The 56,302-nt window shown below is 64.0% G+C and carries 52 protein-coding genes and 1 tRNA gene (1 of these 53 cut by a window edge); 32 read left to right on the top strand and 21 right to left on the bottom strand.

Going from position 1 to position 56,302, the window contains the following annotated elements; genetic code table 11:
- The coding region (locus IVA74_RS18150) for a transposase (protein WP_247340803.1) at window positions 1-481 on the top strand (481 nt) is incomplete at its 5' end.
- A 1,481-nt stretch (window positions 482-1,962) separates the two neighbouring features.
- On the opposite strand, the gene IVA74_RS18155 is transcribed toward IVA74_RS18150, so the two are convergent.
- Window positions 1,963-2,715 carry a hypothetical protein gene (locus IVA74_RS18155; RefSeq protein ID WP_247346803.1) on the bottom strand — a complete coding sequence of 251 codons (753 nt, stop codon included), beginning with the start codon at window positions 2,713-2,715 and terminating at the stop codon, window positions 1,963-1,965.
- A 505-nt stretch (window positions 2,716-3,220) separates the two neighbouring features.
- Between IVA74_RS18155 and IVA74_RS18160 the strand changes: the two genes are divergently transcribed.
- The 5 genes from IVA74_RS18160 (at window position 3,221) to IVA74_RS18180 (ending at window position 6,244) form a co-directional block, all read left to right on the top strand.
- On the top strand, window positions 3,221-4,066 hold the full coding sequence (locus tag IVA74_RS18160) for a hypothetical protein (protein ID WP_247346804.1): 846 nt from the start codon (window positions 3,221-3,223) through the stop codon (window positions 4,064-4,066).
- A gap of 635 nt (window positions 4,067-4,701) precedes the next feature.
- Entirely contained in the window at window positions 4,702-5,004 is a 303-nt protein-coding gene (locus IVA74_RS18165) for a hypothetical protein (RefSeq protein WP_247346805.1), read from the top strand.
- Entirely contained in the window at window positions 5,001-5,339 is a 339-nt protein-coding gene (locus IVA74_RS18170; RefSeq protein ID WP_247346806.1) for a hypothetical protein, read from the top strand. Before IVA74_RS18165 ends, IVA74_RS18170 begins: the two co-directional genes overlap by 4 nt.
- A gap of 3 nt (window positions 5,340-5,342) precedes the next feature.
- Window positions 5,343-5,771, top strand: coding sequence for a hypothetical protein (locus tag IVA74_RS18175; protein ID WP_247346807.1), 429 nt, complete (start codon window positions 5,343-5,345; stop codon window positions 5,769-5,771).
- Between the two features lie 146 nt (window positions 5,772-5,917).
- The gene (locus IVA74_RS18180; RefSeq protein WP_247346808.1) at window positions 5,918-6,244 is read left to right on the top strand and encodes a hypothetical protein; all 327 of its coding nucleotides are present in this window, start codon (window positions 5,918-5,920) and stop codon (window positions 6,242-6,244) included.
- A 552-nt stretch (window positions 6,245-6,796) separates the two neighbouring features.
- Here IVA74_RS18180 and IVA74_RS18185 read toward each other — a convergent pair.
- The 3 genes from IVA74_RS18185 to IVA74_RS18195 form a co-directional block, all read right to left on the bottom strand.
- Window positions 6,797-6,872: transfer RNA gene (locus IVA74_RS18185), tRNA-Lys, on the bottom strand.
- A gap of 326 nt (window positions 6,873-7,198) precedes the next feature.
- The gene (locus IVA74_RS18190) at window positions 7,199-9,862 is read right to left on the bottom strand and encodes a glycosyltransferase (protein WP_247346810.1); all 2,664 of its coding nucleotides are present in this window, start codon (window positions 9,860-9,862) and stop codon (window positions 7,199-7,201) included.
- 215 nt (window positions 9,863-10,077) lie between these two features.
- Complete coding sequence (locus IVA74_RS18195) at window positions 10,078-10,671, bottom strand: beta-1-3, beta-1-6-glucan biosynthesis protein (protein WP_247346812.1); 594 nt, start codon at window positions 10,669-10,671, stop codon at window positions 10,078-10,080.
- A gap of 329 nt (window positions 10,672-11,000) precedes the next feature.
- Between IVA74_RS18195 and IVA74_RS18200 the strand changes: the two genes are divergently transcribed.
- On the top strand, window positions 11,001-12,560 hold the full coding sequence (locus tag IVA74_RS18200; RefSeq protein WP_247346815.1) for a beta-(1-6) glucans synthase: 1,560 nt from the start codon (window positions 11,001-11,003) through the stop codon (window positions 12,558-12,560).
- Here IVA74_RS18200 and IVA74_RS18205 read toward each other — a convergent pair.
- Both IVA74_RS18205 and IVA74_RS18210 read right to left on the bottom strand, forming a co-directional pair.
- On the bottom strand, window positions 12,520-12,900 hold the full coding sequence (locus IVA74_RS18205; protein ID WP_247346817.1) for a hypothetical protein: 381 nt from the start codon (window positions 12,898-12,900) through the stop codon (window positions 12,520-12,522). The genes IVA74_RS18200 and IVA74_RS18205 overlap by 41 nt on opposite strands.
- Window positions 12,901-13,080: 180 nt before the next feature.
- Window positions 13,081-14,454: a hypothetical protein gene (locus IVA74_RS18210; RefSeq protein WP_247346819.1), complete on the bottom strand. Its 1,374-nt coding sequence runs from the start codon at window positions 14,452-14,454 to the stop codon at window positions 13,081-13,083.
- A 173-nt stretch (window positions 14,455-14,627) separates the two neighbouring features.
- Between IVA74_RS18210 and glmU the strand changes: the two genes are divergently transcribed.
- Window positions 14,628-15,983 (top strand): bifunctional UDP-N-acetylglucosamine diphosphorylase/glucosamine-1-phosphate N-acetyltransferase GlmU, encoded by a 1,356-nt coding sequence (gene glmU / locus IVA74_RS18215; RefSeq protein ID WP_247346821.1) that lies wholly within the window; start codon window positions 14,628-14,630, stop codon window positions 15,981-15,983.
- 51 nt (window positions 15,984-16,034) lie between these two features.
- Here glmU and IVA74_RS18220 read toward each other — a convergent pair whose 3' ends face one another.
- Window positions 16,035-16,265, bottom strand: a complete 231-nt coding sequence (locus IVA74_RS18220; protein ID WP_247346823.1) for a hypothetical protein — start codon at window positions 16,263-16,265, stop codon at window positions 16,035-16,037.
- A gap of 219 nt (window positions 16,266-16,484) precedes the next feature.
- Between IVA74_RS18220 and glmS the strand changes: the two genes are divergently transcribed.
- The 3 genes from glmS to IVA74_RS18235 all read left to right on the top strand — a co-directional run bounded on the left by glmS (window position 16,485) and on the right by IVA74_RS18235 (window position 20,176).
- Window positions 16,485-18,311 carry a glutamine--fructose-6-phosphate transaminase (isomerizing) gene (gene glmS, locus IVA74_RS18225; protein WP_247346837.1) on the top strand — a complete coding sequence of 609 codons (1,827 nt, stop codon included), beginning with the start codon at window positions 16,485-16,487 and terminating at the stop codon, window positions 18,309-18,311.
- Between the two features lie 120 nt (window positions 18,312-18,431).
- The gene (locus IVA74_RS18230; protein ID WP_247346839.1) at window positions 18,432-19,202 is read left to right on the top strand and encodes a DUF502 domain-containing protein; all 771 of its coding nucleotides are present in this window, start codon (window positions 18,432-18,434) and stop codon (window positions 19,200-19,202) included.
- Window positions 19,203-19,306: 104 nt separating this feature from the next.
- Window positions 19,307-20,176: an NAD(P)-dependent oxidoreductase gene (locus tag IVA74_RS18235; protein ID WP_247346842.1), complete on the top strand. Its 870-nt coding sequence runs from the start codon at window positions 19,307-19,309 to the stop codon at window positions 20,174-20,176.
- A 28-nt stretch (window positions 20,177-20,204) separates the two neighbouring features.
- Here the strand turns inward: IVA74_RS18235 and IVA74_RS18240 are convergent, their stop codons facing one another.
- Entirely contained in the window at window positions 20,205-20,720 is a 516-nt protein-coding gene (locus tag IVA74_RS18240; protein WP_247346844.1) for an AAA family ATPase, read from the bottom strand.
- Between the two features lie 178 nt (window positions 20,721-20,898).
- Here IVA74_RS18240 and IVA74_RS18245 point away from each other — a divergent pair, with 178 nt between their 5' ends.
- The 3 genes from IVA74_RS18245 (at window position 20,899) to panE (ending at window position 23,267) form a co-directional block, all read left to right on the top strand.
- A complete protein-coding gene (locus IVA74_RS18245; protein ID WP_247346845.1) occupies window positions 20,899-21,288 on the top strand; it encodes a nuclear transport factor 2 family protein in 390 nt (129 codons plus the stop codon).
- 106 nt (window positions 21,289-21,394) lie between these two features.
- Complete coding sequence (locus IVA74_RS18250) at window positions 21,395-22,258, top strand: helix-turn-helix transcriptional regulator (protein ID WP_247346846.1); 864 nt, start codon at window positions 21,395-21,397, stop codon at window positions 22,256-22,258.
- A 79-nt stretch (window positions 22,259-22,337) separates the two neighbouring features.
- Entirely contained in the window at window positions 22,338-23,267 is a 930-nt protein-coding gene (gene panE / locus IVA74_RS18255) for a 2-dehydropantoate 2-reductase (protein WP_247346847.1), read from the top strand.
- On the opposite strand, the gene recG is transcribed toward panE, so the two are convergent.
- A complete protein-coding gene (gene recG / locus IVA74_RS18260; RefSeq protein ID WP_247346848.1) occupies window positions 23,264-25,372 on the bottom strand; it encodes an ATP-dependent DNA helicase RecG in 2,109 nt (702 codons plus the stop codon). The genes panE and recG overlap by 4 nt on opposite strands.
- 184 nt (window positions 25,373-25,556) lie before the next feature.
- Between recG and IVA74_RS18265 the strand changes: the two genes are divergently transcribed.
- From IVA74_RS18265 to IVA74_RS18280, 5 genes are all read left to right on the top strand, one after another.
- Window positions 25,557-25,847: a succinate dehydrogenase assembly factor 2 gene (locus tag IVA74_RS18265; protein ID WP_247346849.1), complete on the top strand. Its 291-nt coding sequence runs from the start codon at window positions 25,557-25,559 to the stop codon at window positions 25,845-25,847.
- On the top strand, window positions 25,844-29,362 hold the full coding sequence (gene mfd / locus IVA74_RS18270) for a transcription-repair coupling factor (RefSeq protein WP_247346850.1): 3,519 nt from the start codon (window positions 25,844-25,846) through the stop codon (window positions 29,360-29,362). Before IVA74_RS18265 ends, mfd begins: the two co-directional genes overlap by 4 nt.
- Before the next feature lie 249 nt (window positions 29,363-29,611).
- Entirely contained in the window at window positions 29,612-29,821 is a 210-nt protein-coding gene (locus IVA74_RS18275) for a cold-shock protein (RefSeq protein ID WP_247346851.1), read from the top strand.
- Between the two features lie 216 nt (window positions 29,822-30,037).
- Window positions 30,038-30,166, top strand: a complete 129-nt coding sequence (locus tag IVA74_RS40980) for a hypothetical protein (protein ID WP_256467602.1) — start codon at window positions 30,038-30,040, stop codon at window positions 30,164-30,166.
- Between the two features lie 76 nt (window positions 30,167-30,242).
- Window positions 30,243-30,479, top strand: coding sequence for a hypothetical protein (locus IVA74_RS18280; RefSeq protein ID WP_247346852.1), 237 nt, complete (start codon window positions 30,243-30,245; stop codon window positions 30,477-30,479).
- Window positions 30,480-30,543: 64 nt separating this feature from the next.
- Here IVA74_RS18280 and IVA74_RS18285 read toward each other — a convergent pair whose 3' ends face one another.
- The 3 genes from IVA74_RS18285 to IVA74_RS18295 form a co-directional block, all read right to left on the bottom strand.
- Complete coding sequence (locus IVA74_RS18285; RefSeq protein WP_247346853.1) at window positions 30,544-31,767, bottom strand: GGDEF domain-containing protein; 1,224 nt, start codon at window positions 31,765-31,767, stop codon at window positions 30,544-30,546.
- An 85-nt stretch (window positions 31,768-31,852) separates the two neighbouring features.
- Window positions 31,853-33,355: an AMP-binding protein gene (locus IVA74_RS18290; RefSeq protein ID WP_247346854.1), complete on the bottom strand. Its 1,503-nt coding sequence runs from the start codon at window positions 33,353-33,355 to the stop codon at window positions 31,853-31,855.
- A gap of 4 nt (window positions 33,356-33,359) precedes the next feature.
- Window positions 33,360-35,228, bottom strand: a complete 1,869-nt coding sequence (locus IVA74_RS18295; protein WP_247346930.1) for an extracellular solute-binding protein — start codon at window positions 35,226-35,228, stop codon at window positions 33,360-33,362.
- A gap of 262 nt (window positions 35,229-35,490) precedes the next feature.
- Between IVA74_RS18295 and IVA74_RS18300 the strand changes: the two genes are divergently transcribed.
- A complete protein-coding gene (locus tag IVA74_RS18300) occupies window positions 35,491-36,303 on the top strand; it encodes an invasion associated locus B family protein (RefSeq protein WP_247346856.1) in 813 nt (270 codons plus the stop codon).
- A 93-nt stretch (window positions 36,304-36,396) separates the two neighbouring features.
- Here the strand turns inward: IVA74_RS18300 and hspQ are convergent, their stop codons facing one another.
- Window positions 36,397-36,729, bottom strand: coding sequence for a heat shock protein HspQ (gene hspQ / locus IVA74_RS18305; RefSeq protein WP_247346858.1), 333 nt, complete (start codon window positions 36,727-36,729; stop codon window positions 36,397-36,399).
- A gap of 106 nt (window positions 36,730-36,835) precedes the next feature.
- On the opposite strand from hspQ, the gene IVA74_RS18310 reads away from it, so the two are divergent.
- A complete protein-coding gene (locus tag IVA74_RS18310) occupies window positions 36,836-37,789 on the top strand; it encodes an AEC family transporter (RefSeq protein WP_247346931.1) in 954 nt (317 codons plus the stop codon).
- Between the two features lie 3 nt (window positions 37,790-37,792).
- On the opposite strand, the gene IVA74_RS18315 is transcribed toward IVA74_RS18310, so the two are convergent.
- The gene (locus tag IVA74_RS18315; RefSeq protein WP_247346859.1) at window positions 37,793-38,977 is read right to left on the bottom strand and encodes a UbiH/UbiF family hydroxylase; all 1,185 of its coding nucleotides are present in this window, start codon (window positions 38,975-38,977) and stop codon (window positions 37,793-37,795) included.
- Window positions 38,978-39,106: 129 nt separating this feature from the next.
- Between IVA74_RS18315 and pcsA the strand changes: the two genes are divergently transcribed.
- The 3 genes from pcsA to IVA74_RS18330 all read left to right on the top strand — a co-directional run bounded on the left by pcsA (window position 39,107) and on the right by IVA74_RS18330 (window position 41,640).
- Complete coding sequence (pcsA, locus tag IVA74_RS18320) at window positions 39,107-39,832, top strand: phosphatidylcholine synthase (RefSeq protein WP_247346860.1); 726 nt, start codon at window positions 39,107-39,109, stop codon at window positions 39,830-39,832.
- Window positions 39,829-40,590: a TerC family protein gene (locus IVA74_RS18325; RefSeq protein WP_247346861.1), complete on the top strand. Its 762-nt coding sequence runs from the start codon at window positions 39,829-39,831 to the stop codon at window positions 40,588-40,590. The genes pcsA and IVA74_RS18325 overlap by 4 nt, the downstream gene beginning before the upstream one ends.
- A 75-nt stretch (window positions 40,591-40,665) precedes the next feature.
- Window positions 40,666-41,640, top strand: coding sequence for a quinone oxidoreductase (locus tag IVA74_RS18330; RefSeq protein ID WP_247346867.1), 975 nt, complete (start codon window positions 40,666-40,668; stop codon window positions 41,638-41,640).
- Between the two features lie 170 nt (window positions 41,641-41,810).
- Here IVA74_RS18330 and IVA74_RS18335 read toward each other — a convergent pair whose 3' ends face one another.
- Complete coding sequence (locus IVA74_RS18335; RefSeq protein ID WP_247346869.1) at window positions 41,811-43,001, bottom strand: acetylornithine transaminase; 1,191 nt, start codon at window positions 42,999-43,001, stop codon at window positions 41,811-41,813.
- Between the two features lie 522 nt (window positions 43,002-43,523).
- Here IVA74_RS18335 and IVA74_RS18340 point away from each other — a divergent pair.
- Entirely contained in the window at window positions 43,524-44,465 is a 942-nt protein-coding gene (locus IVA74_RS18340) for a hypothetical protein (protein ID WP_247346871.1), read from the top strand.
- 10 nt (window positions 44,466-44,475) lie between these two features.
- Here the strand turns inward: IVA74_RS18340 and rimO are convergent, their stop codons facing one another.
- Window positions 44,476-45,801 (bottom strand): 30S ribosomal protein S12 methylthiotransferase RimO, encoded by a 1,326-nt coding sequence (gene rimO / locus IVA74_RS18345; protein WP_247346873.1) that lies wholly within the window; start codon window positions 45,799-45,801, stop codon window positions 44,476-44,478.
- A gap of 111 nt (window positions 45,802-45,912) precedes the next feature.
- Between rimO and IVA74_RS18350 the strand changes: the two genes are divergently transcribed.
- The 5 genes from IVA74_RS18350 (at window position 45,913) to IVA74_RS18370 (ending at window position 51,737) form a co-directional block, all read left to right on the top strand.
- Entirely contained in the window at window positions 45,913-46,503 is a 591-nt protein-coding gene (locus IVA74_RS18350; RefSeq protein ID WP_247346876.1) for an ANTAR domain-containing protein, read from the top strand.
- Complete coding sequence (locus IVA74_RS18355) at window positions 46,500-47,663, top strand: CmpA/NrtA family ABC transporter substrate-binding protein (RefSeq protein ID WP_247346878.1); 1,164 nt, start codon at window positions 46,500-46,502, stop codon at window positions 47,661-47,663. Before IVA74_RS18350 ends, IVA74_RS18355 begins: the two co-directional genes overlap by 4 nt.
- A 327-nt stretch (window positions 47,664-47,990) precedes the next feature.
- The gene (locus IVA74_RS18360; protein ID WP_247346880.1) at window positions 47,991-49,769 is read left to right on the top strand and encodes a NirA family protein; all 1,779 of its coding nucleotides are present in this window, start codon (window positions 47,991-47,993) and stop codon (window positions 49,767-49,769) included.
- Window positions 49,766-51,379, top strand: coding sequence for a sulfite reductase subunit alpha (locus IVA74_RS18365; RefSeq protein WP_247346882.1), 1,614 nt, complete (start codon window positions 49,766-49,768; stop codon window positions 51,377-51,379). The genes IVA74_RS18360 and IVA74_RS18365 overlap by 4 nt, the downstream gene beginning before the upstream one ends.
- Before the next feature lie 205 nt (window positions 51,380-51,584).
- On the top strand, window positions 51,585-51,737 hold the full coding sequence (locus IVA74_RS18370; protein WP_247346884.1) for a hypothetical protein: 153 nt from the start codon (window positions 51,585-51,587) through the stop codon (window positions 51,735-51,737).
- On the opposite strand, the gene IVA74_RS18375 is transcribed toward IVA74_RS18370, so the two are convergent.
- The 3 genes from IVA74_RS18375 to pxpB are packed head-to-tail and all read right to left on the bottom strand — an operon-like array spanning window position 51,738 to window position 54,306.
- Complete coding sequence (locus tag IVA74_RS18375; protein ID WP_247346886.1) at window positions 51,738-52,508, bottom strand: 5-oxoprolinase subunit PxpA; 771 nt, start codon at window positions 52,506-52,508, stop codon at window positions 51,738-51,740.
- Between the two features lie 32 nt (window positions 52,509-52,540).
- Entirely contained in the window at window positions 52,541-53,578 is a 1,038-nt protein-coding gene (locus tag IVA74_RS18380; protein WP_247346888.1) for a biotin-dependent carboxyltransferase family protein, read from the bottom strand.
- Window positions 53,575-54,306 (bottom strand): 5-oxoprolinase subunit PxpB, encoded by a 732-nt coding sequence (gene pxpB, locus IVA74_RS18385; RefSeq protein WP_247346890.1) that lies wholly within the window; start codon window positions 54,304-54,306, stop codon window positions 53,575-53,577. Before pxpB ends, IVA74_RS18380 begins: the two co-directional genes overlap by 4 nt.
- A gap of 247 nt (window positions 54,307-54,553) precedes the next feature.
- Between pxpB and IVA74_RS18390 the strand changes: the two genes are divergently transcribed.
- Both IVA74_RS18390 and IVA74_RS18395 read left to right on the top strand, forming a co-directional pair.
- Entirely contained in the window at window positions 54,554-55,252 is a 699-nt protein-coding gene (locus tag IVA74_RS18390) for a ribonuclease activity regulator RraA (RefSeq protein WP_247346892.1), read from the top strand.
- A gap of 23 nt (window positions 55,253-55,275) precedes the next feature.
- Complete coding sequence (locus IVA74_RS18395; protein WP_247346894.1) at window positions 55,276-55,680, top strand: cupin domain-containing protein; 405 nt, start codon at window positions 55,276-55,278, stop codon at window positions 55,678-55,680.
- A gap of 68 nt (window positions 55,681-55,748) precedes the next feature.
- Here IVA74_RS18395 and IVA74_RS18400 read toward each other — a convergent pair whose 3' ends face one another.
- Window positions 55,749-56,099, bottom strand: a complete 351-nt coding sequence (locus IVA74_RS18400; RefSeq protein ID WP_247346895.1) for a hypothetical protein — start codon at window positions 56,097-56,099, stop codon at window positions 55,749-55,751.
- A gap of 181 nt (window positions 56,100-56,280) precedes the next feature.
- Window positions 56,281-56,302, bottom strand: the end of a protein-coding gene (locus IVA74_RS18405; protein WP_247346896.1) for a DUF2147 domain-containing protein. Its footprint extends 866 nt past the window's final position; the window shows 22 of its 888 coding nt (coding positions 867-888); its start codon lies off the right edge, out of view — the gene reads right to left on this strand; the stop codon is at window positions 56,281-56,283.

The following is a 56,302-nucleotide window of genomic DNA, read 5'->3' on the forward strand; positions in this document are numbered from 1 at the left end:
GGCCAAGCTTTGCTATATGGGCCACGCCACCATGGAGAACCGGCATGGGCTGGCGGTGGCCGGCAGGGTCACGCATGCCAATGGCACCGCCGAACGCCGGGCTGCGGAGGTCATGCTGAAGGCGAGACGCAAAGCCGCAGGTCGCCGCATCACGGCTGGTGAGGACAAGGCATACGATACGGCCGATCATGTCGCCAACCTTCGCGCCATCGGCGTGACGCCGCATGTGACACAGAACCAGGCCATCACCAAAACCGGCAAGAACCGTAACAGCGCGATCGACGAACGAACCACGCGGCATCCGGGATACGGCATGTCGCAATCGCGCCGGGCGATGGTCGAGTGCATTTTCGGATGGGGCAAGCAGCATGGCACCATGCGCAAGACCAAACATCGGGGCATCGCTCGCGTCGCCGCCGACTTCCTGCTTAATCTGATCGCCTATAACCTGATCCGAATTCCCAAACTGCTCGCCGCATAGCCACCCCGCGCCGGGGCACACTCAATAACAAGCTAGAAATTACATCCAACTCTACCGCGCCGCTCCAAAAACGACCGGCGGAAAAATGAAAATTCTCCATTTCAAGGTTTTTCAGCAGACTGCTAGGTGGTGGCGATCGTGAAAGGTGATGGGCATTGACGCAGCACCGGGCGAAAAACCGCTGAACCACGCCAACCTATTGATTGGGCGTGCGGTTACAGGTCTGCAACAGTCAAATTTGCCTGTCGCGCCTCACGTCATCAAAACTGCGCACCGATTTTTCTGCAATGTCAGCGGCTTGAGGCCATAGGGAGCGAGTACCGCAATCATCAGCGGTTTTTTCCCAAGAGCGTGCATGACCACCAACCTCATCTAAATGTCTGATTTCACACCCGTTTTCGATTGGCCCCCGGTCGCTCTTGTCGCTGGCCGTCAAGATAGAGCCAATGCCTGCACATCCGACGCCGCAGTCGGTTTCCTAAGGGAGTGGTGCAATCTTGCCGCGGTGAGGCACAACACCGGATGGCGGGGCGCCTGGACCTGAGAAGCGTAGCTCGTGAACCACGCCGGCGGGATGCGTAGCGCCGGGCAGCTGACACTCAGGATCTTCCGTACGCTGCACGTTCGCGACATGGGCGGGTTTAATCGGCGGCTGGTGTATCCAGAGGTCGGGGTGGTGTGACCGCTTTTAGAGATGCTGGGAGGGCTTCATGAAGATGAATGACGTCGGCTTCGTCCAAAGCTGGTAGCAGCCGGCTATCAATGTCAAAATTGCTAGCGGGCCAGATTTGACGAATGTCGACACCGTCGTAGCCCAGCGGGACCTTCATCACGCTACTGCTGACCGCGTGAAAGCACAATTTTCCGATCACCATGGTAGTGACTTGCGTATTGCATTTATGCGGTCGAGGCGCCTCGTTTGGAGATGAAACCATTTGCAGACCGAAGTGCCTACTCCAGTGATCCTCTGGGTTCGTTCCGATGTATTGGGCGATCCAGATGCGCCATGTATCAAACGGAGGAGGGTTGAACGATCCTCTCGTGGCACATTTCAAGGTCAGTAAATTCGAGGGGGATCGTGATCAGGCAGAAAAGGGACGCGAGGAGCCACTGATCAAACGGAGTTAAGAGACAAGGCTTTCCCGTCACTAGACGGGACAAAGTGTAGATGTTGGCTTGTTCGAGCCGACTCATCCACCCCGTATTGCACATCAAGCAAGTATTGCGCGGCTTTCTGGATCCTGAGTGTCCCTGCCGGATCTTCTCCCTCCGCGCCGGTCTAGCTCCTTCGTATTTGAAAGTTAGTATTTCTCCGACGGTTTCGACGTGGTGACTAGCTTTCGGCGGCAAGTACGTATCCAACCATTCTGGCCAAATATGTCCTTTGGTAGCAGGCGTGCCGTCGCAAAAGACACAGCGCTTCTGAGGCTTCGACATGGTCTACCAGGACGATTGCAGAGCCGGATCAGATCTTAGCCGATTCATAAGTCGCCCTCTTTGCGCAGGCGCGCCAGTTTCGGAAGAAGCCGGGCGATCTCCGAATTGATTTTGGTCGTATATGCTTGTCGTCTTTGGTGCACATCGTTTGCGCTACTGGAAAATGTGACGCCGTCAATGAGTTTTTGAGGGTCTTTGGTTCCTCCTGGACGCCGCAGCGCTATATCGAGTGTCGCAATGTGTCGCGTGAGGAGTCCGGTCAATTCGATGATCGATTGTTCAAAAGCCATCCTCTCCTCATGCGCTGATTGGAATTGCCAGCGCTTCGTGTCCGCAATTTCCCACTCCGCTGTCGTTGCCACAAGGTCTTTCCTTGCGTTCTCCAACATAGGCGCGATGGTTGTGGCGGCTAACGGACTAATTGGTTGCGCCTGCCGCAACTCGTCAATGATCGTCGTTGATCGCGCAATCTGGTTTAATTTAAGCGATAGCCGAATTTCGTTTTCCAAAACAGAAGCGAGATCATGCAAAACGCCGTAGCTCTGGATCGCACTTTGCCGATCGGAAATAGCGCGTTGCTCAGCAAGCTGTGACTGTACGGCAACCCAGGCGGCGAACGCAGCACCAAGCGTTATCATTCCGCTGATCAGGTTGCCGGCAAAGCCGAGCCAATCCGTCAGCTTGGGAGGTTCGGCTGCGAAGGTAAGTGGCAGACCGATGCTGATCAGGCCAATGAGAGTTGTTGAGAGTGCCAATAGCGCAATCGGTGTCAAACCAGGAAGGTTAGTTGAGTTCATCGGACAACCTTAATCCCGACGCTTAAGACGATTCTTCTCGTGCTGGGGTTCTACCACAGCGCACCATTTCCTGAGAAACAGTAAGGGGTCGAAACAACCGGGATCGACTCGGCCAGATCCTTTGACCCGCCGCGACTCAGCTTCGGCAGCGCCAGCATCAGTTGGTCGGCCTAGCTCGCCAGCCGTTTTCCTGATGAGGAATAGTGGCAGTGATGTCGACGTCTCTGCCCGCGGACTGGCGCCATGCCGCGACACCGAAGCATAGGGTCAGCGTCAACGCAGTCCCCAGCAGCAGCACGGACAAAAACTGGCTCACGCGCATCCCCACAACCAGAACATGGTGAGGCAGCGAGCACGCATAGGCGATTCGAAAAATGCAGGCCGACTGACCTAGAGACAGTTTTCCCCAGGTTGTAAAATAGTGGATTGGCACCTTCGACCTCGGACCGGCCGCGACTCAGGAGCGGCCTGCGCTGGCGCAATCTTGCGCTTTGTGGAGGCGAGCATGGGAGCGACGCTGTACAGGATCACTGACGAGACTGCGACCCGGATGATGGAGGGCTTGCGCGTCGGGAAGACGCCGAGAATGTTCGCGATAACTCCAGCGCGATTGGAAGCCTATCTTCAAACCCATCCAGACTATGCCGCGGAAGCGCGGCCTTTAATCGCAGCCAACGCGAAGGCCGCTGAACTTCGCAAATCGGCCGGAAAGCGTGACAAGACGCATTGCAGCCGGGGTCATCCATTCACACCTGAGAACACTCGCCTCCGAAAAGCTGCAAACGATCCGCGCCGCGAATGCAAAATTTGCGAGCGAGAACGCGCGGTGCATGGCAACTCGATGCTGCCACAAAGCGCAGATCGAGTGCGCGAATTGCTCAAGAAAAACGCTCGGATAGGCAGCTTCACTTCAGCCGGCCTTACCGGGTACATCATGTCACACCGAACGTTTTTACGGCTCCGACGAGAGGACCATGAAATCGATATGCTCGCTGTCAAGATCATCGAAGATTCTCGATCGCGCGCACTTCGCACGCGATGGCTGCGAGTCCGCAATGAAGCGAAGCGTGAGCAGAGCAACGATTACTATTCTATCCGCGCCATGCTGCCAGCGACCTTCCCCGATAAGGACGATGTTGTCAGCGCGATCTTCGAGGATCTGCTGACCGGAGCCTTGAGGCGTGAAGACGTTAGAGCCCGCGTCAAATCCTACGTGGCCTCGCACAACAAGATGTTCCCGACCAAGTACGCCAAGTTCGGCGATAGCCCGCTGGTGTCTTTGGATGAGTCCCTGTTCGACAACGGAAGCGGGACACGAGGCGACATTGTCACCCGGGGCCTTTGGGACTAACGCGGCCAGCAACCGCGCGGGAGACTGTCTTAACGCGACAACGGACTTTCCGGCGCCCTAATGCAGGACCCGCGCGGCCTCGGCGACCTGGACCCTTTGTTTCAGGTCTTCAAGCTCGTCCATCGCGTCCAGCAATCTGACCAGCTCGCGCGCGATATGCTTCAAACTGGGCCTTGGGCGTCTGAGAATACGAGCTCGTTGTGCCATCGGTGCACGCCTCCATGCTTGGGAGGTCTCTATGGCAAGAAGCGCGCCAAGGCGCCCCGAAAGGGGATAGACAAAATTCACCAAATCATGATGGGGTGTCCGTGGGCCTTAGAACCTGGACCTTGAGAAGGCGATGCCGCTTGGCAGCGGGATCGACCTGCGCGACGAGCCTTGGCGGGCTTTTAGCGCGATGGCTGCACCTTGGCGGGTGCGCTGACCTGGCTGTGACGTATCACGGCCGGGGTGGCGTAGCAATGCCGAGGGCCGCCAAGCCTGCGGCTGATGTCCAAGGGGAAACCCCAAAGGCTACGCCGCGAGTCCTCAAGGACCCCGGCTTTGCCGTCCGTCACGGCAAGCGGCCCTTAGAAGCCAAACCTTGAGCACCACCACCATGAAACTCACCGTAGAACGGCCCGCGGAGTCCGCTGGTGAGCTTTACCGTCGAACCTACAATTTCCTCCGAGCAGTTCTTCCAGGCGCTGGGGCGACTCCGCAGGGAGGCGCAGGACGAGATTGAACGGCTGCTGGCCTTCCTCGACCGTACCGAACCTGATCCGGACCAGGAGCCATCCCTCGGCAGCCTCGGAGAGCATCACACCGACCAAACGCGATGGGCAGCCGGTGATCGGAGCGATCTCGAGCAGGATCCCGCCGAATCCGGCATCGGCGATCTTGACGGCTTGCTCGAGCAGGTTGGTTCGCAGGACTGGCAGCAAGGGGCGATGGCATGAGCAACATCCTCACGTTCCCGCGCATGCTTCCTGCATCGAACATCGGCGAACTGCACAACATCTCGTTCGGTAACGGCCGGGCCAGGCCGCGCGCGAACATGCACACCTTCGTGTTTCGCAGCTATGACCTGATCGTGGCCTCGTCAGAGGCGGACCTGATCCGCGATGTGCGCCGCGACACCCGGAAGGCGGCGACCAAGCTGAACGGGATCCGCCAGCAGATCCTGCGGGATCGCGAGCATGCCGCAGCCCGCGACGACCAGCTCACCAGGGCGGAAGCCAAGCTGAGCGCCGCGCTCGCCGCGGTGCAGTCCGTCCGATCGGCGGAGGGCTGAGCTATGGCGAAAGCAAAGAAGGAGTCCACCGGCCGGACGGTCACCCGACGCCGCAACACCGCCAGACGGCTCAGCAAGCGCAGGGAAAGCCCCATCGGGCGACTGAGCACGGACGGCGCCAGCAGCCCGCGCAACATCAACAGGCGCCTGCAATGGCTGGCGGTCGAGTGGAGGCTCGATGCGCCGCCCAGGGTTGGCCGGACTCTGTCAGAAGCCGTTGCCGACTACTGCCAGCGTCACCGCATCAGCTTCGACTGGATGCTTGGCGGCTGTCTGATCGGCCTCAAGAAGATGGTCGACGAGCGCCGCGGTCGAGAGACGCAGATGCCGACCGCCGAGCAGATCGGAGCGAGATATGCTCAACTCTCACCCGAGGATCAGGCCATTGTGACGGCCAAGATCAAGCGCATCCTAGCGGCGCGTGACCAATGAAGCGCCGGCGCCGAATGCACCGAAAGCGCGACCGGCAGCGGCTGATGACGCACCGCCGGCGGCTGAAATTCCGGTAATTCACAGGTAGCGGCGCTTGCTTCGGCGCCGGTACCACTTCAATCTGACGCGAATCTCAAGAGGCGAAAATGAAATACGACGGAGCGGTCGACCGGGCCGCGAAAGAGATCGCCGCCGCTGTCGACAAAATGGTGGCGACACTCCCGGAAGAGGTCGCGCCGCATATGGCTATCGCGCGGCTCGTTGGGAAATTAGCGAAGGCACAAACCCAACGTATGCAGTGGGTGATGGAAGATCCATTGGTGCGAGACGCCTATGAGGCCTCGTTTGCGCAAATTCCTGCGACCCCCGGACTGACGTATGATGGTAAAATTCGAGAGGCGCATCAGCGAGCGAGCGCGCCGAAGGTTAGAAACTCGCACCCGACAACAACAGAACTGCACCGATTGCCATAAGTAGAATGCCCGGCCAGTTTGCGCCAAGCCCCAGGAATCGCACGCCGCGCCTTGAGGGCTCGAGAGTGTCGGGAACCGGTCCGGAAGAACGTGGGCGGCTGAGCGATCCCCACCAAATAGCAGTGCGCGCCATACACAAGATGCCGCCGAAAACGAGCAGCGCGCCGAACACCAGCAGGATATTGCTCATAACCCGAAACTCCCGGGTTCGTGGTCGCCCCGATCACAACCTCCCTCAACGCGCGCGGCACTTTAAAGGTCCTAGGCGTCACCGGCGCGTCGCCGATTGCTTTTTCCCCGTGGCCGGAGTCTGATCGCCGCCATGGGGCGGCATCAGCACGACATCGACGAGCTCGCGCGCATGGAGCGCATCTGCCTGGAGTTGGCGGCCGGCGCCGCTATGCCGGAGGAGAGGGCGGGGCTCGAGTTCATGGCGGGCAACTACCGCGCCGCGATTCTGGACATCAAAGCTGGCAACGCGTTTGCAGACACAGTGCAGACACAAGGCTTTTTCAGTCGATCCGAGATTTGCCGCAACCTATTGATTTTGCTTGGTGAGCGCGCTGGGGCTCGAACCCAGGACCCCGTGATTAAAAGTCACGTGCTCTACCGGCTGAGCTACGCGCTCCCATGGCCGCTGATGGCTTCAAAGAGATCGCCATCGTGTTCGGACATTCGAGAAGCATGTCTTGCTGCTACGCTCTACTTGCGTCGCGGGGAAAACCGGCTGTTCTCCGGATCATGCTTTCGGCCCGCGCTGTGTAGGGGGATGGGGCGCGGAGGTCAATAGCAGGGGTGGCTGCCAAAACCCGCGGCAGAAGTCGGGATTTGCTCGCCGTTTCCGTGGTTTAAGTCGGGAATTTTCACCTTGATTGGCGGACAGTCATCCACGCCGAAGAGCGAGGATGGCTTACCGGCCGAGGGCCTCGCCCGCGCCGCGAGGTCGTCTCGCCGTCAGTTCGCTTCGCGCCGGACCTCGTTCGGCAACGGCTGCGGCGTGCCGGCGGGGGTCGGCAGCGCGACGGGGCGGAGCCCGATCAGCTCGGCGGTGCGGATCGCGCTGTCGCGCCAGAACTGGAACGAGTTGATGCGGCTGAGCTCGAGGATGGCGATGGCGACCGCTGCCAGGAACGGCAGGCTCTGCAGCACCAGCACGCCCGCGAAGATGTAGATCTCGGTGATCTGGCGATAGCTGTTGGAGGCGACCAGCACGCCGGCGCCGATCAGGAGCAGGGCGCCGATCACGGCCTCCCAGAACGCCTGGAACTCTATCGACATCCGGGACAGGCCACCCTTGGAGGTGCGCGCGAACGCGATGTGCTCGGTGATCAGTCCTTGCGCGACCGCGCGCGACACCGTCCATTGCACGCTCATTGCCGCGATCATGGCGCCCAGCATCTGGCCGGGCTTGATCGCGACGCGCGCACGGTACATCGACAAAAAGTGCGCGAGCGAGACGATGAAGGCGCCGATGATCGGCAGCGTCAAAATCTTGTCGGGGATGGCGATGTCGGCGAAGGCCACGATCGGCACCCAGATGAGGTTGAGCAGCGCCACGACCACGCCGAGGCTTTCGGCCCCAAGCCAGTTCAGCCAGCCGAGACCATATTCGCGCTTCTGGTCAGCCGTCAGCCGACTCTTTCCGGGCAGGAAGTTCCGCCAGTGCTTCTTGACGATCTGGAGGCCGCCATACGCCCAGCGATGGCGTTGCTTCTTGAAGGCCTCGTAGGTGTCGGGGAGCAGGCCCTGACCGTAGCGGTGGTTCGTGTAGTGCGTGGTCCAGCCGAGCTGCTGGATCGCAAGGCCGAGATCCGAGTCCTCGCAGATCGTATCGCTCGACCAGCCGCCGGCCATGTCCATCGCGGCGCGGCGGATCAGGCACATCGTGCCGTGCACGATGATGGCGTTGGTCTCGTTGCGCTGGACCATGCCGATGTCGAAGAAGCCGGCATACTCGCCGTTCATGAGGTAGTGCATGATCGACAGATCGCCGTCGCGATGTTCCTGCGGCGCCTGCACCAGACCGACGCGCGGGTCGGCGAAGGCGGGCACGAGGTCCTTTAACCAGTCGGGATCGACGACGTAGTCGGCATCGAGGATGCCGATGATCTCGGCATCGACGGCGGTGCGGTCCATCGCGATGCGCAGCGCGCCGGCCTTGAAACCCTGCACCTTCTCCGCGTTGATGAACTTGAAGCGTTCACCGAGCGTGCGGCAATGGTCCTGGATCGGCTGCCAGAAGGCCGGGTCCGGCGTGTTGTTGATGATGACGACGCATTCGTAGTTCGGATAGTTCAGCCGCGACAGTGCATCGAGCGTCTGCTTGAGCATCTCGACGGGCTCGAAATAAGCGGGGATGTGGATCGAGACTTTTGGAAAGTAATTCTCGGGAACGTTCTCGACCGGCTTGCCCTTCGTGAGCAGCCGCTGCGGTGGCCGGCCGAACGCGACGGCGGCGATCTCGTCGATGCGCGCCATCGCAATGAGGACGAGGGGAACAAGCAGGATCATGCCCAGCGTCAGTGCGAAGGCCGAGCCGAAAATGAAATAGTGCCCGTTCCAGAACGCGAACACGGTGGCGGCCCAGGCGCCGACGCCATTGGCGGCAGCCGACAGCAGGAACGCCTGCTTCGCCGTCGGCTGTTCCAGCCGCAGGATCGGCAGCGACAACAGGACACCGACCAGGAGCGCTATACCCATCGACTTCCAATAGTCGGGATTCTCCACCGGGCCGGTCCAGGCGAATTTCGGCTCGCGGCTGGCGTTGAGGATGCCCCAGTACGGACCGACGCCGCCTTCGAAATATTTCCAGGGCTGATCGATGGCTTCGACGATGTTGTATTCCATGCCGATGGCATCGGCGCGGCTGACGAAGTTGCGCAAGGTCAGTGCCTGCTGGAACGGACCGGGGTCGGCATTGCGCAGATTGTAGCCCGCGCTCGGCCAGCCGAACTCGGCGATCACGATGCGCTTGCCGGGGAACAGGTTACGCAACAAATTGTAGCGGTCGACGGCCTGGTCGACCGCCTGGTCCGAGCGGAAATTTTCCCAGTAAGGCAGCACGTGGGCGGCGATGAAATCGACATTGGAGCCCAGGTCGGGGTTGTCGCGCCAGATGTTCCAGATCTCACCGGTCGTCACGGGCACGCGGACCGCGCCCTTGACCTTCTTGATCATCTCGATGAGGTCTTCGACCTTCTGCTCGCCGCGGTAGATCACCTCGTTGCCGACCACGACGCCATTCACGTTGCTGTTCTTGCGGGCGAGCTCAATGGCCGCCTTGATTTCGCGCTCGTTGCGGTCCGGGTCCTTGCCGATCCAGGCGCCGACCGTGACCTTGAGCCCGAACTCGGCGGCAATCGGCGGCACCAACTCGTTGCCTTCCGTCGCGGAGTAAGAGCGGATGGCACGCGTGAGGGTCGAGAGCTTTTTCAGATCGGCACGAATCTTGTCGGGGTCGACGTTGTTGTCGACAGCATGTCCCGGTTCGAACGGCGTATAAGACAGGCTGGGTAACAGGCCCCTAAAGTCCGGCGCAGGTTCCTTGTCGCGCAAGACTCCCCAGAGGCCGGCGTGAAGCGCGGACACAAGCAACAGAACGGCGGCGACAACCCGCATCGCGGCTAAACCAAAAGGGGCTGAGGGGGCAGGGAAGCGGATCCGACCCCGAGATCCGACCAAGTCCGCGGCAAATGGAGCATACCTCTGCCGCGCGGTTTCACAACTGTCATGGCCTCATGACCGTATGAGGGCGTGGCAAATTTCGGAATATGCAGCAGTGCCAATTGCTTCTATCGCCGATCGTTCCTGAACGGAGGCTGAAACAATCGCGGCTATTTCGAGGGCGCCGGTGACGGGCTTGCCGCCGGCGAGGGGCTCGCGGCCGGCTGCGGTTGCGCATTGCCTGATGTCGGCGCGGCGGGCTGCGAGGCCGCGGCGGCCGCCGCCTGCTGCGGCTGGGAGGCCGGGTTGATCCAGCAAGCGTGGACACGGCTGTCCAGGGTCTCGGCGACCTTGGGATCGATCTGGCCGCCAAAGCGGGTCAGGCAGCGGAAGGCGGCCTGGATGTGGCCGCCAGGGCAGCCGAAGCGGTCGTAGAGGTCGAGATGGCGGAATGCGGTATCGAGGTCGTCCCGCCACATCAGCCGTATCACGCGCCGGCCGAGCCAGACGCATTCGGGGTTGCCGGCCGGGCCGCTGATGACCTGGGCTGCTTCGGCGAACTCGTCGGTGCGACGCTGGTTCTGGGCGGCATCCTTGGCGGCGTCGGCGGGCTGGGCGGCTGACTTGCTCTGGTCCGGGGCGGGCGTGCCGCTCTGGGCGGAGGCGCCACCGAGACCGACCATGACGAGAAGGGAAGTAACGGCCAAGGTGGCGGCGAACTGCCGCAGGACCGCATTTCGTAACTCGAACACCCGTTGCCGCATGAATTCCCCAATATATTCACTGACCGTCCGCGCCAGGACCTCGCGGACGCGCCGGTGATGGCGTCCAAATGGGTCTCCAATGCGGCGGAAAAGTCCTTTCGATTCCATGGCCTGAATTTCAAATTTTGTCCAGCAAAGTCACGATCCTAGACCTCTGTCGAACGGCCGCAGGTAAATTCCTCAGGGGAGGGATCGATCCATACCGGAGCCACCCCCTTGGCAGATGGCGTGCGAGCAGGTAATCGACGGCCCTTCGCGGGAGGACGGAACTGATTTCTCTTCGTACGCCACTGGCGCTTCTGCTCGTTTCACTGGGTGCGATTGCTGCCGTGTGGTGGTGGCTTGCCACGCCGATCACGCTCGCGCGCGCCCCGATCGATCCCGCCGACAAGGTTCAGTGCGTTTCCTACGCGCCGTTCCGCGGCGAGCAGTCGCCGCTGAACGCATGGACCCATATCGAGGCCGATCAGATCGAGCAGGACCTGCGCCAGCTCAAGGAGATCACCGACTGTGTCCGCACCTACTCGATGGAGAACGGCCTCGACCAGGTGCCGGCGATCGCCGCCAGGATCGGCGGGCTGAAGTTGCTGCAGGGGATCTGGCTCTCCAGCAACCGCACCAAGAATTTTGAGCAGGCCGCGCTCGCCGTCCGCCTTTCCAAGGATTTCCCCGGCATCATCACCAGCATCATCGTCGGCAACGAGGTGCTGCTGCGTGGCGAGATGACGACCGCGGACCTCGTCTCCATCATCCGCTCGGTGAAGGCGCAAGTCAGCGTGCCCGTCACCTATGCCGACGTCTGGGAGTTCTGGCTGAAGAACCGCGAGGTCTATGACGCCGTCGACTTCGTCACGATCCACATCCTGCCCTATTGGGAGGATTTCCCGGTCAAGGCGAAATTCGCCGCCGCCCATGTCGAGGCGATCCGCGAGCGCATGGCAGTCGCGTTTCCCGGCAAGGAGATATTGATCGGCGAAACCGGCTGGCCGAGCGAGGGGCGCATGCGCGAAGGCGCGCTGCCGTCGCGCACCAACCAGGCGCGCGTCGTCTCCGAGATTTTGACCCTCGCGAAAGCGCAGAAATTCCGCGTCAATCTGATCGAGTCCTACGACCAGCCGTGGAAGCGCAAGCTGGAGGGCACTGTCGGCGGCTATTGGGGGCTCTATGACTCGGTGCACCGCAGCCTCAAATACCCGCCTGGCGAGCCGATCAGCAATTTCCCGTACTGGAAATGGTACATGGGCGCGGGCATGGGCCTCTGCGTGCTGGTGTTCGCGGTCGCCGGCCTGACGTTGCGGCGCAGGCCCTGGACGCCGCGCTTCTCGGCCTGGCTCGGTGTGGCGATCTCGGCGACCTCAGCGGGCATCCTGCTCGGGATCGGCGCCGACAAGATGTACTATGAGAGCTACGGCATCGGCGGCTGGCTGCTGTGGGGCGCGCTGCTCGCGGCCGGCATCCTGTCGCCGATCTTCTGCGCGCAGGCGATGGTGATCGGCCGCAGTCTTCCGACCTTTCTCGATCTGCTGGGCCCGCGCGAGGGCCGGAAATGGTCGAAGCTCACCGCCGTGCTGGGCCTCACGCTGGCGGTGACTGCGGTGATCGCGGCGCAGACCGCGCTCGGCTTCGTGTTCGATCCGCGCTACAAGGATTTCCCCTACGCCTCGCTGACGATGGCGGTGGTGCCGTTCGCGCTGTTGATGCTGAACCGGCCGCAGATCGGCCAGCGTCCGATCGCGGAATCGGTATTCGCGGGCGTGCTGACGCTGTCGGCCGCGTACGTGCTCGTCAACGAGAGCCGCGACAACTGGCAGTCGCTGTGGACCTGTGCGATCTATTTGTTGTTCGCGCTCACGATGTGGCGGGCGCGGGCCGAGCAAATCCAAGAATGAACAGGCCGATCGCCAGGCCCGACAGCACGACATTGTAGAGCACGATGCCGAGGCCGGCGGCGATGATGCCGACGGTCAGCAGCACGATCGACGGCCGCATCAGATTCAGCGTCGCTACCACCAGCGCGACGATGCCGAACACCGAATTCTTGAACAGCACAGTCGAGACCGAGCGCGCCTTGCAGATCAGCGTCTGAAGTCCGGCGTCGCAGGCGAGCCCGACGGTCGAGAACTCGATGCCGAGATAGCGCAAGTAGAGGGCATAGCCGACGGAGGCGAAGCCGACGACGATCAGGAACTGCACCTGGTAGGGCGTGAGGCGGAAGGGCTTTTTTGTCATGGCCGCAATATGGTCGGGATGAAGGGAGGGGGCAACAGGGCAGGTGGAAGTTTCTGCCTATCGTGGCGCAACTGCGCGCCATTGTGGCGGTGTGCAAGTCATCCACGCTCAGGTAGCGGAGCATGACGCAACGATTTTCCACTGACGGCGATTATTGACGCCTGCCGCAGTCCACAAGGCTTATCGCCTGAAGAACGACGACAACATCGATCCCGCTGACGCCGGCGCCGTCTCCGGCTTCGCCTGTGCGGCTGGCTGCGGAGCCGCAGGAGCAGGCGCGGGCTCCTCTCGCTTCGAGGAGCGTTTTGAGGAATAGCTGTGGCGGCGCTTGTCCGGTTTGGCGGCGGGCGCGGGCGCCGAGGCGGTGTCGGCTTGCGGCACCGAGTCCTGGGTCTTGTCGGAGTTCTTCTCTTGAACTCGATCCTGAGTCTTCTCTTGTCCCTTTTCCTGCCCGCCGCGCATTGACAGCCGCTGGCCGTCGAACACGGTGGTCTCGCAGTGGCGGTCGTTTTCGGCGAGGCCTGCGCAGAGCTTGGCTGCTGCGGCGGCGTTGATCAGCGGGCCGGCTCCCAAGCGAAGCTGCATGCCGAGGCCGGTGTTGCCTTCCTTGATCATGATGATCGGCCGCAGCGCCGCGATCTCCGGATTGGATTTGCTCAGCCCGCGCCAGAGTGCACGCAGGCCGTCGACCGAGTTCGCGCCACCGAGATCAATCGCAAAGCGCGTCTGCTGGACCGCAATCGCAGGAGCCTCGCTCTCGGCGGCCTCCGGCGGCTTCGCTGCCACAGCAGCGACTTCGATCGGAGCGGGCGCCGGGTCGGGCTTCTTCTCGGCAGCCTTCTCAGTTCCCTCGGGCTGCACCAGTTTTGATGCGGCCGGATCGGGCGGCGCCATGATCGACTTGGACGGCACCAGCGGAAGCATCGGCGGTGTCGAGGTCGTCAGCGGCGCGTGCGACAGGAGCGAGGCGGCGGCCGCGCTCTGCGTCGGCGGGCCCGACGGCTCCTTTGCGCTGTCTTTCGGCGCGTCCTTGGCAACTTCGGTGCGCGGCTTGTCGCTGACTGGTGCTGGTGTCGATGCGACCGGCGCGACGCTGGGCGCCGGCGGCCCGACCAAAGCTGGCGCGTCCTGCGGCTTCGCAGCGGACGCCTGCGGCGGCGTGGTCGTCTGCCTGGCGATGGCGCCGGTGACAGAATCGAGCCCTTGCTCCAGCACGGTGACGCGCGAATAGAGCCGGTCGCGATCGGTGTTCAGTGTCTCGATGGCAGAGGCGAGGCGGCGGGCCTCGTTCTGGCTCTCCTTGGTCAGCATCTGGAGCCGGTCGGCCTGGTGCGCGAGATCGGCCGACGCAACCTGGTCGCGCCGCCAGCCGAGCTGGGCCTGGTTGGCGAACACGGCAATCACCACGGCGCTGACGGCCGCCACGCCCCACGAGCCCAGCCGCCACATCATGCTGCGATCGAACGAACTCTCCTCGGCCACAAGTCCGGAGAACAGCCCGCCGGTCTCCTTGGTGCCGAAGGCATCCGCCAGTGGGTCGGAATCCTTTGCCATGTACGTTTAAGCGCCCAGCCCTGTCCGGCTTCCCCGAATCAATCAGGGAACATTAACAGGAAAACCTTGTCGCACTTGAATTCCGGGCGATTGCGGGGGTAGCAAGGCGATAGCTCATGACGGCATCGACCTGCCGCCGCCAACTGATTCGGCCGTATCTGACAGGATTTTCGATGACCGCCCGTTCCAGCCTCACGATCGTGCTCGCCGCCGGCGAAGGCACGCGCATGCGATCGAGCCTGCCGAAAGTGCTGCATCCGGTCGCGCACCAGAGCCTGCTCGCCCACGTGCTCGCCGCCGCACCCGAGGGAACCGGCACCTCGCTCGCGGTCGTGATCGGACCCGACCATCAGGCGGTGGCGGACGAAGCAAAGCGCATCCGCCCCGACGCGCTCACCTTCGTGCAAGGCGAACGGCTCGGCACCGCGCATGCAGTGCTGGCGGCGCGTGATGCCATTGTGCGGGGTGTCGACGATCTGCTGATCGCGTTCGGCGACACGCCGCTGATCTCGGCCGAGACCTTCGCGCGGCTGCGCGCGCCGCTCGCCAAGGACGCGGCGATCGCCGCGCTCGGCTTTCGCGCCGCCGATCCCACCGGCTATGGCCGCCTCATCGTCGAGGGCGACCGCCTGGTCGCGATCCGCGAGCAGGCCGATGCCGGCGCAGAGGAGCGCAAGATCGATCTGTGCAACGCCGGCGTGATGGCGATCGACGGACGCCGCGCGCTGGCGATCCTCGACAAGATCGGCAATGCGAATTCCAAGGGCGAATATTATCTGACCGACGCGGTCGGCATTGTCAGCGAACAGGGATGGGATGCCGTGGTGATCGAAACCAGCGAGGACGAAGTGCGCGGCATCAACACCAAGGCGCAGCTCGCCGAGGCCGAAAGCGTGATGCAGGCACGGCTGCGCAAGGCTGCGATGGAAGCCGGGGTGACGCTGATCGGGCCCGAGACCGTCTTTCTCGCGGCCGACACGGTGTTCGGCAAGGACGTCACCATCGAGCCGTTCGTGGTGATCGGTCCCGGCGTGTCGATCGCCGACGGCACGGTGATCCACTCGTTCTCGCATATCGTGCAGACCACGCTCGGCAGGAACGTTTCGATCGGCCCCTATGCGCGGCTGCGCCCCGGCACCTCGCTCGGCGACGGCGCGCGCATCGGCAATTTCGTGGAGACCAAAGCCGCGACCCTGGAGGCCGGCGTCAAGGTCAACCATCTCTCCTATATTGGCGATGCCACCATCGGTGCCAATTCCAACATCGGCGCCGGCACCATCACCTGCAACTACGACGGCTTCAAGAAGCACAAGACGGTGATCGGGCAGGGTGCCTTCGTCGGCACCAACTCCTCGCTGGTCGCGCCGGTGACGATCGGCAATCGCGCCTATATCGGCTCGGGCTCGGTGATCACGCGCGACGTGCCGGACGATGCCATGGCACTGGAGCGCAGCCCGCAGACTATTAGGGAAGGCGGCGCTGCGCGCTACCGCGAGATCAAGACGCGCAGCAAGAAGCCGGAAAAATGAGCGGCCGAGGGCCGAGTGTTTGCCGTGGTGCTGGGATGGTAAGGCGCACCGCTAGTCGTCGTCGGCGACATCCGAGAACATCGCTCGCTTCAAGCGCCAGCCGCGCGGCCTGGCGCGCTTTGCCGGTTCGCCGGTGGCCTGCGTGGTGAGGACAGGCTTACTTTCCTTGCCTCGCTCCATGGCGCGCTGGGGCGGTGGCCAATGCGCAAGGTGCGTGCCTGTGGTCTCGCTGGCGTGCACGAATGTCGATGACAGACCTTTGCGGTCGGACGAGCCTTTCATGGCCTTATCTCCCGGAGGGGAAATCGTTGGCCAAATTTGTTGACAAGAAGTTAATGGACGCGGTTTAACGCCGGCCAATTCGACGCAGTCGAAGCAGGCGTGACGAGGCGCTGTCTCAATCAGCAATAAATATTGAGTATCTGGTTGCTTAGGAACTTCGCTAAAAACCGAGCGTATCGTTTAGGCGATTTTTCGACGATTTGGGGGATAGTGAGCCGCATGTGCGGGATTGTCGGCATTCTCGGGCGCGAACCGGTTGCAGAGCAACTGGTGGATTCGCTCAAACGTCTTGAATATCGCGGCTACGATTCCGCGGGCGTCGCCACGCTCGAAGGCAAACACCTCGAGCGCCGCCGCGCCGAGGGCAAGTTGAAGAATCTGGAGAAGCGGCTCGAAGCGGAGCCTCTGAAGGGCACGACCGGCATCGGTCATACCCGCTGGGCCACCCACGGCAAGCCGACCGTGAACAACGCCCATCCGCATGCGACCGAGCGCGTCGCTGTCGTCCACAACGGCATCATCGAGAATTTTCGCGAGCTGCGCCAGGAACTCGAGAAGAACGGCGCGGTGTTCCACACCGAGACCGATACCGAGATCGTGCTGCATCTGGTCGACGATCTGCTCACGCGTGGCAACAAGCCGGTCGAGGCGGTAAAGCTGGCACTGGCGCGGCTGCGCGGCGCCTTCGCGCTCGGCTTCATCTTCGCCGGCGACAACGACCTCATGATCGGCGCTCGCAACGGCCCGCCGCTTGCCATCGGCTATGGCGACGGCGAGATGTATCTGGGCTCCGACGCTATCGCGCTCGGCCCGTTCACCGATACGATCAGCTATCTCGAGGATGGCGACTGGGTCGTGCTGACCCGCAACAGCGCTGATATTTTCGACAAGGACGGCCATGCCGTCCAGCGCGACAAGATCAGGCACGCGGCCTCGACGTCGCTGGTCGACAAGGCCAATTACCGCCACTTCATGGCCAAGGAGATCCACGAGCAGCCTGAAGTGGTCGGCCACACGCTGGCGCGCTATGTCGACATGGCGACCGAGCGCGTGTCGTTGCCGGTCAAGCTGCCGTTCGACTTCAAGGACATCCAGCGCATCAACATCACGGCGTGCGGCACCGCGAGCTACGCCGGCTTCGTCGCAAAATACTGGTTCGAGCGCTTCTCGCGCGTGCCGGTCGAGGTCGATGTCGCCTCCGAATTCCGCTATCGCGAGGCGCCCTTGCGCAAGGGCGATCTCGCCATCTTCATCTCGCAATCGGGCGAGACCGCCGACACGTTGGCCGCGCTGCGCTACGCCAAGGCCGAGGGCGTGCACACGGTTGCCGTCGTCAACGTGCCGACCTCGACCATCGCGCGCGAGAGCGAGACCGTGCTGCCAACGCTCGCCGGGCCCGAGATCGGTGTGGCCTCGACCAAGGCCTTCACCTGCCAGCTCATGGTGCTGGCAAATCTTGCGATCGCGGCTGGAAAGGCCCGCGGCGAGCTGTCCGACGAGGACGAGACCAAGCTGGTCCATGGCCTCGTCGAGATCCCGCGTTTGATGACGGATGCCCTCACCACCGAGCCCCAGATCGAGAAGCTCGCACGCGAGATCGCCAAATCGCGTGACGTGCTCTATCTCGGCCGCGGCACCAGCTTCCCGCTCGCGCTCGAAGGCGCGCTGAAGCTGAAGGAGATTTCCTATATTCACGCCGAGGGCTATGCCGCCGGCGAGCTCAAGCACGGCCCGATCGCGCTGATCGACGAGACCATGCCGGTCGTCGTCATCGCGCCTTACGACCGCGTGTTCGAGAAGACGGTTTCAAACATGCAGGAGGTCGCCGCCCGCGGCGGCAACATCATCCTGATGACCGACGCCAAAGGCGCGGAAGAGGCGACCGTCGAGTCCCTCGTCACCATTGTGATGCCTGATATGGCGGCAGCCTTTACGCCGATGGTTTATGCCGTTCCCGTGCAACTGCTCGCCTATCACACGGCTGTCGTCATGGGCACGGACGTCGACCAGCCGCGCAACCTCGCGAAATCGGTGACCGTGGAATAGGCAACCGTGGAATAGGCACAAGGGATAATAGGCACAGGGGATATCGGTCGGTCGCTTCGTGGTCTTCCAAAACCTGCTAGAAGACCCTAGCTTGTGTACTGCGACCGACCTGGAACCCGAATGACCCCCCGCGACGACGCGCCTGCGCCGCTTGATCCCGCGCCGGAACCGCATACCGGCCTGATGGGCCGTTTCCGCAATTATTTCCTCACCGGCCTCGTGGTGACGGGACCGGTTGCGATCACCTTTTATCTGGTTTGGTGGTTCGTCACCTGGGTTGATGGCGTGGTGCGGCCGTTCGTGCCGCTGGCCTATCGGCCTGAAACCTACATGCCGTATGTCATCCCCGGCTGGGGACTGATTGTCGCATTCTTCACGCTGACTCTGGTCGGCTTCCTCGCGGCCAATCTCATCGGCCGGACCCTGGTCGATGTCGGCGAGACCTTCCTTGGCCGGATCCCGGCGGTGCGCGCCATCTACCGCGGCCTGAAGCAGGTATTCGAGACGCTGTTCTCGGGCAAGGGCTCGAGCTTCCGCAAAGTCGGCCTGGTCGAGTTTCCCTCGCCGGGCATGTGGTCGATCGTGCTGATCTCGCAATCGCCGAACGAGGACGTCTCTCGCAGCCTGCCGGGTCAGGAGGAGCACGTCTCGGTGTTCCTGCCGTGCTCGCCGAACCCAACCACCGGCTTCTTCTTCTACGTCCCCAAGAGCAAGATCGTCGAGGTCGACATGAGCACCGAGGATGCCGCGACCCTGATTATGTCGGCTGGCGTGGTGCAGCCGGGCTCTACGCCCGACCCGAAGAAGGCCGCCGCGCTCGCGGGCATGGCGAACGCCGCGCGCATTGCCAACGCCTCGGCGCTCCAGGCCCAGCCTGCGAAGGTGGAGTAGAGCCATTCCTCCCAGGGATGGCCGCCGGTGACGCGGGCGTCCGCGTCCTCTGCTAGTCTCCGGTTGAACTGAGCGCGTCGCTCGGATTCGATCTGGAGTGCATGATGTCCAAAACGACGTCAAAGACCATTGCGATCCTCGCGCCCGGTGCCATGGGCAGCGCTGTGGCCCGCCGCCTTGGCGAGCACGGTGCGCGCGTGCTGACGTCGTTGAAAGGGCGGAGCGAGGCGACGCGCAAGCGCGCGGCGGATGCCGGCATGATCGGCGCCGAGGACGATGAGATCGCCGACGCCGACATTATCCTTTCGATCGTGCCGCCGGGCGAAGCTGTGGCGCTCGCCGAGCTGCTGGCGGGACTGATCGTCCGGCGCGAGAAGAAACCGGTCGTGGTCGATTGCAACGCCGTCAACGTCGATACCGTGATGAGGATCGAGGAGATCATCGGCTCGGCACAGGCGCCATTCGTCGATGCCGGCATCATCGGATTCCCGCCGCAGCCCGGCGGCAAGAGCCCGGCCTTCTACATGTCCGGCGAGCATGCCGGCGACGTCGCTGTTCTCAAAGACCTTGGGCTCGACGTGCGGATCGTCGAGGGCCCGGTCGGCGCAGCCTCGGCTTTGAAAATGTCCTATGCCGGCATCGTCAAGGGACTCGCCGGCATCGGCGCGGCGATGGTGGTCGCGGCAACGAAAGCGGGCGCGGCCGATGCGCTGCGTGACGAGCTCGCAATGAGCCAACCCGCGGTCCTTGCCCGGCTCGAAGTCGCGCTGCCGGATATGATCCCGAAGGCCTATCGCTGGGTCGCGGAGATGCGGGAGATTTCCGGTTTCCTCGGACCCGATCATCCGGCCAGCCGGATTTACGAGGGCTTTGCGCGCTGGTTCGAGCATCTCGCCGAGGACGCGAAAGGCGAGGCGGCGGATGCCGACTTGATGAAGGCATTCGCCGCGCGTATCGCGCAGAAGAAAGCCTGATCGTCCGGTCTCACATTACGGCCGTCGATCATTTGCCGTGCACCGAATCCAGAAAATCTTGGATGTCCCGATCGCGCCTCAAGCGCACGACCGGGACGTCAGCGCCATACTGCGCACGTTCGGCCTCGATGACAGGCGCGCGCTCGGTGTCGTAGCGCCAAGTCTCGCGCATCAGTTTCCAGTCGAATTGTTCGGGGCACTCCTCTGGGAGGTCAGGCCGTGTTGTGTCGCGATCGAAGGCGGAGCGCAGGAGAATGCGCCACTGGCAGAGCCAGCGCGGGCGGTCGATGACGACCAGTGTATCGGCGCGCGCGAGCGTGAGATCGAAGGCAAGTCCCGAGAAGCTGCCGTCGACAACCCACGCATCGCCCGCGATCGCGTCAGTGACGCGCGTTCGAAAGCTCGTTTTGTCGGATGGCTTCCAGCCCGGCCGCCAGTAGAGCACGTCGAGATGGATCACGGACAGCCCAAGCCTTTGCCCGAGATTCCGGGAGAGGCTCGTCTTTCCGCTACCCTGGCTGCCAACGACGATGATCCGGCGCATTGCCGCAGGGTTCCATAAAGTCGGGCTCTGGGAAAGAGGACGGCTTCTGAACCCGCTTTATTACCTCGGATGTAATTGAGCCAATTCGCAGCTTGACTACTCTCCACATCATTCACCCAACAGGAAGCATCCTATCAAGCCTTCTGTCGCGCGTGTGTCGGTGCATGAGGAGAGAGAGATGCAAGTCGTATTTACGCGAAAGGAGCCGCCGGAATGGCTGCTCGACATGTGGAAGGAGATCGACGACAAGACCTTCGGACGAGGTTTCGACTGTTTTGCGGAAGATGCCGTCTGCAATCTCGGCGTCGCCGATTGGAAGGGGCGGGAAGCGATCCGCGCCAATCTGAAGGCCTTCATCGACAGCGGCTTCACCGCGCTGCATCACGTCACCGAATATTGGGATGCAGGCTCCCTGAAGGTGTTTCGCGGTGTCGTCGACATGACACCCGATGATCCCTCGATGAAGGCGGTGCATCCCACGATGACGCACTTCTTCTACATGGACGAGACGGACGATACCAAGGTACGGCACTGGGTCGGCGCCGTGGGGCCGGTCGCTTTCGGTTGATCGCCTCGAACCTGCTGCTAGCGGCGGCGGCGCCTCGGGTATACCGACGTGCCGCCGCCCATGGGTGTTGACGATACCGCAGATCGACGGGAAGGACCGACAAACCATGAAAGCGACGGCCAGCGCCCTGAAGACACGCGCCAGTTCCGCGGGCGCGCTGCTGCGTCAATGGCGGGACATTCGCGGCAAGACACAGCTCGACCTGTCCTTCGACGCCGGCGTTTCGCAGAAGCACATCAGCTTCGTCGAGAGCGGCCGCAGCGTTCCGAGCCGCCAGATGCTGCTCGATCTTGCCCAAGCCCTCGACGTTCCGCTGCGCGAGCGAAACGAGCTGCTGCTGGCCGCCGGCTACGCGCCGTCCTATGCTGATCCAGCGCTCGACACGCCGGCGATGACGAGCATCAACCATGCTCTGCGACGCATGCTGCGTCAGCACGAGCCGTTTCCCGCCATCGTCATGGACCGGTATTGGAACGTGGTGATGACCAACGATGCCGCCCCTGAGCTGTTCAACTGCTTCATCGACATGTCGGCGAGACCGGCGCCGCGGAACCTGCTGCATCTCATGTTCGATCCGGACGGCATGCGTCCCTTCATCGCGAACTGGCCGCAGACCGCCCGCGGATTGCTCGCACGGGTGTATCGCGAGGCGGTCGGGCACGTCGTCGATATCAGGACGAAGGCGCTGCTGGAGGAGCTGTCGCGATACCCCGGGGTGAAGCCGGAATGGCGTGCGCCCTCGGCCTCCGATGCGATGCCGATGATCCCGCTGTCCTTCGTCAAGGACGGTGTGACGCTGGACTATTTCTCCTTGATCACGACGGTCGGAACGCCGCAGACGGTCACTGCAGAGGAATTACGGCTCGAGTGCATGTTCCCCGCCAACGAGGCGACCGAAGCCGAGCACGGCAGGTTTTTGCTGGCACATTCGGGAGAAGGTCAACGCCGCACTGAAGCGGGCCTGGGCTGAAGCGAAATCTGCTTGCCCTGCCAAGTGGGCGATGGCTGAATGCGCGAAGCACGACATGTGATTTCACGCGGGAGTTCGAATGAGAGTGCTGGTGATCGGCGCGGGAGCGCTCGGAGGCTATTACGGAGCTTGCCTGGTCCGAGCGGGCGCTGACGTGACCTTCCTGGTGCGGTCCGGGCGGGCGGAGCAATTGCGGCGCGATGGATTGAGGATCGTGAGCCCGCACGGCGACTTTGCCGTACAGCCGAAGCTGGTCCTCGCAAACGATCTCAAGGACCCCTTTGACGTCGTGCTCGTCGGCGTAAAATCCTATTCGCTCGATGACGCGATGAGCGAGTTTGCGCCGGCCGTTGGCGCCAACACGATGATTTTGCCGATCCTCAACGGGTTGAAGCATATCGACGCCCTGACTGCGCGGTTCGGCGCCGCGCACGTCCTCGGCGGGCTCGCGAACGTCAGTGCCGGGCTCGATGCGGATGGTCGTGTCGTTCAGTTCATGGCCAATCAGACCATCGTATTCGGTGAGATCGAGGGATCGTTCAGTGAGCGCGTGCTCGCGCTGCAGTCACTACTCGATATCCCTGGTATCGACGTGCGCGCCAGCGAATCGATCATACAGGACATGTGGGAGAAATTCGTCCAGCTGAGCACGCTCGCCGGTATCACCTGCCTGATGCGGGCAAGCATCGGAGACATTCTGACCGTGCCGAAGGGCGAGGAGTCCATTTTCCGCCTGTTCGCGGAATGCTGTGCCGTGGCGACGGCCTCAGGTTTTGAGCCACGAGCGCCGTTCATCGAGTTCGATCGGAATCTCTTCACAACGGCGAACTCTCCGCTCAAGGCGTCGATGCTGCGGGACATCGAGCGCGGCTCCGCGACGGAGGCGGAACATATCCTTGGCGATATGGCCAACCGGGCCCGTGCGCGGGGTATCGATACGCCGCTATTGAATTTAGCGCGCGCGCATGTGGCGGCCTATGAGGTTGGGCGGCAGAGAGCGGCCAGCTAACCCGCTCCGATCAACGGAATCGCCTCGTCCCGCTCGTAGAGATACAGCAGGCATCGCAGTTCCTCGCCGCGCTCGCCCTTCAGCTTGGGATCGTCCTTCAGGATGCGCAACGCCTCGTCGCGGGCCTGCGTGATGAGCTGGCCGTGCACCTCCGGGCGGGCGATGCGGTAGCCAGGCAGGCCGCTCTGGCGCACGCCAAGCACGTCGCCTTCGCCGCGCAGCTTCAAATCCTCCTCGGCGATCCGAAAACCGTCAGTGGTCTCGCGGATCACTTTCAGCCGCGCCTTCGACATCTCGCCAAGCGGCTCGGAGTAGAGCAGGAGACAGGTCGAGGCCTCCGAGCCGCGGCCGATACGGCCGCGCAATTGATGGAGCTGGGCGAGGCCAAAGCGTTCGGCGTTTTCGATGACCATGATCGTCGCCGCCGGCACGTCGACGCCAACCTCGACGACGGTGGTCGCGACCAGCAGGCCGATCTCGTGGGCGGCGAATTGGCCCATCACGCGGTCCTTCTCGGTACCCTTCATCTGGCCGTGGACGAGGCCGACGCGGTCGCCAAACCGCTTTTGCAGGCTTTCGAAACGCTTGGTCGCATTGGTCAGGTGCTCAGTGCCCTCGGCCTCGGACTCCTCGACCAGTGGGCAGATCCAGTAGACCAGTTTGCCTGATAGAAGCGCGCGGCCGATGCTATCGGTGACCTCCTCGATACGGCTCATCGATATGGTGCGGGTTTCGATCGGCTGGCGGCCGGCCGGCTTTTCGCGCAATTCGCTGATGTCCATGTCGCCGAAATAGGTCAGCACCAGCGTGCGCGGGATCGGCGTGGCGCTCAGCACCAGCACGTCGACGGCTGCGCCCTTTGACGTCAGCGCCAGCCGCTCGCGCACGCCAAAACGATGCTGCTCGTCGACGATGGCAAGCGCGAGGTCGTTGAAGATCACATCGTCCTGGATCAACGCGTGGGTGCCGACCAGCAGGTCGATCTCGCCGGCTTCGAGTTGTGCCAGCAGCTCCCGCCGCTCCTTGCCCTTTTCGCGGCCGGTGAGGATCGCGACCCGCATTCCCGCGCGCTCGGCGAGCGGGGCGATGGTCTTGATGTGCTGGCGCGCCAAAATTTCGGTCGGCGCCATTAGCGCCGCTTGCTTGCCGACCTCCGTGACGGCGGCGGCGGCCAGCAGCGCGACCACGGTCTTGCCCGAGCCGACGTCGCCCTGCAGCAGGCGCAGCATGCGCACCGGTTGTTGCAGATCCTCGGCGATGGCCGCCGCGGCATCGCGCTGGGAGATTGTCAGCGCATAGGGCAGGGCATCGATGATCTTGTTGCGGAGGTGCCCGTCGCCGGCATTGCGGACGCCGGCCGGGCGGCGCAATTGCGCGCGAATCAGGGCGAGCGCGAGTTGCCCGGCCAGGAGTTCGTCGAAGGCGAGGCGCGACCAGAACGGCTGGTCGGGCAGAATGTCGGTGAGTTCGACCGGCTGGTGCACGCGGGTGAGCGCCTCAGCGATCGGCGGGAAGCTGCAGCGGCGCAGCACCTCGGGGCTGATCCATTCCGGCAGCGCCGGCAGCTTCTGCAGGGCCTGCGCGACCGCGCGGCGCAGCGAGCCGAGCGCCAGCCCTTCCGTCAGCGGATAGACCGGATCGATGCCCGTGAGTTTTGAAACCGCCTCCTCGTCCAGCACCCGGTCGGGATGCACGATCTGCGGGATGCCGTCATACATCTGCAGCGTGCCCGAGACGTAGCGCTTCTCGCCCACCGGCAGCAGCTTTTCGACATAGCCTGGCTTGGCTCGGAAGAAGGTCAGCACGACGTCGCCCGTGTCGTCGCTGGCGTAGACGAGGTAGGGCGCGCGCGCATTGCGGGGCGGGGGCGGGCGGTGGCGGTCGACGGTGACCTCCAGCGTCACCATGGTTCCCTGAACGGCGTCGCGAACCTTCGGCCGCGCGCGGCGGTCGATGACCTGGCTCGGCAAATGCAGCAACAGATCGACCAGCCGCGGCGTCTCGTTGCGGCTGAGCAGGTACTGCAGCAGCTTGTCCTGCTTCGGACCGACGCCGGGCAGGCTGGTCACGGGGGCAAACAGCGGATTGAGCAGGCTGGGGCGCATCAGGCGAATCTAGGATCGTTTCGACCCGTCATGCCCGGCTTTATGTAAGGCATCCACGTCTTTTTTCGCATCCCTGCGCGGGCAGCGGGCCATGATAAATCGAGGGCTGACATGGACGGTCCGAGTGGTTATACCACCCCCGCCCGGCACGTCCGGGCTTTCGGCGTTTGACTGGAATAAAGACATGACGGGCACGACACGATCGAGCAACGGCCTGGACGACCGCCGCAAGCGGCTTCTGTTCCGCTGCTGGCACCGCGGCACGCGCGAGATGGACCTTATTCTCGGCCGCTTCGCGGATGCCGAGATCGGCAATCTGTCCGATGACGAACTGACGCAGCTCGAGATCCTGCTCGAGGTCAACGATCCCGATCTCTATGCCGCCATTATCGGCGACAAGGTGCTGCCGGCTGATGTCACCGGCGCGCTGTTTGCCCGCATCAAGGCCTACCCGATCGCGGACAGCGACGTATGAAGCAGGGGATGAAATCTCCGGCCGAGCTGCTCACGCCCGGCCGCGCGCTGACGCTTGCCAATGTCGCCGAGGGCGCCGAGGGTCTCGTCGTCTCCGATCTCGCGCGCGCCATCGCGGCACGGCCGAAGAAGCCGGCCGTCAGTCTCGCGGTGATCTGCCGCGACGGGCCGCGGATGCAGCAGCTCGAACGCGCGCTCCAATTCTTCGCGCCCGACCTGCCGGTGCTGACCTTCCCGGCCTGGGACTGCCAGCCCTATGACCGCGTCTCGCCGCATGGTGGCGTCCTCGCCCAGCGCCTGACCACGCTGGCACGGCTGGCGTCCCTGACCGGCAGCGACAAGCCGCTGATTGTGCTGACTACGGTGAATGCCGCCGTGCAGCGCGTGCCCTCGCGCGATCTCGTCGCGGCGCAGGCGCTGTCCGTCGCGCCCGGCAACGTCGTGCCGATGAACACCATCATCGCCTGGCTCGAGCACAACGGCTACAACCGCTCCTCGACCGTGCGCGAACCCGGCGAATACGCCGTGCGCGGCGGCATTTTGGACCTGTTTCCGGCCGGTCTCGACCAGCCCGTGCGTTTCGACTTCTTCGGCGACAGCCTGGAATCGATCCGCACCTTCGACGCCGAGACCCAGCGCACGCTGCTGGACATGCGCGCGCTCGACCTCGTTCCGATCTCCGAATTCCAGTTGGTCACCGACACCATCCGCCGCTTCCGCATGGGCTATGTCGCCGAATTCGGCGCGCCCGAGCGCGACGATGCGCTGTACGAGGCCGTCAGCGAGGGCCGCCGCCATCCCGGCATGGAGCACTGGCTGCCGCTGTTCCAGGACCGGATGGACACGCTGTTCGACTATCTGCAAGGCGCGGCCGTCGCGATCGAGCCGCAGGCCGAGGACGCCGTCCGCGAGCGCTTCAAGCAGATCCTCGACTATTACCAGGCCCGCCGCGATGCGATGGAGCATCCGGGCGGCGGCGCCATCTACAAGCCGCTGCCGCCTGACAGGCTCTATTTGACCGACGAGGAATGGACCAGGCGCGAAGGCGATATGCCGCTGGTGCGGCTGACGCAGTTCTCGGTTCCGGCCGATGGTACGAGTGTCGTCGATGCCGGTGCGCGTAAGGGCCGCGACTTCGCGCCCGAACGCAACGACACCACCGTCAATGTGTTCGAATCCGTCGTCAGTCACGTGATGGCGCTGCACGCCCAGCGCAAGAAGGTCGTGATCGCGCTGTGGAGCGAAGGCTCGCGCGACCGCATGATTTCGATGCTGCGCGACCACAAGCTGACCCACACCACCAGCGTCAACAGCTGGCGCACGGTGCAGGCGACCCCGCGCAACGAGACCATGCTCGCTGTGCTCGGCCTCGAAAGCGGTTTCGAGACCGACGAGATCGCGCTGATCAGCGAGCAGGACATTTTAGGCGACCGCCTGGTCCGGCCGCGCAAGGCGAGCCGCAAGCTCGACAATTTCATCTCGGAGGTGACGAGCCTTGCCGCCGGCGACATCGTCGTCCACGTCGATCACGGCATCGGCCGCTTCATCGGCCTGCAGACGCTCGACGTCGCCGGCGCGCCGCATGACTGCCTCGAGCTGCATTATGCCGCCGAGACAAAGCTGTTCCTGCCGGTCGAGAACATCGAGCTGTTGTCGCGCTACGGCTCCGACCAGACCACGGTCGAGCTCGATCGCCTGGGCGGCTCCGGCTGGCAGACCCGAAAAGCAAAACTGAAGAACCGCATCCGCGAGATCGCGGGCGAGCTGATCAAGATCGCCGCGGAGCGGCATCTGCACGAGGCGCCAAAGCTGCCGGTGCAGCCAGGCCTCTATGACGAATTCTGCGCGCGCTTCCCCTATGACGAGACCGAGGACCAGCTTGGCGCGATCGAGTCCACGCTGAAGGACCTCGAGCTCGGCCGTCCCATGGACCGGCTGATCTGCGGCGACGTCGGCTTCGGCAAGACCGAGGTGGCGCTGCGCGCCGCCTTCGCGGTGGCGCTCGAGGGCAAGCAGGTCGCGGTCGTGGTGCCGACCACGCTGCTGGCTCGCCAGCACCACAAGACGTTCATCGAGCGTTTCAAGGGTTTTCCGGTGCAGGTCGCGCAGGCCTCGCGGCTGGTACCGACCAAGCAGCTCAATCTGGTCAAGAACGGTCTCACCGACGGCTCGGTCGACATCGTCGTCGGCACCCATGCGCTGCTCAGCAAATCGATCAAGTTCCGCGACCTCGGCCTGCTGATCGTCGACGAGGAACAGCACTTCGGCGTCACCCACAAGGAACGGCTGAAAGCACTCCGCTCCGAGGTGCACGTGCTGACGCTCTCGGCGACGCCGATCCCGCGTACGCTCCAATTGGCGCTGACTGGCGTGCGCGAGCTCTCGATCATCGCCTCGCCCCCGGTCGACCGTCTCGCGGTGCGCACCTTCGTCGCCCCGCACGATCCCTTGATGATCCGCGAGGCGCTGCTGCGCGAACGCTATCGCGGAGGCCAGGCGTTCTACGTGGTGCCGCGCATCGACGACCTCGCCGAGGTCAAGGATTTCCTCGACAAGAACGTGCCGGAGATGAAGGTCGCGGTCGCGCACGGGCAGATGCCGCCCGCCGTGATCGAGGACATCATGACCGCGTTCTACGACGGCAAGTTCGACATCCTGCTGTCGACCACGATCGTGGAATCCGGCCTCGACATCCCCAATGCCAACACGCTGATCGTGCATCGCGCCGACATGTTCGGCCTGGCCCAGCTCTATCAGCTCCGCGGCCGGGTCGGCCGCTCCAAGCTGCGGGCGTATGCGCTGTTCACGCTGCCGGCGCAGCAGAAGATCACCGCGCAGGCCGAGCGTCGCCTCACCGTGCTGCAATCGCTGGAGACGCTAGGCGCGGGCTTCCAGCTCGCCTCGCACGACCTTGATATCCGCGGCGCCGGCAATATCCTGGGCGAGCAGCAGTCCGGCCACATCAAGGAAGTCGGCTTCGAACTCTACCAGTCGATGCTCGAGGAGGCGATCGTCAATCTCAAGGCCGGCGTCTCCGAGCCCGCGGCCGACCGCTGGTCGCCCTCGATCACGATCGGCATGCCCGTGCTCATTCCGGAGGATTATGTCGGCGATCTCTCGGTGCGGTTGTCGCTCTACCGGCGCCTCGCCGATCTCGACAGCGAGGAGGAGATCGAGAACTTTGGCGCCGAGATGCGCGATCGTTTCGGCGTGCTGCCGGACGAGGTGCGCTATCTGTTCAAGGTCGCCGCGATCAAGGCATTCTGCCGCCAGGCCAATGTCGGGAAGATCGATGCCGGCCCGAAGGGCGCCGTCATCGCCTTCCGCGACAATTCCTTTGCCCATCCCGATCGCCTGGTGACGTTCATCCGCAGCCACGGCCAGGCCGCGAAGGTGCGGCCCGACATGAAGGTGGTGTTCCTGCAGGATTGGGAAACGCCGGAGGAGCGTCTCGCCGGCACCACGGAGATCATGCGGCAGCTGGCGCAGCTCGCGCACAGCAAGAAGGCGGCGTAGGGCCTGTGGCGTTTCCGGAGGCGGCGTAGCGCGAAACGATGCTCCGCACCCTGATCAAAAATAGCGACGTGTGCCCACTTGCGGAATGACCGAACCGTAGTTACGTTCATTTTATCGAGTTTCGGCCGAACGACTTGGCCTCGCCGCTGAAAAGCGCGCCTGACTGACGACTCTCCCTCCAGATCTCGACGACACAGACCGCGCTTCTGAGCGCGGCCAAACGCTTATCTATCTTAAAGGACGACCCCCATGACGACGGGAACTGTGAAGTGGTTTAACAGCCAAAAGGGCTTCGGATTTATTCAGCCGGACGAGGGCAGCCAGGATGTCTTCGTTCACATCAGCGCCGTTGAACGCGCCGGCATGAACACCCTCAACGAGGGGCAGAAGGTTTCTTTTGAAGTCGTTGCAGACCGCCGGACCGGCAAGTCTGCTGCTGAGGATCTGCGCGCTGTGTAAGCTGCGCGATTAGTGCTATGTCGCTTTGACCACGGATGTACTGGCAGAGCCTCTGGTTCTTACGACCCGCGACCGGTTCACCGGCCGCGGGTTTTTTATGACCCCGTATGCAGAGGGGCCCGATCATACTCCGGGGCGAATAGTGGCGTTTAGCGCGAGCATCCCCATATAAGGGGCATGGCAAACTGGCAGAAGTCGAGCGCGCGGCAAGCTCCCATGACGAAGGCTGAGCTCCGCCAGATGCTGACCGAGGCCGTCCGCAACACGCAGCCCCGCCTCGAGCATAGGCCGAAGCGCCTGGCGAAGGCCAAGACGATCGCCACTGGGACCGCCTGCGTCGACTAGATGTGGTCATTCCGCCGGTTCGCTGAACCCGCAGATATCAAGCGAATTCATTCGAAAAATTCTACGCAGGAGCAGTATGCGCAAGCTTCCCGAACCCACCGAACAAGAGACCATTGAAGGCCCCCAAGCCGTATCCTTTCAGATCGCGAATGGGAACGCTCGACAGAGCTGCATTTTGCAAACCACCTTCCCGACGAAATTGCAGGCACAGAGATATCTTCTCGCGAATTGGCCAGCCATCGACAAGATGGCTCGCGACGCTCTCGCGATGGGAAGCTTTGAAGACGGTCAGATCAAGCTCATGATGGCCTGAACAGCCCGAGCTCTACGGCGAACTTCAAAAAGGGCATGAGATCAGCGAACACGCTGCTCATGTGCTACGACGCCGCGCGGGACGCGTCGGCGGACAGCCGCCCGAGCAGCGACCTTGCCGTATCCGACGGCGACAGCGAGTCCACCGAGACCACGGGATCGCTGCGCATCTCGTGCTTGCCGTTCGACGTGTGCCGCATCACCGCGGAGAGGCGGCGGGCGATCATGTGGGCGGTGCGGAAGTCGGTTTCGGCGAACGCGACGATGACCGAGCCGTCCTTCTGTGCCGCGCCAAAATCCATCTGCCGCATCAGGCGGCTGAGAATGCGGGCGGCATCGAGCTGGGCGCGGGAATTGCCGGGGTCGAAGGCGAAGCGCGCGACCGAGAGGCCGCCGCCGCGGGCCAGCGTCTGCTCGACCGCCTTGGCGAAATCGCGGGCAAAAGCTTCCACCGTGAGCAGGCCGCTGCGCGGGTCGAGCCAGCCGCCGGCATCGATCGAGCGCAGCGTGCGGCTCAGTTGCGCTTCCATCGCGTGCTGGCGGATCAAGGGCAGCGCGTTGGCGGCGACTTTCGCTGGGTCGCCCGGGATCAGCTCGAGATTGGGCAGATCGTAAGTCTGCGTCAGCTGGTGCGCAGTCAGGATCACGGGCAGGCTGCGGAACCGGGTATCCTCGGCGAGCACCGTGAGGAAGGCATCCGTCACGCGGGCCGTAAAACCCTCGGCCAGCACGACGCCGTCGAGGTCGCGGGTGTTGAGATGTTTGGCCGCGGCCTCGATCGAGAGCGCGCCGACGACCCCGACGCGCTCGCCGAGCGCGACAGAGAGCGCAGGGTAAGCCGCGCCGCGGCCGATCAGGAGCACCGTGGCATCACGTGCGGGGTCGGCCTCCGGCAGCGCGACTTTCACTTCCGGCAGCCGGCGCAACACCGTGGCATGAAGTGTGCGAATGCGCAGCGCGGCGCGAAGCCGCGCGATCAGGCGGTCGGAATGGCCGCCGCGCGATGAGAAGGGCAGGGCGTTGTGCGGGAGCGCGCCCGCCGCGTCCAGGGCCACGAAGGGAAGGTAAGGCGATTGCTCCGCGATCTCCCTGGCGAGCGGCGCCAGATGCGGCTCGTGCCCGGCATGCATCGCGGCGAGAACCACCGCCGGCTGCAGCTCTTCGACCGCGCGCACCGCGCCGGCCCAGCCGGTGTCGACCACGGGGAAGAATCGCGCCTCGTCCAGCGTTGCAATGAAGGCCGGCCGCTCGACGTTGGACACAAACAGGATCGGGCCGGCCTGGGACATCGAGCAACTCTGATCATGCAATCGATGCTGCGCAATCTAGTCCGCCCGCCTTAATGCAGCGTCAATGGATTAGTCGAAACTGCGCCTAGACCGGCCCGGAACGGTCGCGAAAAGCTTCGACCATCAGGGGGTTAAGCCCGAGTTCGTTGAGCGCCTCGCGGGCGCGGGCATTGTCCTGGGCCCGGCCCGCCAGCCGGTGACCGGAGAGCCGGTCGGGCAGCGCGGTGAGGAGGGCGCCCTGGCCGAGTCGGCGCGCCCATTCCTGCAGGTCGTTGGAGAGGAAGCGGTAGCCGCCGACGGCCATGATGCCGGAGGGCGGCGCGGTGATGCAGATCGCCCCGCTGGGGCGGTCGAGCCGCGCGGCATAGCCGGTGTCGACATAGTCGCGTGGGGGCTGCGCGATCAGTGTGTCGCCGACCGGCGGCGGCGGGGCGTACGCCGCGATCGGCACCATCGGGCCGCGCAGGCCGAGCGTGCCTTTCGGCGTCAGCAAAATCTCGCCGGCGATCGACGAGCCCGACTGCTCGCGCGGCGCACCGTGCGGTCCCGGCATCACCGGCACCGGCATGCCGTCCTCGCCACGCCGAGCGCCGAACAATCCGGCCTCGCCGAACAGATAGACGTCCGTGAACGGCGCATGCGCCGCGATCCAGGCCTCGCTCGCCGCCACCTGCTCGGGGGCGCGCCACAGGCCGATGACATTGCGCAAGGTGGGCATCCGCGCCGGCATATCGGAATCGCCGAGCCGCTGGGCAAACTGCGCCGGCGCGATCAGCACGTCGCATTCGTGCTCGTTGATCTGCTGCTCCAGCACGTCATGCTCGAACGGATGATGCAGCGCCAGCGCGCCGCCGCACAGCAGCCACACCGCAAGCGAGGAGGCGAGGCCGGCAAACGACATCGGCGTGAATGCCGCCATCACGGTCGCGCCCTGCTTGATGTCGGCTTCTAGCGACATCGCGAGCCCGGCGGCGATCAGGCTGAAATGCGGGCGCGGCACCGGACGAAAGCCTTCCGCGGTAACGTCGAAGGAGATCATCGCCGCCTTGCGGCCATCCTGGATCACGGTGCGCGCGATGCCGGGCGGGCGGGCCAGTACATCGTCGAGCGAGGCCATGCCTTCGGGCAGGTCGGTGCCGAAACCGCAGACATGGCGGATCGAGAAGGCTTCGGCGGCCGCATGCATTGCGAGATCGGCATAGCTGACGCCGTCGACCGTGCTCATGGTGACGATGGCGCGCGCCGCGGTGCGGTTCAGGGCGGCGGTCAGTTCGGCATGGCGCCAGAGCAGCGGCAGCACGGCGACGACCAGGCCGGCGCGATGGGCGGCTAGCACCGTGAGCACGAACTCGACCGTATTCGGCAACTGGATCGCGACGACGGAATTGGCCGGCAGGCCCGATTCGACGAAATAGGCCGACAGCGCCTCGATGGCCGTGTCAGCCTCGGCATAGCTCATACGCCGCGGCTGGTGCCCGGTCACCCGGAACTTGTTCAGGGGGTCGAGCAGAGCGAGCGCATGCGGCTGCCGCGTCAGCGTGCGCTGAAACAGCGTGTCGAGCGTCGGCGATACGGTTGGCTGGTTCACGGCGTCACTTTGCTTGATCAGCTTGCGGCTGCCCCTTCGACCACCACGTCTCCGGCAGGTAGCCGGACAGCGATGTGGCCTTTGGCCGTTCTATCCGATTCCAGCGCGCGATCCATTGCTCGGATACGTTAAACAGGGGGATTGTATAGAAACCGGAGATCAAAGCGCGATCGAGCGCCCGCACCGCCGATGCGAAATCCGTATGTTCACGGGCCTCCAGCAGCGCCGCGATCATGGCATCGACCGCGGGATCCCTGGCACCCATGTAGTTGCGGGTGCCCGGATTGTCGGCGGCAGCGCTCCCCCAGTAGAAATATTGCTCGTTGCCGGGCGACAACGACTGGTCCCAGCGATTCTGGATCATGTCGAATTCGTAAGAGAGCCGGCGCTGGTCGAACTGGACGGGATCGACCGAGCGCACGCTCGGCTCGATGCCGGCGCGCTTGAGGTCCCGTTGGAAGGCAAGCGCGATGCGCTCCTGGTCGCGGGTCGTGACCAGAATCTCGAAGGTGAAGGGCGCCTTGGTCGCGCGATTGCGAAGCAGCGTGCCGTCGAGATCGTAGCCGGCCTCCGACAGCAGCTTCAGGGCCGCGCGCAGCGTCGTCCGGTCGCGCCCGGAGCCGTCGGTCACCGGCAGGCGGTAGCTGCCGTCCAGGACGTCTGGCGGGATCTGCGCAGCGAACGGCTTGAGCAGCTCCCGCTCACGCGCATCCGCAGGCTTGCCATACGCCGAGAGGTCCGAGCCGGCAAAATAGCCGGCGACGCGCGAGTAGAGGTTGAAGAAGTAGTTGCGGTTGACCAGCTCGAAATCGAACAGCAGCGTCAGCGCCTGGCGCACCCGTATGTCGGCGAAGACGGGACGCCTCGTGTTGAACACCAGAAATTCGGAAGGTTGCGGCACGCCCGGCTTGATGGTGTCGCGGATCACTTCGCCGCTTTTCGCCGCGGGAAAATCGTAGCCGTTGTGCCAGCGCAACGGCTCGTGCTCAATGCGGAAATCATAGAGGCCGCGTTTGAACGCTTCGAACTGGCCGTTGGCCTCGCGAAAATAGTCGAGCCTGATCTCGTCGAAATTATAGAGCCCGCGATTGATGGCGAGGTCGCGGCCCCAATAATCGGGATTGCGGGTGAGCGTCACGCTGGCGCCGGGCTTCACGGCGGTGACGCGATAGGGGCCGGAGCCGACCGGGCCCGTCAGCGTCGTCTCCTCGAATGCCGCGACATCGACCGCATGCTTCGGCAGGATCGGCATCAGGCCGAGGATCAGCGGCAGTTCGCGGTCGTTGGCCCCCGCGAGATCGAAGCGCACGGTGAGAGGATCTGGTGCCTCGGCACTTGCGATCTTGCTGTAATATTGCCGGTGGTTGGGGCGGCCGTGGTCGCGCAGCAGCTGCCAAGAGAACAGCACGTCCTCGGCGCGCAGCGGCTTGCCGTCGGAGAAGCGGGCCCGGGGATCGATGTGGAACGTGACAAAGCTCCGCTCGTCGTCGGTCTCGACCGATCTGGCGAGCAGGCCGTAGAGCGTGAACGGCTCGTCATTGCCGCGCGCGAGCAGGCTCTCGACCACGTAGTTCCGCATCTGCTGCACGGCCAGTCCCTTGACGATGAAGGGATTGAGGCTGTCGAAGGTGCCGAGAACGCCCCAGGTCAGCCGGCCACCCTTGGGGGCATCAGGATTGACGTAGGGCATGTGGGTGAAATCGGCAGGCATCGCCGGCTCGCCGTGCATGGCAATGGCGTGGGCTTCCTCGGCCCCTGCGCCGCTTGCCGGGAATCCCAAGGCGAACGGCAGCCCCAAGGCGAAAGCCAGGACGCAGAGGCGGACGCACAGACCTTCAAGACGGCCCTCCATAAGGCGCTGGAACATGAACATCTGCACACGTTGATTCGAGGACTGGCGGGGCCTGAATCCTATCACAGGGAATTTCCCGGGGACGCACGTCAGGGCGCGGTCAAAGACGCTTGTCGGCATTGATCTTTTCGTCGGCCACGTTAAGAAGGCACGCAATCGCGCAAGAGCGCCGAGCCCGTCACGTGTCCGCCTCATTTGACGGGGACAGAGCCGCGCCCAAGGCGGCCATGTTCGGTGCGTCGAAGCGGTTCGGGCACTTCCCGTTCAGAAAGGGTTTTCCGCAATGAATTTCCGTTACTTGGCCGCGTCCGTCCGGCCGCGCGGGCGACTTCTCGCCTTGTTGACGGCGACGGCGTTGGCCGTCCCGTTTGCCGCCGAGGCTCAGGCCCCGGCTCCGGGCGCACCCGCGCCCAAGGCAGCCCCGAAAGCCGCTCCGAAGGCTGCCCCAAAGGCCCCGGCGCCGGCCGCTCAGGCACCTGCCCAGCAGCCGCCCGCTCAGGGCGCTCCGGCGCAGCAGGGCGCGGCCCAGCCGGCGGATCAGCAGATCCAGCTGATCTACGCCCCCTGGACCAAGTTCTGCCTCAAGGGCCAGGACGCCAATGCCAAGCAAGTTTGCTTCACCGGCAAGGACGGCCGTATCGAGTCGGGCCAGCCGGTCATCGCGGCCGTCATCATCGAGCCGGAAGGCGAGCCGAAGAAGATCCTGCGCGTGACGCTGCCGCTCGGCATGCAGCTGGTGCACGGCACCCGCATCATCGTGGACAACAATCCGCCGTTGCAGAGCCCGTATGTGATCTGCTTCCAGAACGGCTGCATGTCCGACTACGAGGCCACGCCCGAGTTCATCAACAACATGAAGAAGGGCCAGAACCTCGTTGTTCAGGCGATCAATGCCAACGGCGCGCCGCTGACCCTGCCGCTGCCGCTCGCCGGCGAATTCCAGAAGGCCTATGACGGTCCGCCGACCGATCCGAAGGTCTTCGAGGAAACTCAGAAGAAGCTTCAGGAAGAGCTTCAGAAGAAGGCTGACGAGCAGCGCAAGAAGCTCGAGCAGCAAGGTGGCGCGCCCGGCGCACCTCCGACCGCCCAGAAGTAATCGGGACCCAATCCCGGACATGAAAAAGGCGCTCGGTTCGAGCGCCTTTTTTCTGACCCATATTGTCTGAGCGAAGATGTGTCCGAGCGAAGATCAGTTCAGCGACGGGTTCCGCGGACGATAGCCGCCGGCCTTGTCCTTGATGAAGATCTCGGTGACCTGGGAATGCCGGACCGGCTCGCCGGAATCGTCCGGCACCAGGTTCTGTTCGGAGACGTAGGCGACGTATTCCGATTCCGCGTTTTCGGCGAGCAAGTGATAGAACGGCTGGTCCTTGTGGGGCCGCACCTCCTCGGGAATCGACAGCCACCACTCCTCAGTGTTGTTGAATTCCGGATCGATGTCGAAGATCACGCCCCGGAACGAGAAGATCCGGTGGCGCACGACCTGTCCGATCTGGAATTTGGCGGTCCGCGCTTTAATCATTCCCCGTCGATAGACCAGGATTGTGGCCGATGCTAGTGCCCTGATCTGGAATTAACCCGCGCTTACGGGGCAGATAGCCCCCATGTCCTCAGAAAACACTTCATCAATGGTCGATATCCTCAATCTCGCTCTACCTTATTTCGGCTTGATCTTCGTTGGATTCGCCTGCGGCAAGGTCAAATCCCTGCCGGAATCGGGCCTCGCCTGGATGAACTTCTTCCTGCTCTATGTGTCGCTGCCGGCGCTGCTGTTTGCGATCATGTCGAAGACGCCGTTCTCGGAATTGAACAACCCGCCGTTCCTGATCGCGACCACGCTGTCGACGGTTGCGGCATTCACCCTGGCGCTGGTCGTCGGCAAATTTCTCGGCCGCCTGACGCTGCGCGAGGCGACGCTCGCCGGGCTCTCCGGCGGCTACGGCAATATCGGCTACATGGGGCCGGGGCTGGCGCTCGCCGTGCTCGGAACCAAGGCGTCAGCGCCGACCGCGCTGATTTTCTGCTGCGACAGCATCTTCCTGTTCACGATCGTGCCGTTGCTGATCGAGCTCTCCGACCGCGACCATCCCTCGATCGTGCACGCCTTCGGCGTCGTGTTGAAGCAGATCGTGCTCAACCCGCTGATCATGTCGGCCTGCTTCGGCGCGGCCTTCGCATCGCTCCATATCGAGATGCCGGTCGCGCTCGACCGCACCATCACCTTCCTCCAGAACGCAGCCGCCCCGACCGCGCTGTTCGTGCTCGGCGTGACAGTGGCGCTCCGCCCATTCGACCGCGTGCCCTGGGAAGTGCCGGGCGTGATCGCGGTCAAGCTCCTGATCCATCCGCTCGCAGCTTTCGGCCTGATGTTGGCGTTCGGTCCGTTCGCGCAGCCCTGGGCCGCGACCGCCGTGCTGATGGCGTCGCTGCCGCCGGCGCTGAACGTGTTCGTCATCGCCCGGCAGAACGACGCCTGGATCGAATCTGCCTCCGTGGCGGTGCTGCTCGGAACGTTTGCGTCCGTGGTCACGCTGACCAGCGTGATGTGGGCGATCCAGACCGGCCGGCTGGCGTTTCCTTAAACCTTAGCGCCGCCACGTCGGCGTCAGGCCCTCGCGCATCGCAAAACGCCGGAGCGGGCCGAACGCGCCGAGCAGGTGCATGCCGACCGCGCGGACCGGCTGGAGCGGGAGGAAATCGTTGAGCAGGGAGCGGTTGGCGATGTCGATCGCAAAGGTCCGACTCAGAATGTCCGGACGCCGGGCCCGGTCGTAGCGTTTGAGCACGTCGGCTGCGCCGGGATCCTGACTCGATGCGATGGCGTCGCCTGCGAGCCTGGCAATGTCGGCGGCATCTCGCAGGCCGAGATTGAGACCTTGGGCGCCGATCGGGGGAACCACATGGGCGGCTTCACCGACCAGCGCGATGCGGTCGCGGCCGAAGGATTTGGGGCGTTCGATTGCCAGCGGGAACAGGTTGCGCCCGGGCTCCACCGTCATGCGGCCTAAAATGGAATGCGATTGCTTCTCGATCGCGGCGGACAGCTCCGCGTCGCCCAGGCCGCGAAGCCGTTCGGCGTCCGCAGGCGCCGAGACCCAGACGACGCTGGAGCGGTCGCCGGGCAGGGGCACGAACACGCAAGGGCCTTGCGGCGTGTGGAACTCGGTCGAGACGTTGCGATGCGGGCGCGCGTGGCCGACGTTGAAGGTCAGCGCCGTCTGGGTCAGCTCGCGCCGCGTCACCGTGATGCCGGAGGCTTCGCGGCAGAGCGAATGGCGGCCGTCGGCGCCCACCACGAGACGGGCAGAGAGGAATTGCGCGGCGGCGGTGCGGATCGCGACGTCGTCGGCTTCGATGACAACGGTTTCGGCCTCGTCATCGAAACGGACGAGACCGGGCAACTCGGCCGCGCGCGCTTCCAGCGCCAGCATCAGCGAGTGGTTGTCGATGTTGTAGCCGAAGGCATCGAGGCCGATTTCGTGACAGGAGAACCGGACCTCCGGCGCGCGGAACAGCCGGCCCGTGTCGTCGACGAGCCGCATGATTTCGAGAGATGCCGCCTTGTCCTTGCAGCGCCACCAGACATCGAGCGTTTCCAGGAGATCGACGGAAGCACCGAGCAGGGCGGTGGTGCGGTTGTCGGCATAGGGCACGCGCCGCGCCACCAGCGCGGTCCGTGCGCCCGCCTGCGCCAGTGCGATGGCCGCGCTAAGTCCCGCCGGTCCGCCGCCGATCACGGCCGCGTCAAAGAGTGTCGATGCATCTGTCATGGAACGACATTTGACACGCCCCACGGCAAATTCAAGCCCACTCATATTTCCCTGATTTTATGACGAATTGTGCGACCGGGCGCCGCAATGGCTTATGTGCAAACCGGTGTCATTCTGATAGCAGAAGCCATGGACAGCCAAGAGGATTCCCTGAAGCCCAGGCCCGCGATCCGCGCCGCCGCCTTCTCTGTGCACATCTTCACCGCGTTCGGTGCGGCGATCGCGCTGCTGGCAATGCTCGAGGCCGTGCGCGAGCACTGGGCGGCGATGTTTCAATGGCTGGGCGTCGCCCTCATCATCGACGCGATCGACGGGCCGATCGCACGCCGGCTCAACGTCAAGGACGTGCAGCCGAACTGGTCGGGCGACGTGCTCGATCTCGTGGTCGATTTCGTCACCTACGTGTTCGTGCCGGCCTATGCGATCGTGGCCAGCGGCTTGCTGCTGCCGGTCGCTGCACCCTTGCTAGGTGTCGCCATCATCGTCACCAGCGCACTCTATTTCGCCGATCTGCGCATGAAGGCCGACGACAATCATTTTCGCGGTTTTCCGGCGCTGTGGAATGCGGCGGCGTTTTATCTGTTCCTGCTGCACTGGCCGCCGCTGCTGTCGACGCTGCTGGTAGCAAGCCTGGTGGTGCTGACCTTCGTGCCGTTCCACGTGCTGCATCCGGTGCGTGTCGTGCGGCTGCGCTGGCTGACGATGTCGCTGATCGCAATCTGGGCTCTGCTCTCCCTCTACACGCTGCAGATGGACTTTCGCGTCGGCACCGGCGTGACTGTCGCGCTCTGCGCGATCGCGCTCTGGATCAGCTTCAGCGACGCATTGATACGGCTGACAAGATCCTTGGCATGATGCACCTGTTGACAAGCCCCGAAGCCTGGGCCGCGCTCCTCACCTTGACGTCGCTCGAGATCGTGCTCGGCATCGACAACGTCATCTTCCTGTCGGTAATCGTCTCGCGCATCCCCGAGAATCAGGCGCACCGCGCCCGCCAGATCGGGCTCGCGCTGGCACTGATCTTCCGCATCATCCTGCTCAGCCTGCTGGTCTGGCTGATCGGCCTGACCGCGCCGGTGTTTTCGTTTTCGGGTTACGGCTTCTCCTGGCGCGACCTCATCCTGATCGGCGGCGGCTTGTTCCTGATCGCGAAGGCAACGCACGAGATTCATGGCGAGGTCGAAGCCGATGACGGCGAGGGCGACGAGAACTCCCCTCGTAACGCTTTCTTCTGGGTGATCGTTCAGATCGTGATCATCGACGTGATCGTTCAGATCGTGATCATCGACATCGTGTTCTCGCTGGACTCGATCATCACGGCGATCGGCATGGCGCAGGACATCGAGATCATGATCGCGGCCGTCGTGATCGCCTGCCTGATCATGTACATTTCATCCGGGCCGGTGTCGCGATTCGTCGCGGAGCATCCGACCACGAAAATGCTGGCGCTGGCGTTCCTGGTACTGATCGGTGTCGCGCTGGTGGCGGACGGATTCCAGTTCCACATCCCGCGCGGCTACATCTATTTCGCAATCGCGTTCTCGGCGGCGGTCGAATTCTTCAACGTGCTGGCGAAGCGCAACCGCAGGAAAACCGGCAAGCCGTCGGTCTAGCCATTCCAGCCGGTGTCGAGTTGACAAGGCGGGCGCGATGCCTTTCGCTGGCCTGCGAGAAGAGGAGGTCAGGCGATGACCAAAGCCGTCCGTGTCCACAAGGTCGGAGGCCCCGAGGTCCTGGTCTATGAGAGCGTCGATGTTCCGGCGCCCGGCCCGGGCGAGGTGCGCATCCGCCAGCATGCGGTCGGCCTCAACTTCATCGACGTCTATTACCGCACCGGCCTGTACAAGGCGCCCGGGCTGCCTTTCATCGCCGGCAACGAGGCCTCGGGCGAAGTCGTCGCTGTCGGGTCGGGCGTGACCAATTTTCATCCCGGCGACCGCGTCGCCTACTACTACAACCTTGGCGCCTATACCGGCGAGCGCAATATCCCTTGGGAGAAACTGGTCAAGCTACCCGACCACATCACCCACGAGCAGGGCGCCGTGCTGATGCTGAAGGGGCTGACCGTCTGGTATCTCCTGCACAAGACCTTCAAGGTCGAGCCGCATCATCGCGTGCTGATCCATGCCGCGGCCGGCGGCATCGGCCTGCTCGCCTGCCAATGGGCGAGGGCAATGGGCGCCCACGTCATCGGCACCGTCGGCTCGCGCGAAAAGGCCGAGCTTGCCGAGGCCAATGGCTGCGACCACGTCATCCTCTACAACGAGGAAGACTTCGTCGCGCGCGTCAAACAAATCAGCCGCAATGAGGGCTGCGACGTCGTCTATGACGGCGTCGGCAAAGCGACCTTCCCGGGCTCGCTATCCTGCCTCAAGCCGCGCGGCATGTTCGTCTCCTTCGGCAATGCCTCAGGCCCGGTGCCGCCGTTTTCGATCGCCGAACTCAACGCACATGGCTCGCTGTTTGCGACGAGGCCGAAGCTCAACGACTATGTCGGCACCCGCAAGGAGTTGCTGGAAGGCGCCGACACGCTGTTCGCCGCCGTCATCAATGGCAAGCTGCACGTGCCGATCAACCACGCCTACGCGCTCAAGGACGCCGCCAAGGCGCATATCGATCTCGAAAGCCGCAAGACCACGGGCGCGTCGATCTTGAAGCCGTAGTTCTTCCGTCGTCATCCGCTCCCGTGTCCCGGACGCGCTGCAGCGTTCTTACGCTGCTGCGCAGAGCCGGGACCCAGAAGGCGACGCGGAACGCTGCGGAGGGATGGGCCCCGGCTCTGCAGCGCACCGCGAAGGTGCGCTGCGCTGCGTTCGGGGGCACGAGGCAGGCCTTACGCCACCCGCCGTGCCGCGCCGGCCCTGATCAAAATCGCATCGAGGCAGTCGATCATCTCGGCGATCTCGGCCCGCGTGACGTTCAGCGCCGGCATGAAGCGCAGCGTGTCGACCTGCGGCGCGTTGAGGAGCACGCCGGCCTCGAACGCCTGGGCGACGATGCCGGGTGCGATCGGCAGCTTGAGGTCGAGCGCGAGCAACAGGCCGCGGCCGCGCACCTCGCCGAGGCCATGCCGGACCGAGACCTTTTGCAATTCGCTTTCGAGCAGCAAGCCTGTCTCGGTGACCGCCTTGAGGAAGTCCGGCTTGCTGACCTCGTCGAGCACCGCAAGTCCTGCCGCGCACATGATAGGGTTGCCGTTGAATGTGCCGCCCTGATCACCGTGCTCGAAGCAGGCCGCGCGTTCGGTCGCGAGCAGGGCTGCGAGCGGCACGCCACCGCCGATGCCCTTGCCGAGACTCATGATGTCGGGCGCGATGCCCGTATGCTCGTAGTGGAAGAGCTTGCCGGTCCGGCCCATGCCGGTCTGGATCTCGTCGAAGATCAGCAGGAGACCGTGCGCGTCGGTAAGCGCGCGCAACTCCTGCAAGAGCTGATCGGTCGCAGGCCACACGCCGGACTCGCCCTGGATCGGCTCGAGCATCACAGCGACGGTGTTGTCGTTGATCAGCTTTTCGATCGAAGCGATGTCGTTGAGCTTCGCCTTCTTGAAGCCGGCGACCTTCGGCTCGAACAGTGGCTCAAAGGCCTTCTTGCCCGAGGCCGACATCGTCGCCAGCGTCCGGCCGTGGAAGCCACCCTCGAAGCTGATGATCTCGAACGCGCCGCCTCTGTGCAGGCTGCCATATTTGCGCGCGAGCTTGATCGCGCCCTCGTTGGCTTCCGCGCCGGAATTGGCGAAGAACACCTGGTCGAACGCACTGTTTGCGACCAGCGCCTGCGCGAGCTTCAGGCTGGGCTCGTTGTAGAAGGCCGGGCTCGGCGTCAACAGCCGCTTGGCTTGCGCGGCGAGCGCGTCGGCGATCGCGGGCGGGGAGTGGCCGAGGCAGTTGACGGCCCAGCCCTGCACAAAATCGAGATAGCGCTTGCGGCTGTCGTCCCAGAGGTAGGAGCCGGCGCCGCGGACGAACACGGCCTTGGGCCGAGCGGTGATGTCCATCAGCGCGTCATACGGATGCGTGGTCATGTCGAACTCCTCTGGAGGCGGGTGAAAAAGGCGCGCGAAATGCAAAAAGGCCGCACCTTGCGGGTGCGGCCTTCTCGAAAACTGGGCTGAATTCAGTGGTTCAGCGGCGTCGTCGGACATGGCGCACCCTCTCATCGTCGCGGAAGCGACGGCGGAGCATTTCGATGCGCTGATGGGTCCGAGCGTTGATCATGGGGCGCGGCAATACAGGCGAATGGCGGGGCTTGTCAAGCGCGCGTTTTACAGATCACCCGCCCAGCGTGCATGGGGCAGGTCAGATCCGTGGCTTGCTCGGCGTGTGGCGGTTGTGACGTCGCGGGTGACGAAGAGGCGCAACTCGTATGCGGTTGCGCGCGGCACGATGCGCCGGATGTCACTCGCACGATTGAATTTTATCGATCGTGCGCCTAGAAACTATCACGTCTCTAGCGCGTTTGTGATCGACCAACGCGAATTGGTTCGAACCGTACGCATGACGGTTCAGACCAAGAGGGGCGGGACCAACCAGATAGTTTTAAAGCCTTGTCCGACACGCCTTACCCGATCGACCTCGACAGCATTCGCGGCGCGTTTCCGCCGGGCATCGAGGCACCATCCCTTTTGGTCGACTTCGCCGGCTGGCTGAAGGGGCGCCCCTGGGGCAGCGTCGGCGGCTTCTCGCTGCAAGGCCAGTTTTCCGATCAGGCGCCGATCTTCGACGGCAGTCCCTTGCGCGACAGGTTTTCGCTGTTCATGCGGCTGCCGGATGGCTCGGCCGTCGGCGGCTGGTATGGCGCGGGTCTTGACCGCGACAATCCGCCGATCGTGGGGCTTGGCTCCGAGGGCAACCACGAGCTGCTGGCGCCGAGCCTCGATGGCCTGCTCGCAAAACTGACATCGCAGCAATTCGACAAGGCGTGGCACGATCTGCTGCCGCATGACGAGGTCGAATGCCAGACGGTCGAACTCGCGCAGTGGCTCGCCGGACGGCCGACCGGGGAGGCGGCGGCGCCCGATGACAATTCGTCGGAGCTGCCCGACTTTCGCGGCTTCGTGGAAAAATGGAGCCGGGATCGCGAAGACTACTGGGCCAATCATCGCTTGATGGCCGAGCTCGGCTGGCGCCTCGCCGCGCATCTGCCTAGGGACAAGAAACCCTGGCACAAGACGAACTTCGAGATCGCGATCGTCGGCAAACAATACGAGGCGCGCGTCCTGACGCGCGGGCCGCAGCCGTTCGAGGAAGCCGGCTCGATTGAATCCCTGCTGCGCGATCTGCGGGAGGAGATGCGCCGCGCGCAGCCCGAGCTCGGGCTGTGGCACGCCATGAAATTTGGACTCTATGCCGACGGCCGGGTCATGCCGAACTTCGAATACGATGTGCGCCCGAGCATCGACGGCGAGCCTGCGAAGCTGTCCGAGGCGCAGGCTGATCTTGCGCGCGCACCGCGGCCGGAGCGCTGGGTGCCGAAATGGTTGGCGTGACGAAGCGCCGTCAGAACCCCGCGACGCTGCCGTGCAGGTCGTATTGGTCGGCGCGCTCGATCTTCGCGGTGACGATCTCGCCAACGCGCAAGGGGCGGCGGCTCGACAGGTAAACCGCGCCGTCGATCTCGGGCGCATCGGCCTTGGAGCGGCCTTTCGAAACAGTCGGACCGACCTCATCGATGATGATCTGCTGGCGCGTGCCGACCTTGCGCTTCAGCCTGCGCGCAGAGATTTTCTGCTGGCGGGCCATCAGCGCGTTGTAGCGCTCCTGCTTGATCTCTTCCGCAATAGGATTCCCGATCGCGTTCGACGTTGCGCCTGCGACCGGCTCGTACTTGAAGCAGCCGAGCCGATCAATCTCGGCCTCGTCGAGCCAGTCGAGCAGATAGGCGAAATCGGCATCGGTCTCGCCGGGGAAGCCGACGATGAAGGTCGAGCGCAGGGCGAGATCGGGGCACTCTTCGCGCCAGCGCTTGATCCGCGCCAGCGTCTTGTCCTGCGCAGCCGGGCGCTTCATCGCCTTCAGCACCTCGGGGCTTGCATGCTGGAACGGGATGTCGAGATAGGGCAGCACCTTGCCCTCATTCATCAAGGCAATGACCTCGTCGACATGCGGATAGGGATAGACATATTGCAGCCGAACCCAGGCGCCGAATTCGCCGAGCTCGCGCGCGAGATCGAGGAATCTGGCGCGGACCTGGCGATCCTTCCACGGGCTCTCGGCATATTTCAGATCGACGCCATAGGCCGAGGTGTCCTGCGAGATCACCAGCAGCTCTTTCACGCCGGCACTGACCAGGCGTTCGGCCTCGCGCAGCACGTCATTGGCCGGACGAGAGACGAGATCGCCGCGCAGCTTCGGAATGATGCAGAAGGTGCAGCGGTTGTTGCAGCCCTCGGAGATCTTCAGATACGCGTAGTGGCGCGGCGTCAGCTTGATGCCCTGCGGCGGCACCAGATCGAGATGCGCATTGTGCGCCGGTGGCAGTGCGCGGTGCACGGCGTCGAGCACGCTCTCATATTGCTGCGGGCCGGTGATGGAGAGCACACCGGGATAGGCCTGCTCGATCTGCTCGGGTTCGGCGCCCATGCAACCCGTCACGATTACCTTGCCGTTCTCGGCCATGGCCTCGCCGATCGCCGAGAGCGATTCCTGCTTGGCGCTGTCGAGGAAGCCACAGGTGTTAACGATGACGATGTCGGCCCCGTCATGCTTGCGGGCGAGCTCGTAGCCCTCGGCGCGCAGGCGCGTGATGATACGCTCGGAATCCACCAAAGCCTTGGGACACCCGAGCGACACGAAGCTGACCTTGGGCGCAGCCGTCTGATCCATATCCAAATCTGCCTGATTGACGGGCCTGAGCTAGTCCCAATTGCCCATAATTACAACCCTTTGCAGGGCCCTCCGGCGTGCTATGGGTGAATCACCCGCCGTGAGTGAGCTATGAGCGCCGAACAGTCACCCAAAATCGTGATCGTCGACGAAAGCCCGATCCGGGCTGCGATCCTCGAAGAAGGGTTGCGGGAGGCCGGATTCACGCAGATCGTCCATATCCGTGAAATGCAGAGCCTGCTCGCCCGTATTTATGCGGTCGACCCCGACATCATCGTGATTGATCTCGAAAATCCCAGCCGCGACGTGCTGGAGGCGATGTTCCAGGTCAGCCGCGCCGTGAAGCGGCCGATCGCGATGTTCGTGGATCAGAGCGATTCATCCTCGATCCAGGCGTCCGTGGAAGCGGGGGTCTCCGCCTACATCGTCGACGGGTTGAAGAAGGAACGCATCAAGCCGATCCTCGACCTTTGCGTGTCCCGCTTCAATGCTTTCGCAAAACTCCAGGAGGAGCTGGAGCGCACCAAGTCGCAGCTCGAGGATCGTAAGATCATCGAAAAGGCCAAGGGCATCCTGATGAAGGTGAAGGGCCTCACCGAGGACGAGGCCTATGTGCTGCTGCGCTCCACTGCGATGCGCGAGAAGAAGAAAATCGGCGAGATCGCGCAGTCGATCATCACCGCGTCGGAGATGCTGAAATGACCGCTCCTCTCCGCATCGGGTTCATTCCGCTGGTCGATGCCGCAGCGCTGATCATTGCCGTCGACAAGGGCTTCGCCGCGGCCGAAGGGCTTGAGGTCGAGCTGGTGCGCGAGGTCTCCTGGTCCAACGTCCGCGACAAACTCAATATCGGCCTGTTCGATGCCGCGCATCTCTTGGCGCCGGTCGCAATCGCATCCTCGCTCGGGCTCGGTCACGTCAAGGTGCCGATCGCGGCGCCCTTCAATCTCGGCATCAACGGCAACGCGATCACGGTGTCGCCGGCGCTTCATGCGGCGCTGATGGAGGAGATCGACGGCGATCGCTTCGATCCGCTCGCTACGGCAAAAGCGTTGGCACGCGTCGTCGCCAAACGGCGCAAGGCGGGGGCCGATCCGTTGACCTTCGGCATGACCTTCCCGTTCTCCACCCACAATTACCAATTGCGGTTCTGGATGGCGGCGGCCGGCGTCGATCCCGACGAGGATGTGCGCCTCGTAGTGCTGCCGCCGCCCTACATGGTCGACAGTCTTGCCAACGGCCACGTCGATGCGTTCTGCGTCGGCGCGCCCTGGAATTCGATCGCGGTCGATCTCGGCATCGGCCATATCCTGCATTTCGTCTCCGACATCCTCGCCCACGCGGCGGAGAAGGTGCTGGCAGTTCGCCAGGTCTGGGCCGACAAGCATCCCGACGTGGTCGCTAGCCTCGTGCGCGCCGCGGTGAAGGCGGCCGAGTTCATCGAGCATCCGGAAAACCGAACCGAAGCGGCGCGGATCCTGGCGCAGCCCGAGCGGATAGGCGTCGATGCCGAAGTCATCCAGCGCACCCTCACGGGACGCCTCAAGATTTCGCCGGACGGCACCTTTCGCGAGAGTGGCAGCTACCTTCTGGTGGGACGCGAAGAGGCAGGGCGCCCCGATCCGGTCCAGGCCGCCTGGCTCTATGCGCAGATGGTGCGCTGGGGACAGACGGCGTTGAGTTCGGACGGCGTCAAGACAGCGATGGCGGTGTTCAGGCCCGACCTCTACGACGGCGCCCTCGGCCAACGGCCGTCTACCCAAGCCCCCGCGGCATTCGGCGCATTTGCCGGCCCCGCTTTTGATGCCGCGGATATTCGGGGGCATCTTGCGGCCTTCGAGGTGGGCCGCTGGAAGGCCTGATTCGCGGTTGCATTGTTTTTGGGCGTTGGAGGTCAGCGTCTAAATTTTAGGCCGACTGCTCGAATTTCATGAATTCCAGGGCCGGGGGTTCCCCAGGGCGCGCCTAATCATCTGATATTGCACCAAATTTCATTTCATCAAAGCTGGCACGCAACTTGAATGTTGCAGTGCGGCCAGCCTGTCACAGGTGCCTGCTGAGCCAGTCCCGCAGCAACGAAGCTGATCGGACCGTTGGGTGCAGAGCCGGCTCTCGAGCCAGCCGAGTTCCTCGCGGGTCGTGCACTTTCCGTCGACACCCAGGTGGCCGCAGGAGCTTCGTTACTGACCATGAAAATCGACACCGTCTCAGTCGACTTTACCGACGACCAGAAACGCTATCTCGAAGGCTTCACGAGCGGTTTGCAGATCAGCCGGGCCGGCCGCGGTCTCGGCGGCGCCGGCAAGGCGAGCCCCGAACCGAGCGGCCCCGATGCCGTGCACATCAAGGCGCAGGACAAGGTCATCGCCGCGGGCAAGAAGCTCGCCGACCAGGAGAAGATCAAGCGCGACGAGCATCCCTTCGATGCTTATCCGCGTCTCCGCCAGCAGGCGCTCGACAATACGCCGCCACACCCGGCAGACAATTTCCGCTGGCGCTATTACGGCATCTTCTACGTCGCGCCGACGCAGGACTCCTACATGTGCCGTTTGCGGATTCCGAACGGCATCATGAAGCACTGGCAGCTGTCCGGCCTTGCCGATCTCGCCGATGAAACGTGCGGGCCCTACAGCCACGTCACGACGCGCGCCAATCTCCAGCTTCGCGAAATCCCGCCGAAGAACGCCGTGAAGCTGATCGAGGGCGTTCAGGACCTCGGCCTGTGCTCGCGCGGCTCAGGCGCCGACAACATCCGCAATGTGACGGGGACACCGACGGCGGGCATCGATCCGCAGGAGCTGATCGATACGCGGCCTTATGCGCGCGAGTGGCACTACCACATCCTGAACGATCGCTCGCTGTACGGCTTGCCGCGCAAGTTCAACGTCGCCTTCGACGGTGCCGGCAGGATCGCCGTGCTCGAGGAGACCAACGACATCGCATTCACGGCCTTTGAAGTGAAGGACGGTTTCGGCGTCGAGCCCGGAGTCTGGTTCCGCCTCGGCCTTGGCGGCATCACCGGGCATAAGGATTTCGCCAAATATTCCGGCATCGTCGTCAAGCCTGAAGAAGCCACGGCCGTTGCCGACACCATCGTGCGCATATTCATCGAGCACGGCGACCGCACCAACCGCAACAAGGCGCGGCTGAAATACGTGCTCGATGCCATGGGCCATGACGGCTTTCTCAAGCTGGTCGAGGAGCGGCTGAAGAAGCCGTTTACGCGCGTGCCGGAAGAGGCGTTTCTCCCGCGGCCGGCCGCGGACCGCATGGCGCATATCGGCGTACACAAGCAGAAGCAGGGCGGTTTGAACTGGATCGGCGTGTCGCTGCCGCTCGGCAAGATCAGCTGCGATCAGATGCGGAGCCTCGCCAAGGTGGCGCAGGACCTCGGTGACGGCGATATCCGCCTGACGGTTTGGCAGAACCTGCTGATATCAGGGGTGCGCGACGAGAATGTCGAGCTCGCCGTCGCGGCGATCAAGCAGATCGGGCTCGCGGTCGAAGCCTCGCACATCCGCGCCGGCCTGATCGCCTGCACCGGCAATGCCGGCTGCCGCTTTGCCGCGGCGAATACCAAGCGCCACGCCGCCGAGATCGGCGACTGGTGCGAGCCGCGCGTTGAGATGGACAAGCCGGTCAACATCCACGTCACCGGCTGCCACCATTCCTGCGCGCAGCATTACATCAGCGACATCGGCCTGATCGGAGCACGCGTGCCGGTGAACGAGGAGGACACGGTCGAGGGCTATCATCTCTTCACCGGCGGCGGGTTTGGCCCCGATGCCGACGTCGGGCAGGAGATCTATCACGACCTCAAGGCCGAAGACGCACCGAAGACGATCGAAGGGCTGCTCAAGGCCTATATCGCCCATCGCTCGTCTCCCGACGAAACGTTCCTGTCCTTTGCGCGCCGCCACGACGGCGAGACGCTGCGCAAGCTTGCCGATGCCGAGATGTCTTCATGAACCAGATCAGCCCTCCGCCGAAACTCGACATCATTCCCACGAGCGCTCCGTTCTCCGACGCGCAACGCTCCTGGCTGAACGGCTTCTTTGCCGGGCTTCTGTCGCCCGATGCAGCAGCGCCGCTGTCGGCCGAGCAGGGCGCCGCCGTGTTGCAAGGCGCAGCCGGTGACGGCGACGACGGCGAATCTCCGTGGCATGACCAGACCATGCCGATCGCGGATCGGATGAAACTCGCCGAGGGCCGTCCCGTGCGCCGCAAGATGATGGCGGCGATGGCGCAGCAGGATTGCGGCCAGTGCGGCTACAATTGCCACGACTATTCGGAGGCGATCGCGGGCCGCAGTGAAGCGCGGCTCAACCTTTGCGTCCCCGGCGGCAAGGAAACCGCGCGGATGCTGAAGTCGCTGTACGAAGAGCTGGACAAGACGCCGATGGCCAAGGCGTCCGACAAGCAAGACGCGGTGGCAGCCCCCGCCGTGACCGTGACGATCGCCGAGCCCGGCCGCTCACGCGACAACCCTGTTGCGGCGACCTTCCTGTCTCGTCGTCTTCTCAACAAGGGAAAGTCGGAGAAGGAAACCTATCACGTCGAGTTCGATCTCTCCGAGAGCAAGCTCGACTATACCGTCGGCGACAGCTTTGGCGTGTTTGCGCGCAACGAGGTCGGCCTCGTCGACCAGATCATCGCGTTGCTCGGCGCCTCTCACACCACGAAGGTCAATGGCAAGACGTTGCGCGAGGTGCTGATCGACGACGTCTCGTTGTCGCCGGCGCCCGACACGCTGTTCGAGCTGCTTTCCTTCATCACCGGGGGCGCGCAACGCGAGAAGGCGCGGGCGCTGGCGCAGGGCGAGGATCCCGACGGCGATGCCGCTACGCTCGACGTCATGGCGGCGCTGCAGAAGTTTTCGGGCACGCGTCCGCACCCCGAGGCCTTCGTCGAGGCGCTGGAGCCACTCCAGCCGCGGCTCTATTCGATCTCCTCGTCGCACAATGCAACGCCCGGGAAGCTGTCGCTGACGGTGGACTCCGTGCGTTACGTGATCGGCAAACGCAAGCGCATCGGTGTCGCCTCGACCTTCCTCGGCGAGCGCATCGGCGAGGGCGAGAAGCTCAAGGTCTATGTGCAAAAGGCGCACGGCTTCGGCTTGCCGCAGGATCCGAAGACGCCGGTCATCATGATCGGTCCCGGCACCGGCATAGCGCCGTTCCGCGCCTTCCTGTTCGATCGCAAGGCGACCGGTGCGCCCGGCAAGAACTGGTTGTTCTTTGGCCATCAGCGCAGCGATTGCGACTTCTTCTACCAGGAGGAGCTCAACGCGATGAAGACCTCCGGTCTGCTCACGCGCATGTCGCTCGCCTGGTCGCGCGACGGCGAGAAGAAGTTCTACGTGCAGGACCGCATGCGCGAGGTCGGCCGCGAGTTGTGGACGTGGCTTGCCGAGGGCGCGCATCTCTACATCTGCGGCGATGCCAAGCGCATGGCCAAGGACGTCGAGCGCGCACTGGTCGACATCGTCGCCCAATTCGGAGCGCGTTCGACCGACGAAGCCGTCAGTTTTGTCGCCGAGCTCAAGAAGACCGGCCGCTTCCAGGCTGACGTGTACTAAGGCGCGGCAAGGAGCACAGGCGGGCCGGTCGGTTCCGATCGCCTCGGACTTTAACGAATAAGATGCTCGGAACCCGCCCGCGAGGAGAATTTGCATCTTCGATTGGGCTTCTTAGGAGAACCCGCATCGCTATTTCCGCGGGTGTCTTGCCCACCACCCGGATTGATCCTTCATAATCCCGCAAATGCGGCGTTGGAGATCGACCATGCGCGAACTATCGGCGGAAGCCAGGCTGCACTTCTACGCGCGCTCGCTCTCGCGGCGGACCGCGGCGAGCATGCATCATGCTGCGATGTACAGCGCCTTCGCCGTCATCGCGGCCATCGTGTTCGGCACGCTCTCGGTACACCCGTTCTGATCACGCCCCGCGCTTGAACGGCGCCACTTCGATTCCCGCATCCTTCAAGGCCTGACGCAGGCCGCGCGCGATGTCGACTGCTCCCGGCGTATCGCCGTGGATGCAGACCGTGTCGGTGCGCATCTTGATGACCTTGCCTGTCACCGAGACCACCGCGCCATCCTGCACCATGCGCACCACGCGATCGGCGATGGCCTTGGCGTCGTGCAGCACCGCGCCAGGCTTCTTGCGCGAGACGAGGTTGCCGTCGTCCTCATAGGCGCGATCGGCGAATACCTCGTGCACCATCGGCAGATTGGCGTCTTCGCCGGCCTTCACCAACTTCGAGTTGGCGAGCACGACGAAAATCAGGCCGGGATCGACCGCCTTGATGCCGTCTGCGATCGCCTTCGCGGTCATGTCGTCCTCGCAGGCGACGTTGGAGAGCGCGCCATGCGCCTTCACATGCGTCACCTTGTGGCCGGCGGCCGTTGCGATCGCCTGCAACGCGCCGATCTGGTAGGCGACGAGGTTCTCGATCTCGGAGGCTTTTAGCCCCGCGATCGGATGCCGGCCAAAACCGTGCAGGTCGCGATAGCCGGGATGTGCGCCGACCGAGACGCCGCGCACCTTCGCAAGCTCGACTGTCCGGCGCATGATGTCGGGGTCGCCGGCGTGGAAGCCGCAGGCGACGTTGACCGAGCTCGCCAGTTCGATCATCGCAGCGTCGTTGCCCATCTCCCACGCGCCAAAACCTTCGCCGAGATCGCAATTGAGATCGATCGTCTTCATGGGTAGCTCTCCGTCTCTGGTCTTCTTGTCGTTTACGGCTCGGCCGCGACCTGCCAGGTCCCGGCGTCGACAGCACTTACAGCATAGCCCGCGACGTTGGCATCGCTGAGCGCTTCGATGTTGAGCGCGGCGGTGTCGGCAGAGCGCAGGCGATCGGGCAGGCTGCGGATGGTTTGCGCGAATTTCTTCGCCTCATCCTGCGCCTCGGCCATGCTGACCGCCTCGAAGCGGAACGCCGTTCCTGCGGAGGTCTGTGCGAGGCGGCCGACATCAGCCGTGATCACGGTTGCGATCTTCGGGTAGCCGCCGGAGGTGCCGCGGTCCATCATCAGCGCGATCGGCGCGCCGTTGCCGGGCACCTGGATGCTGCCGTTGACCGTGCCGTCGGAGACGATGTTGTGGCCGTGCAGATGCTTGATCGCGGGGCCTTCGAGCCGGTAGCCCATGCGATCGGAGGTCGCCGAGATCTTCCACTCGCTGTCGAGGAACAGCGCCTTGTTGGCGTCGTCGAACTCGTCGTCCTGCGGTCCCAGCAGGACGCGGATCGGACCGCTCGATGGCTTCGGCAGTTCGATGCGCAACTCCGGCGCACCGCTTGCGGCGCTGACAGATAATTCGTCACCGGCCTGGAGCGGGCGCGGGTAGGGGCTGCCGAGGCCGGCGCGGGCGTTGACCGCGAGACTGCCAAATACCGGCTCGCCCCTGATCCCGCCTTCGATCGCCAGATAGGTGAACGCACCGCTGCGAGCAAAACCCAGCGTCAGCGTCTCGCCGTCTTTCAGCGTCACCGATGTGTCCATGGCGACCGGACTGCCGGCGATGTCCGCATTGCGCGGCGCGCCTGAAATTGCGACGCGCACGGCGCCGTCGCGGGCGGCGAACGAGGCGCCGAACGGGCCTACCTCGATAACGGCGGCGAACGGTTCGCTGTCGACAAGCGTGTTCGCTGCCGCGAGCGACAGGCGGTCCATCGCTCCGCTGACCGTCAGGCCATAGCGTTGCGCTCCGTGGCGTCCGCCATCCTGGACGGAGCTTGCAGGCCCGATGCTGGCGATCACAAGCCGGCTCATGCGACCACCTGCTCGGCAATGATCTCGCCGGCCTCGGCGGCGCGATCCTGTTCCTCGAACGTCTTATGGTCGATTGCGAAAAACGTCACGCGATCGCCGGGTTCGGTGAGGAAGGTCGGATTGCGGTGGAGCTGATAGGTCCGCACCGGCGTGCGGCCAAGCAGGTGCCAGCCGCTGGGCGCAGCCAGGCACTGGATTCCGGCCTGGATGCCGCCGATCGAGATCGTGCCGGCAGGCGTCAGCAGCCGCGGATTCTGTCGCCGCGACATCTGCAGGGATTTGTCGAGGCCGCTGAGATAGGACCAGCCCGGCGTGAAGCCGATCATGGCAACCTTATAGTCGCCGGCGACGTGGCGGGCGACGATGTCGTCGGGCGTGGTGTTCAGCGCCTTCGCGACATCCTCGAGGTCAATGCCGTGCTCGCCGCCATAGGCGACGGGAATGCGCCAGCGGCGCGCATTGGTGGCCGGCGGCAACGGTTGGCTGGCGAGCGCGAGCAGCTTGTCGCCGAGTGCGTCAAAGCCGATCTTGCCGGGGTCGTAGTGCACCAGCAGCGAGCGATAGGTCGGCACGGACTCGGTGACGCCGTCGATGGGGCTTGCTGCGAGCGCCTTGTCGAGTGCCAGCACGCGCTGGTTAGCGGCGTCGTCGATGGTACGGCTGAACTCGACCGTGACGGCGCTGTCGCCACTGGGCAGAAGGCGGGGCGGGGGAAGCGTCGCGGACATGGGCTGTCGAAATCGGGCTTCTGGAGATACGCGGGCTCGGCCTTGAGCTCCGCTCGTTCCTGCTTCGCGTAAATGCGCCCGCAAGTCCAATAAATTAATGCAGGGGGAGGCGATAAAGCCTTGTTATCGCGACGCATAACTGCGCTGCGGCCCTGCATGATTGGTATCCTCTTGGCCCTTGACGCAAGGCCCGCACCCCGCAAGATGCGCGCGTTCTTTCCCGCCCATCCGGAGCTCGTCTGTTTCCATGTCGCTGTCCCCCGAAGCCCGCAAGACCCTCGCCGGCATCACCACTGCCACCATCACCACGGTCCTGCTGAAGAAGGGCCTGCGCAACATCTGGATGCGCGGCGCGCGTCCGCTGCGCCCGGGTCTGCCGCGCCTGGTGGGACCGGCCTTCACGCTGCGCTTCGTGCCGGCGCGCGAGGATCTGGCGACGCCGGAGTCCTGGTCGTCGCCGATCTCGACCCGGACCGCGATCGAAGCAATGCCGGAGGGCTGCATCGCCGTCGTCGACGCCATGGGGATCACCGATGCCGGCATCTTCGGCGACATCCTGTGCGCGCGCATGATGAAGCGCGGCGTCACCGCACTCGTCACCGACGGCGTCGTGCGTGACGTCGAGGGCGTGCTCGGCACCAATCTGCCGGTCTGGTGCGACGGCTATGCCGCGCCGCCGTCGGTTGCCGGCCTGACCTTCGTCGGCTGGGGCGAGCCGATCGGCTGCGGCGGCGTTGCGGTATTCCCGAACGACATTGTGGTCGCAGACCAGGACGGCTGCGTGCTGATCCCGCAGGCGATGCTCGAACACGTGCTCAATGAGAGTGTCGAGCAGGAGCGGATGGAAGCCTGGATCGTCAACGAGGTGAACAACGGCGCGGTGCTCCCGGGCCTCTATCCCATGAACGCCGAGACCAAGGCGCGCTACGCCGCAAGCAAAAAGTAACAGACAGCAAGCGAGGTTACCCCATGGAGATCACTGTCGCAGGCACGCGGCCGACCCGCCGTGCGCCCAAGGAACACTTCACCGGCACGGTCCTTCAGGACCCCGTGATCATGGCGCCCGCGCCGGCGCGGCTGAACTGCTCGCGCGTGTCGTTCGAGCCGGGTGCGCGCACCAACTGGCATCACCATCCGCTCGGGCAGACGCTCTACGTGATTTCGGGAGTCGGCCGGGTCCAGTCCAAGGGCGGCCCCGTCAGGGAGATCCGCCCCGGCGACACCGTCTGGATTCCGCCGGGCGAGCTGCACTGGCACGGCGCCACGCCGACCAACGGCATGACCCACATCGCCATGCAGGAAGCGCTCGACGGCGTGTTCTCGACCTGGCTGGAGCCGGTGACCGACGCGGAATATGGGGCGGCGGTCGGCTAACTCTCGTGCCCCGGGACCAGCCGCATCGCGTACCGCGATGTGTCGCTGCTCGTCCGGGACACGGCACTTTACATCCTTTCCGCCGTCCACGTGCCCGTGCACATAGTGCCGCGCCAGGTGCCGGAGCCTGAGGTGCCGCTGAGCCGGCCAAAGCCGACGGCGCGCTTGATGCCGGTGCTCAAGGTGACATTGATGCTGCCGGCATCCGCGACGCGGCCGGACGCCGTCACTGCGGCGCTGCTCGACGCGATCTGACCATTGTTGATGCCGATCGAGACGGTCGAGCCGTTACCGCAGGTCTCACTCGACGATGAGATACGGACATTCCATGCGGCGTCGAAAGTGCTGGCGCTGGCCTGCGCGGCGGGCAACGCGATGACAATGATTGTGGCGAAGAGAGCCTTGCGAAATCCGTTCATGACACGCCCCTAGGTTTGATCATGCGGGGATCGTGACATGGACGCGGAACCGGCGATGTGAGGGCTGTCACGCGCGCGACCGGCTCTGTGACGTCGCGCACGTCGCAAACGACTTGGCGGACAAAAGCAAAGGGGCCCGCGTTGCGGGTCCCTTTGTCTCGGTCAGAGTGTCGTCTCGACGTCAGTTCGCACGCGTCCAGGTC

Source organism: Bradyrhizobium sp. 132 (assembly GCF_023074185.1).
Classification (GTDB): domain Bacteria; phylum Pseudomonadota; class Alphaproteobacteria; order Rhizobiales; family Xanthobacteraceae; genus Bradyrhizobium.

Coding starts and splice junctions, on each gene's coding strand:
- IVA74_RS18190 (WP_247346810.1), bottom strand. CDS start 9,862: ATGCGGGTTGTCGCCGCCGTTCTGTTGCTTGTGTCCGCGCTTCACGCC.
- IVA74_RS18230 (WP_247346839.1), top strand. CDS start 18,432: ATGACCCCCCGCGACGACGCGCCTGCGCCGCTTGATCCCGCGCCGGAA.
- pxpB (WP_247346890.1), bottom strand. CDS start 54,306: ATGTCCGCGACGCTTCCCCCGCCCCGCCTTCTGCCCAGTGGCGACAGC.
- IVA74_RS18375 (WP_247346886.1), bottom strand. CDS start 52,508: ATGAAGACGATCGATCTCAATTGCGATCTCGGCGAAGGTTTTGGCGCG.
- IVA74_RS18400 (WP_247346895.1), bottom strand. CDS start 56,099: ATGAACGGATTTCGCAAGGCTCTCTTCGCCACAATCATTGTCATCGCG.
- IVA74_RS18285 (WP_247346853.1), bottom strand. CDS start 31,767: ATGTCCCAGGCCGGCCCGATCCTGTTTGTGTCCAACGTCGAGCGGCCG.
- IVA74_RS18235 (WP_247346842.1), top strand. CDS start 19,307: ATGTCCAAAACGACGTCAAAGACCATTGCGATCCTCGCGCCCGGTGCC.
- IVA74_RS18380 (WP_247346888.1), bottom strand. CDS start 53,578: ATGAGCCGGCTTGTGATCGCCAGCATCGGGCCTGCAAGCTCCGTCCAG.
- hspQ (WP_247346858.1), bottom strand. CDS start 36,729: ATGATTAAAGCGCGGACCGCCAAATTCCAGATCGGACAGGTCGTGCGC.
- IVA74_RS18335 (WP_247346869.1), bottom strand. CDS start 43,001: ATGACCACGCATCCGTATGACGCGCTGATGGACATCACCGCTCGGCCC.
- IVA74_RS18295 (WP_247346930.1), bottom strand. CDS start 35,228: ATGTTCATGTTCCAGCGCCTTATGGAGGGCCGTCTTGAAGGTCTGTGC.
- IVA74_RS18250 (WP_247346846.1), top strand. CDS start 21,395: ATGAAAGCGACGGCCAGCGCCCTGAAGACACGCGCCAGTTCCGCGGGC.
- IVA74_RS18370 (WP_247346884.1), top strand. CDS start 51,585: ATGCGCGAACTATCGGCGGAAGCCAGGCTGCACTTCTACGCGCGCTCG.
- IVA74_RS40980 (WP_256467602.1), top strand. CDS start 30,038: ATGACGAAGGCTGAGCTCCGCCAGATGCTGACCGAGGCCGTCCGCAAC.
- IVA74_RS18300 (WP_247346856.1), top strand. CDS start 35,491: ATGAATTTCCGTTACTTGGCCGCGTCCGTCCGGCCGCGCGGGCGACTT.
- IVA74_RS18280 (WP_247346852.1), top strand. CDS start 30,243: ATGCGCAAGCTTCCCGAACCCACCGAACAAGAGACCATTGAAGGCCCC.
- rimO (WP_247346873.1), bottom strand. CDS start 45,801: ATGGATCAGACGGCTGCGCCCAAGGTCAGCTTCGTGTCGCTCGGGTGT.
- IVA74_RS18240 (WP_247346844.1), bottom strand. CDS start 20,720: ATGCGCCGGATCATCGTCGTTGGCAGCCAGGGTAGCGGAAAGACGAGC.
- IVA74_RS18205 (WP_247346817.1), bottom strand. CDS start 12,900: ATGACAAAAAAGCCCTTCCGCCTCACGCCCTACCAGGTGCAGTTCCTG.
- IVA74_RS18310 (WP_247346931.1), top strand. CDS start 36,836: ATGGTCGATATCCTCAATCTCGCTCTACCTTATTTCGGCTTGATCTTC.
- mfd (WP_247346850.1), top strand. CDS start 25,844: ATGAAGCAGGGGATGAAATCTCCGGCCGAGCTGCTCACGCCCGGCCGC.
- IVA74_RS18330 (WP_247346867.1), top strand. CDS start 40,666: ATGACCAAAGCCGTCCGTGTCCACAAGGTCGGAGGCCCCGAGGTCCTG.
- IVA74_RS18160 (WP_247346804.1), top strand. CDS start 3,221: ATGGGAGCGACGCTGTACAGGATCACTGACGAGACTGCGACCCGGATG.
- IVA74_RS18220 (WP_247346823.1), bottom strand. CDS start 16,265: ATGAAAGGCTCGTCCGACCGCAAAGGTCTGTCATCGACATTCGTGCAC.
- panE (WP_247346847.1), top strand. CDS start 22,338: ATGAGAGTGCTGGTGATCGGCGCGGGAGCGCTCGGAGGCTATTACGGA.
- glmS (WP_247346837.1), top strand. CDS start 16,485: ATGTGCGGGATTGTCGGCATTCTCGGGCGCGAACCGGTTGCAGAGCAA.
- IVA74_RS18275 (WP_247346851.1), top strand. CDS start 29,612: ATGACGACGGGAACTGTGAAGTGGTTTAACAGCCAAAAGGGCTTCGGA.
- IVA74_RS18195 (WP_247346812.1), bottom strand. CDS start 10,671: ATGCGGCAACGGGTGTTCGAGTTACGAAATGCGGTCCTGCGGCAGTTC.
- IVA74_RS18350 (WP_247346876.1), top strand. CDS start 45,913: ATGAGCGCCGAACAGTCACCCAAAATCGTGATCGTCGACGAAAGCCCG.
- IVA74_RS18325 (WP_247346861.1), top strand. CDS start 39,829: ATGATGCACCTGTTGACAAGCCCCGAAGCCTGGGCCGCGCTCCTCACC.
- recG (WP_247346848.1), bottom strand. CDS start 25,372: ATGCGCCCCAGCCTGCTCAATCCGCTGTTTGCCCCCGTGACCAGCCTG.
- glmU (WP_247346821.1), top strand. CDS start 14,628: ATGACCGCCCGTTCCAGCCTCACGATCGTGCTCGCCGCCGGCGAAGGC.
- IVA74_RS18390 (WP_247346892.1), top strand. CDS start 54,554: ATGTCGCTGTCCCCCGAAGCCCGCAAGACCCTCGCCGGCATCACCACT.
- IVA74_RS18395 (WP_247346894.1), top strand. CDS start 55,276: ATGGAGATCACTGTCGCAGGCACGCGGCCGACCCGCCGTGCGCCCAAG.
- pcsA (WP_247346860.1), top strand. CDS start 39,107: ATGGACAGCCAAGAGGATTCCCTGAAGCCCAGGCCCGCGATCCGCGCC.
- IVA74_RS18170 (WP_247346806.1), top strand. CDS start 5,001: ATGAGCAACATCCTCACGTTCCCGCGCATGCTTCCTGCATCGAACATC.
- IVA74_RS18155 (WP_247346803.1), bottom strand. CDS start 2,715: ATGAACTCAACTAACCTTCCTGGTTTGACACCGATTGCGCTATTGGCA.
- IVA74_RS18365 (WP_247346882.1), top strand. CDS start 49,766: ATGAACCAGATCAGCCCTCCGCCGAAACTCGACATCATTCCCACGAGC.
- IVA74_RS18360 (WP_247346880.1), top strand. CDS start 47,991: ATGAAAATCGACACCGTCTCAGTCGACTTTACCGACGACCAGAAACGC.
- IVA74_RS18210 (WP_247346819.1), bottom strand. CDS start 14,454: ATGGCAAAGGATTCCGACCCACTGGCGGATGCCTTCGGCACCAAGGAG.
- IVA74_RS18315 (WP_247346859.1), bottom strand. CDS start 38,977: ATGACAGATGCATCGACACTCTTTGACGCGGCCGTGATCGGCGGCGGA.
- IVA74_RS18265 (WP_247346849.1), top strand. CDS start 25,557: ATGACGGGCACGACACGATCGAGCAACGGCCTGGACGACCGCCGCAAG.
- IVA74_RS18180 (WP_247346808.1), top strand. CDS start 5,918: ATGAAATACGACGGAGCGGTCGACCGGGCCGCGAAAGAGATCGCCGCC.
- IVA74_RS18355 (WP_247346878.1), top strand. CDS start 46,500: ATGACCGCTCCTCTCCGCATCGGGTTCATTCCGCTGGTCGATGCCGCA.
- IVA74_RS18245 (WP_247346845.1), top strand. CDS start 20,899: ATGCAAGTCGTATTTACGCGAAAGGAGCCGCCGGAATGGCTGCTCGAC.
- IVA74_RS18175 (WP_247346807.1), top strand. CDS start 5,343: ATGGCGAAAGCAAAGAAGGAGTCCACCGGCCGGACGGTCACCCGACGC.